The organism is Streptomyces sp. NPDC021012 (assembly GCF_044333355.1).
In the GTDB taxonomy this organism is placed as follows: domain Bacteria; phylum Actinomycetota; class Actinomycetes; order Streptomycetales; family Streptomycetaceae; genus Streptomyces.
In genome coordinates this window covers 1-55,357 of sequence record NZ_JBIRQU010000025.1, presented here as the reverse complement: position 1 = coordinate 55,357, position 55,357 = coordinate 1, and the positions used below count along the sequence as shown (strand labels likewise).

General features: G+C 70.7%; 49 protein-coding genes and 9 pseudogenes (1 of these 58 cut by a window edge). 25 read left to right on the top strand and 33 right to left on the bottom strand.

The window, feature by feature from the left end:
- Positions 1 to 4,970, bottom strand: the 5' portion of a protein-coding gene (locus ACH4TP_RS39500; protein ID WP_398440634.1) for a DNRLRE domain-containing protein. Its footprint begins 1,159 nt before the window's first position; the window shows 4,970 of its 6,129 coding nt (coding positions 1-4,970); the start codon lies at positions 4,968 to 4,970; its stop codon lies beyond the left edge, outside the window.
- Positions 4,971 to 5,258: 288 nt separating this feature from the next.
- Positions 5,259 to 5,993 carry a translation initiation factor IF-2 gene (locus tag ACH4TP_RS39495; RefSeq protein ID WP_398440625.1) on the bottom strand — a complete coding sequence of 245 codons (735 nt, stop codon included), beginning with the start codon at positions 5,991 to 5,993 and terminating at the stop codon, positions 5,259 to 5,261.
- A gap of 235 nt (positions 5,994 to 6,228) precedes the next feature.
- Between ACH4TP_RS39495 and ACH4TP_RS39490 the strand changes: the two genes are divergently transcribed.
- Together ACH4TP_RS39490 and ACH4TP_RS39485 are read left to right on the top strand one after the other, a co-directional pair.
- A complete protein-coding gene (locus ACH4TP_RS39490) occupies positions 6,229 to 7,839 on the top strand; it encodes a serine/threonine-protein kinase (protein ID WP_398440624.1) in 1,611 nt (536 codons plus the stop codon).
- A gap of 275 nt (positions 7,840 to 8,114) precedes the next feature.
- A complete protein-coding gene (locus ACH4TP_RS39485) occupies positions 8,115 to 9,023 on the top strand; it encodes an SDR family NAD(P)-dependent oxidoreductase (RefSeq protein WP_398440623.1) in 909 nt (302 codons plus the stop codon).
- Between the two features lie 154 nt (positions 9,024 to 9,177).
- Here the strand turns inward: ACH4TP_RS39485 and ACH4TP_RS39480 are convergent, their stop codons facing one another.
- The 8 genes from ACH4TP_RS39480 to ACH4TP_RS39445 all read right to left on the bottom strand — a co-directional run bounded on the left by ACH4TP_RS39480 (position 9,178) and on the right by ACH4TP_RS39445 (position 16,757).
- Entirely contained in the window at positions 9,178 to 10,476 is a 1,299-nt protein-coding gene (locus tag ACH4TP_RS39480; RefSeq protein ID WP_398440622.1) for an MFS transporter, read from the bottom strand.
- Positions 10,473 to 11,399 carry an alpha/beta hydrolase gene (locus tag ACH4TP_RS39475; RefSeq protein ID WP_398440621.1) on the bottom strand — a complete coding sequence of 309 codons (927 nt, stop codon included), beginning with the start codon at positions 11,397 to 11,399 and terminating at the stop codon, positions 10,473 to 10,475. The genes ACH4TP_RS39480 and ACH4TP_RS39475 overlap by 4 nt, the downstream gene beginning before the upstream one ends.
- Positions 11,396 to 11,701, bottom strand: a complete 306-nt coding sequence (locus ACH4TP_RS39470) for a hypothetical protein (RefSeq protein ID WP_398190460.1) — start codon at positions 11,699 to 11,701, stop codon at positions 11,396 to 11,398. The genes ACH4TP_RS39475 and ACH4TP_RS39470 overlap by 4 nt, the downstream gene beginning before the upstream one ends.
- 172 nt (positions 11,702 to 11,873) lie before the next feature.
- Positions 11,874 to 13,535: a HEAT repeat domain-containing protein gene (locus ACH4TP_RS39465; RefSeq protein WP_398440620.1), complete on the bottom strand. Its 1,662-nt coding sequence runs from the start codon at positions 13,533 to 13,535 to the stop codon at positions 11,874 to 11,876.
- Positions 13,536 to 13,643: 108 nt separating this feature from the next.
- Positions 13,644 to 14,309: a response regulator gene (locus ACH4TP_RS39460; protein WP_398190455.1), complete on the bottom strand. Its 666-nt coding sequence runs from the start codon at positions 14,307 to 14,309 to the stop codon at positions 13,644 to 13,646.
- Positions 14,306 to 15,496, bottom strand: a complete 1,191-nt coding sequence (locus tag ACH4TP_RS39455) for a histidine kinase (protein ID WP_398440619.1) — start codon at positions 15,494 to 15,496, stop codon at positions 14,306 to 14,308. Before ACH4TP_RS39455 ends, ACH4TP_RS39460 begins: the two co-directional genes overlap by 4 nt.
- Before the next feature lie 19 nt (positions 15,497 to 15,515).
- Positions 15,516 to 16,064 (bottom strand): hypothetical protein, encoded by a 549-nt coding sequence (locus ACH4TP_RS39450; RefSeq protein WP_398440618.1) that lies wholly within the window; start codon positions 16,062 to 16,064, stop codon positions 15,516 to 15,518.
- 117 nt (positions 16,065 to 16,181) lie between these two features.
- The gene (locus ACH4TP_RS39445; RefSeq protein ID WP_398440617.1) at positions 16,182 to 16,757 is read right to left on the bottom strand and encodes a CGNR zinc finger domain-containing protein; all 576 of its coding nucleotides are present in this window, start codon (positions 16,755 to 16,757) and stop codon (positions 16,182 to 16,184) included.
- A gap of 99 nt (positions 16,758 to 16,856) precedes the next feature.
- On the opposite strand from ACH4TP_RS39445, the gene ACH4TP_RS39440 reads away from it, so the two are divergent.
- Positions 16,857 to 17,720 carry an NAD(P)-dependent oxidoreductase gene (locus ACH4TP_RS39440; protein WP_398440616.1) on the top strand — a complete coding sequence of 288 codons (864 nt, stop codon included), beginning with the start codon at positions 16,857 to 16,859 and terminating at the stop codon, positions 17,718 to 17,720.
- A 459-nt stretch (positions 17,721 to 18,179) separates the two neighbouring features.
- On the opposite strand, the gene ACH4TP_RS39435 is transcribed toward ACH4TP_RS39440, so the two are convergent.
- The gene (locus ACH4TP_RS39435; RefSeq protein WP_398190443.1) at positions 18,180 to 18,797 is read right to left on the bottom strand and encodes a TetR/AcrR family transcriptional regulator C-terminal domain-containing protein; all 618 of its coding nucleotides are present in this window, start codon (positions 18,795 to 18,797) and stop codon (positions 18,180 to 18,182) included.
- A gap of 65 nt (positions 18,798 to 18,862) precedes the next feature.
- Here ACH4TP_RS39435 and ACH4TP_RS39430 point away from each other — a divergent pair, with 65 nt between their 5' ends.
- A complete protein-coding gene (locus ACH4TP_RS39430; RefSeq protein WP_398440615.1) occupies positions 18,863 to 20,125 on the top strand; it encodes a beta-ketoacyl-[acyl-carrier-protein] synthase family protein in 1,263 nt (420 codons plus the stop codon).
- 150 nt (positions 20,126 to 20,275) lie between these two features.
- Here the strand turns inward: ACH4TP_RS39430 and ACH4TP_RS39425 are convergent, their stop codons facing one another.
- Together ACH4TP_RS39425 and ACH4TP_RS39420 are read right to left on the bottom strand one after the other, a co-directional pair.
- On the bottom strand, positions 20,276 to 21,607 hold the full coding sequence (locus ACH4TP_RS39425; protein ID WP_398440614.1) for a UDP-glucose dehydrogenase family protein: 1,332 nt from the start codon (positions 21,605 to 21,607) through the stop codon (positions 20,276 to 20,278).
- Between the two features lie 228 nt (positions 21,608 to 21,835).
- Positions 21,836 to 22,342 carry a nuclear transport factor 2 family protein gene (locus ACH4TP_RS39420; RefSeq protein ID WP_398440612.1) on the bottom strand — a complete coding sequence of 169 codons (507 nt, stop codon included), beginning with the start codon at positions 22,340 to 22,342 and terminating at the stop codon, positions 21,836 to 21,838.
- Positions 22,343 to 22,467: 125 nt separating this feature from the next.
- Here ACH4TP_RS39420 and ACH4TP_RS39415 point away from each other — a divergent pair, with 125 nt between their 5' ends.
- From ACH4TP_RS39415 to ACH4TP_RS39405, 3 genes and pseudogenes are all read left to right on the top strand, one after another.
- Positions 22,468 to 23,379 (top strand): LysR family transcriptional regulator, encoded by a 912-nt coding sequence (locus ACH4TP_RS39415; protein WP_398440611.1) that lies wholly within the window; start codon positions 22,468 to 22,470, stop codon positions 23,377 to 23,379.
- A gap of 204 nt (positions 23,380 to 23,583) precedes the next feature.
- Positions 23,584 to 23,768, top strand: a pseudogene (locus ACH4TP_RS39410) (transposase); the annotation flags it as partial.
- A gap of 56 nt (positions 23,769 to 23,824) precedes the next feature.
- Positions 23,825 to 24,289 (top strand): annotated as a pseudogene (locus ACH4TP_RS39405) (solute carrier family 23 protein); the annotation flags it as partial.
- Positions 24,290 to 25,069: 780 nt separating this feature from the next.
- Here the strand turns inward: ACH4TP_RS39405 and ACH4TP_RS39400 are convergent.
- Positions 25,070 to 26,668 (bottom strand): DHA2 family efflux MFS transporter permease subunit, encoded by a 1,599-nt coding sequence (locus ACH4TP_RS39400; RefSeq protein WP_398440633.1) that lies wholly within the window; start codon positions 26,666 to 26,668, stop codon positions 25,070 to 25,072.
- A gap of 167 nt (positions 26,669 to 26,835) precedes the next feature.
- A complete protein-coding gene (locus ACH4TP_RS39395; protein ID WP_398440610.1) occupies positions 26,836 to 27,531 on the bottom strand; it encodes a TetR family transcriptional regulator in 696 nt (231 codons plus the stop codon).
- 622 nt (positions 27,532 to 28,153) lie between these two features.
- Here ACH4TP_RS39395 and ACH4TP_RS39390 point away from each other — a divergent pair.
- Complete coding sequence (locus ACH4TP_RS39390) at positions 28,154 to 28,666, top strand: DinB family protein (protein WP_398190425.1); 513 nt, start codon at positions 28,154 to 28,156, stop codon at positions 28,664 to 28,666.
- Positions 28,667 to 28,724: 58 nt separating this feature from the next.
- On the opposite strand, the gene ACH4TP_RS39385 is transcribed toward ACH4TP_RS39390, so the two are convergent.
- Positions 28,725 to 29,534 carry a leucine-rich repeat domain-containing protein gene (locus ACH4TP_RS39385; protein ID WP_398440609.1) on the bottom strand — a complete coding sequence of 270 codons (810 nt, stop codon included), beginning with the start codon at positions 29,532 to 29,534 and terminating at the stop codon, positions 28,725 to 28,727.
- A 98-nt stretch (positions 29,535 to 29,632) separates the two neighbouring features.
- Here ACH4TP_RS39385 and ACH4TP_RS39380 point away from each other — a divergent pair, with 98 nt between their 5' ends.
- Positions 29,633 to 30,766, top strand: coding sequence for a hypothetical protein (locus tag ACH4TP_RS39380; RefSeq protein WP_398440608.1), 1,134 nt, complete (start codon positions 29,633 to 29,635; stop codon positions 30,764 to 30,766).
- A 344-nt stretch (positions 30,767 to 31,110) separates the two neighbouring features.
- On the opposite strand, the gene ACH4TP_RS39375 is transcribed toward ACH4TP_RS39380, so the two are convergent.
- From ACH4TP_RS39375 to ACH4TP_RS39360, 4 genes and pseudogenes are all read right to left on the bottom strand, one after another.
- On the bottom strand, positions 31,111 to 31,374 hold the full coding sequence (locus ACH4TP_RS39375) for a hypothetical protein (protein WP_398440607.1): 264 nt from the start codon (positions 31,372 to 31,374) through the stop codon (positions 31,111 to 31,113).
- 358 nt (positions 31,375 to 31,732) lie between these two features.
- Positions 31,733 to 32,134, bottom strand: a pseudogene (gene tpg, locus ACH4TP_RS39370) (telomere-protecting terminal protein Tpg); the annotation flags it as partial.
- Between the two features lie 234 nt (positions 32,135 to 32,368).
- Positions 32,369 to 32,623: pseudogene (locus tag ACH4TP_RS39365) on the bottom strand (transcriptional regulator); the annotation flags it as partial.
- An 84-nt stretch (positions 32,624 to 32,707) separates the two neighbouring features.
- Positions 32,708 to 33,589, bottom strand: coding sequence for a LysR family transcriptional regulator (locus ACH4TP_RS39360; RefSeq protein ID WP_398440606.1), 882 nt, complete (start codon positions 33,587 to 33,589; stop codon positions 32,708 to 32,710).
- A 60-nt stretch (positions 33,590 to 33,649) separates the two neighbouring features.
- Here ACH4TP_RS39360 and ACH4TP_RS39355 point away from each other — a divergent pair, with 60 nt between their 5' ends.
- Positions 33,650 to 34,015, top strand: coding sequence for a DoxX family protein (locus tag ACH4TP_RS39355; RefSeq protein WP_398190411.1), 366 nt, complete (start codon positions 33,650 to 33,652; stop codon positions 34,013 to 34,015).
- Positions 34,016 to 34,095: 80 nt separating this feature from the next.
- Here the strand turns inward: ACH4TP_RS39355 and ACH4TP_RS39350 are convergent, their stop codons facing one another.
- Positions 34,096 to 34,563 (bottom strand): GNAT family N-acetyltransferase, encoded by a 468-nt coding sequence (locus ACH4TP_RS39350; RefSeq protein ID WP_398440605.1) that lies wholly within the window; start codon positions 34,561 to 34,563, stop codon positions 34,096 to 34,098.
- A gap of 123 nt (positions 34,564 to 34,686) precedes the next feature.
- On the opposite strand from ACH4TP_RS39350, the gene ACH4TP_RS39345 reads away from it, so the two are divergent.
- The 3 genes and pseudogenes from ACH4TP_RS39345 to ACH4TP_RS39335 all read left to right on the top strand — a co-directional run.
- Entirely contained in the window at positions 34,687 to 35,607 is a 921-nt protein-coding gene (locus ACH4TP_RS39345) for a LysR family transcriptional regulator (RefSeq protein ID WP_389234617.1), read from the top strand.
- An 83-nt stretch (positions 35,608 to 35,690) separates the two neighbouring features.
- Positions 35,691 to 35,870, top strand: a pseudogene (locus tag ACH4TP_RS39340) (hypothetical protein); the annotation flags it as partial.
- Positions 35,871 to 35,881: 11 nt separating this feature from the next.
- Positions 35,882 to 36,408: pseudogene (locus ACH4TP_RS39335) on the top strand (IS5 family transposase); the annotation flags it as partial.
- Here ACH4TP_RS39335 and ACH4TP_RS39330 read toward each other — a convergent pair.
- Positions 36,403 to 36,759: a hypothetical protein gene (locus tag ACH4TP_RS39330; RefSeq protein ID WP_398440604.1), complete on the bottom strand. Its 357-nt coding sequence runs from the start codon at positions 36,757 to 36,759 to the stop codon at positions 36,403 to 36,405. The pseudogene ACH4TP_RS39335 and the gene ACH4TP_RS39330 sit on opposite strands and share 6 nt — an antisense overlap.
- A 328-nt stretch (positions 36,760 to 37,087) precedes the next feature.
- Complete coding sequence (locus ACH4TP_RS39325; protein WP_398440603.1) at positions 37,088 to 38,104, bottom strand: alpha/beta hydrolase; 1,017 nt, start codon at positions 38,102 to 38,104, stop codon at positions 37,088 to 37,090.
- A 185-nt stretch (positions 38,105 to 38,289) separates the two neighbouring features.
- Here ACH4TP_RS39325 and ACH4TP_RS39320 point away from each other — a divergent pair, with 185 nt between their 5' ends.
- The 5 genes from ACH4TP_RS39320 (at position 38,290) to ACH4TP_RS39300 (ending at position 42,604) form a co-directional block, all read left to right on the top strand.
- The gene (locus ACH4TP_RS39320; RefSeq protein ID WP_398440602.1) at positions 38,290 to 39,123 is read left to right on the top strand and encodes an alpha/beta fold hydrolase; all 834 of its coding nucleotides are present in this window, start codon (positions 38,290 to 38,292) and stop codon (positions 39,121 to 39,123) included.
- A gap of 19 nt (positions 39,124 to 39,142) precedes the next feature.
- Entirely contained in the window at positions 39,143 to 40,048 is a 906-nt protein-coding gene (locus tag ACH4TP_RS39315; protein WP_398440601.1) for an alpha/beta fold hydrolase, read from the top strand.
- Complete coding sequence (locus ACH4TP_RS39310) at positions 40,045 to 41,646, top strand: FAD-dependent oxidoreductase (RefSeq protein WP_398440600.1); 1,602 nt, start codon at positions 40,045 to 40,047, stop codon at positions 41,644 to 41,646. Before ACH4TP_RS39315 ends, ACH4TP_RS39310 begins: the two co-directional genes overlap by 4 nt.
- Positions 41,643 to 42,176, top strand: coding sequence for a hypothetical protein (locus ACH4TP_RS39305; protein WP_398440599.1), 534 nt, complete (start codon positions 41,643 to 41,645; stop codon positions 42,174 to 42,176). The genes ACH4TP_RS39310 and ACH4TP_RS39305 overlap by 4 nt, the downstream gene beginning before the upstream one ends.
- Before the next feature lie 83 nt (positions 42,177 to 42,259).
- Positions 42,260 to 42,604, top strand: a complete 345-nt coding sequence (locus ACH4TP_RS39300; protein ID WP_398190387.1) for a DoxX family protein — start codon at positions 42,260 to 42,262, stop codon at positions 42,602 to 42,604.
- 408 nt (positions 42,605 to 43,012) lie between these two features.
- Here ACH4TP_RS39300 and ACH4TP_RS39295 read toward each other — a convergent pair whose 3' ends face one another.
- Positions 43,013 to 43,639, bottom strand: a complete 627-nt coding sequence (locus tag ACH4TP_RS39295; protein WP_398440598.1) for a TetR/AcrR family transcriptional regulator — start codon at positions 43,637 to 43,639, stop codon at positions 43,013 to 43,015.
- A 164-nt stretch (positions 43,640 to 43,803) separates the two neighbouring features.
- On the opposite strand from ACH4TP_RS39295, the pseudogene ACH4TP_RS39290 reads away from it, so the two are divergent.
- Positions 43,804 to 44,120: pseudogene (locus ACH4TP_RS39290) on the top strand (transposase); the annotation flags it as partial.
- Between the two features lie 106 nt (positions 44,121 to 44,226).
- On the opposite strand, the gene ACH4TP_RS39285 reads toward ACH4TP_RS39290, so the two are convergent.
- The 8 genes from ACH4TP_RS39285 to ACH4TP_RS39250 form a co-directional block, all read right to left on the bottom strand.
- Positions 44,227 to 44,925: a transposase family protein gene (locus tag ACH4TP_RS39285; RefSeq protein ID WP_398440597.1), complete on the bottom strand. Its 699-nt coding sequence runs from the start codon at positions 44,923 to 44,925 to the stop codon at positions 44,227 to 44,229.
- A gap of 120 nt (positions 44,926 to 45,045) precedes the next feature.
- Positions 45,046 to 45,459, bottom strand: coding sequence for a hypothetical protein (locus tag ACH4TP_RS39280; protein WP_398440596.1), 414 nt, complete (start codon positions 45,457 to 45,459; stop codon positions 45,046 to 45,048).
- Positions 45,460 to 45,481: 22 nt separating this feature from the next.
- Positions 45,482 to 46,054, bottom strand: coding sequence for a MarR family winged helix-turn-helix transcriptional regulator (locus tag ACH4TP_RS39275; protein ID WP_398440595.1), 573 nt, complete (start codon positions 46,052 to 46,054; stop codon positions 45,482 to 45,484).
- Between the two features lie 342 nt (positions 46,055 to 46,396).
- Entirely contained in the window at positions 46,397 to 47,050 is a 654-nt protein-coding gene (locus tag ACH4TP_RS39270) for a hypothetical protein (protein ID WP_398440594.1), read from the bottom strand.
- Complete coding sequence (locus ACH4TP_RS39265) at positions 47,047 to 47,673, bottom strand: hypothetical protein (protein WP_398440632.1); 627 nt, start codon at positions 47,671 to 47,673, stop codon at positions 47,047 to 47,049. The genes ACH4TP_RS39270 and ACH4TP_RS39265 overlap by 4 nt, the downstream gene beginning before the upstream one ends.
- Before the next feature lie 134 nt (positions 47,674 to 47,807).
- Positions 47,808 to 48,191, bottom strand: coding sequence for a nuclear transport factor 2 family protein (locus ACH4TP_RS39260; protein WP_389234578.1), 384 nt, complete (start codon positions 48,189 to 48,191; stop codon positions 47,808 to 47,810).
- Between the two features lie 663 nt (positions 48,192 to 48,854).
- Positions 48,855 to 49,672 (bottom strand): IS5 family transposase gene (locus ACH4TP_RS39255; RefSeq protein ID WP_398440593.1). Its coding sequence is split into 2 segments (ribosomal slippage): positions 48,855 to 49,324 and positions 49,324 to 49,672, totalling 819 coding nucleotides; the frame shifts between segments, so codons are not numbered across the junction.
- 151 nt (positions 49,673 to 49,823) lie between these two features.
- Positions 49,824 to 50,807, bottom strand: coding sequence for a LysR family transcriptional regulator (locus ACH4TP_RS39250; protein ID WP_398190364.1), 984 nt, complete (start codon positions 50,805 to 50,807; stop codon positions 49,824 to 49,826).
- A gap of 131 nt (positions 50,808 to 50,938) precedes the next feature.
- On the opposite strand from ACH4TP_RS39250, the gene ACH4TP_RS39245 reads away from it, so the two are divergent.
- From ACH4TP_RS39245 to ACH4TP_RS39220, 6 genes and pseudogenes are all read left to right on the top strand, one after another.
- The gene (locus tag ACH4TP_RS39245) at positions 50,939 to 51,664 is read left to right on the top strand and encodes an SDR family oxidoreductase (RefSeq protein WP_398440592.1); all 726 of its coding nucleotides are present in this window, start codon (positions 50,939 to 50,941) and stop codon (positions 51,662 to 51,664) included.
- Between the two features lie 148 nt (positions 51,665 to 51,812).
- Positions 51,813 to 52,040 (top strand): annotated as a pseudogene (locus ACH4TP_RS39240) (SDR family oxidoreductase); the annotation flags it as partial.
- 64 nt (positions 52,041 to 52,104) lie between these two features.
- A pseudogene (locus ACH4TP_RS39235) lies at positions 52,105 to 52,497 on the top strand (SDR family NAD(P)-dependent oxidoreductase).
- A 100-nt stretch (positions 52,498 to 52,597) separates the two neighbouring features.
- Positions 52,598 to 53,212 (top strand): ester cyclase, encoded by a 615-nt coding sequence (locus tag ACH4TP_RS39230; RefSeq protein WP_398440591.1) that lies wholly within the window; start codon positions 52,598 to 52,600, stop codon positions 53,210 to 53,212.
- Entirely contained in the window at positions 53,212 to 53,670 is a 459-nt protein-coding gene (locus tag ACH4TP_RS39225; RefSeq protein ID WP_398440590.1) for an MFS transporter, read from the top strand. Before ACH4TP_RS39230 ends, ACH4TP_RS39225 begins: the two co-directional genes overlap by 1 nt.
- Positions 53,671 to 53,894: 224 nt before the next feature.
- Positions 53,895 to 54,838 (top strand): IS5 family transposase gene (locus ACH4TP_RS39220; protein ID WP_398440589.1). Its coding sequence is split into 2 segments (ribosomal slippage): positions 53,895 to 54,287 and positions 54,290 to 54,838, totalling 942 coding nucleotides; the frame shifts between segments, so codons are not numbered across the junction.
- 15 nt (positions 54,839 to 54,853) lie between these two features.
- On the opposite strand, the gene ACH4TP_RS39215 is transcribed toward ACH4TP_RS39220, so the two are convergent.
- Positions 54,854 to 55,153 carry a hypothetical protein gene (locus ACH4TP_RS39215; RefSeq protein ID WP_398440588.1) on the bottom strand — a complete coding sequence of 100 codons (300 nt, stop codon included), beginning with the start codon at positions 55,151 to 55,153 and terminating at the stop codon, positions 54,854 to 54,856.
- Positions 55,154 to 55,357: the final 204 nt, after the last annotated feature.

Below are 55,357 nucleotides of genomic sequence, written 5' to 3'. Positions count from 1 at the left end.
TCCTCGACGGTGGTCAGGCGGCCGGCGGCGTCGTAGTCGTACTCCTGGCCGGACCATCCGGCGTGGCTGGTGACCTGTCCGTGCACGGACTCGGTGACGGTGTCGGAGTAGACGGACGTACCGTCGCTGTCGCGGGTGTAGCTGCGCTTCAGCGGGGCACCGGTGGGGTCCTCGCTCAGGGTGAGGGTGTAGCCGCCGGGGAGCTTCTCCGTGGCGACGGAACCGTCGGCGTCGTAGGTGGTCTGGAAGACGCCGGCGACGGAGTCGGTGGTCTTCGTGGCCAGGCCGCGCGGCTCGGCCGCGTGGTCATAGGTGTAGGTGGTGGTCGACGGCGCGTTGTCGGTGACCTTCACCTGCCGGTCCAGCAGGTCGTAGTCGGTGGTGGTGACGCCGCCGTCGGCGTCCGTGTAGGACGTCTGGCGGCCGAGCTTGTCGTACGCCCTGGTGAGGGTTCCGCCCGTCGGGGAGACCGTCCTGACCACGCGCCCGGTCACCGGGTCGTACTCGGTCGTCACCTCGGGCACGGCCTGTCCGGTGCCGCCGGTGACGGCGACCTTGGTGGGACGGCCGGCGTTGTCGTGGGTGGTCGTGGTGGTGCGGGTGACGCCGTTGGCGGTCTCGGTGACTTTCGCCGGGGCGCCCCACCCGTTGTATTCGGTGGTGGTGGTCGGCAGCTGTGCCGGGTTGCCTCCGCCGCCCGTGATCGCGCCGCCCGGTGCGGTGGAGCAGACCAGGTCGGCCCATTCGGGGCGGCCCTGGCAGGTGCCGGTGCCGGTGGCGGACCAGTAGGTGGTGACGAGCGTGTTCGCGGAGGTCGCGGTTCCCCCGGGGAGGATCAGCGCGGTCTCACGGCCCTGCGTGTCGTACTGCTTGGTGGTGGTCAGCGCCAGTCCGCCGGGGTCGACGATCGTGCTGACCGGCAGGCCCTTGGCCCAGTCGAACGTGGACTGGGTGACGCGGGTCTCGCCGTGGACGCCGGGGTGTTCGCGGACCTGGGCGCCGTTGGTGATGCGGGTGACCTGGTCCTTGACCTTGGCGGTGCCGTCGGTGGGCCGGCCCGCGTCGTACTCGTTGACCGTCCAGGACCGTGCGGTGACGGACGTGCCCGCCGCGACCAGTGTGGTGGTGCCCGACTTCAGGTCGGCGGTCAGCTCGATCCGGCGGAGCGGGCCGAACTTCTCCAGCTCGCGGACGCCGCTTTCGTCGTGGACGGACTTGGTCGACAGGAGTTCGGCGCGTTCCGCACCGGTCAGCTTGCCGATGCCGAGGTCGGCCCGGACGGCCTGGTCGGCGGCGGTGGTGCCGACGGCGACGGCCCGGTTGGCGGCCGAGAGCTCTCGGACGGTGTTGCCGAAGCGGTCGTACTCCGTGGTGGAGACGTGCCCGCCGGGGGTGGCCGTGTTGACGGAGCGCCCCGAGACTCCCATGTACGTGATGTTGGCGCGCGCGTAGGAAGCGGCGGTCAGGCCCGCTCCCGTGTGGGAGGCGGGTGCGGAGTCGGCCGGGAAGACGGCGGCCGCGTCGGTGGGGGCGTCGAGCTGCCCCCAGGCCTTCACGTCCGCGGCGCCCATTCGGTACGGGGCGGTGGTGCCCGTCAGCGGTACGTCGTAGACGACGCTGGTGGCGGCGGTGCCCTGTTCGACGTCCTTGGTGCCCTGCTGCAGGCCGGAGCGGGAGGCCTTGAGGAGCATGCCCGGGCCGGCGGTGGCGGCGTCGCCGGCCTGGCCGTACGTGAAGGACCAGGGCAGTTCGCCCGCGGGGGTCAGGCCGGTGACCCGGCCGGCGGAGTCGTAGCCGTAGCGCGTGGCGGTGGCGTATCCGAGCTGCGGGTTCCACGTCTCGCTGAGGCGGCCCGCCTCGTCGTACAGGTACGACTGGATCGGCTTGGCCGTCGCCGCCGCGGCGCCGGGCTCGGTGGACCAGAGACGGATCTCCTTCACCTGGCCGGCGAAGTCGCCGGAGGCGGAGGCGGTGGCGGTGGTGGAGGCCCCGTAGACGAACTCCAGGGCGCGGCAGCCCTTGGTGGACGGCGTGGCGGTGCACGTGGCGGCCGACACCGCCGAGGTGGGGGCGATGATCCGCTTGGGGCGGGCCAGCTTCGCGGTGCCCGCGGTCACCGTCTCGGAGACCACGGTGGTCGTGGAGCCGCCGACCCCGTCCTGCAGCGACGAGGAGACCTGCCAGGTGGTGGCCGCCGCGTCGGGCTTGGTGAACTGCGTGACGGTGCCCTCGGTGTCCGTCAGGGTGAAGGCCCCGGTGACACTACCTGTCAGCGTCAGGCCCTCCGCGCCCGGCTCGGCGATCCAGCCGGTCTTCGCCGCGTTCGCGGTGAAGTGCGTCTCCTCGCCTTCGGAGTCGACGACCGCGACGGCGGTGTCGGAGGTCCTGCGGAGGTGGGAGTAGTCGGACTCGGTCAGCTCGGCGACCGTGCCGGAGACCCACTCCTTGCCGAAGATCGCGGCCTGGCCCTCCTGCTTGGCCCCCTTGTCGGGGGTGCGGGAGGACGCCGTGCGGGAGACGGAGAGGTCGAACGCGGAGGCTTCCGTGGCCGACAGGGTGTAGTCACCGGTGAGCAGGTTGACCGAGCCGGGTCCGACCTCGTCGGACGCGGCGCCCTGGGCGTTGCGGTCGACGATGACGGTCAGGGGCTGGGTGGCGCCGGCGGCGAGGTTCGGACCGGTGAGGTCGGCCTTGATCTGGACCGTGCCGTCCGGGTCGACCGTGTCGGTGGCGTTCCACACCAGCGGGGCGTTCCGGCCGCCAGTCATGGGGACGGGCCAGGCGGTCAGCGCGGTGCCGCCGGCGGTGACGTCGCCGGCCGGGATCCGTACCCACGGGTCGGCCGCGGAGCGCCGCCAGGAGAACGAGACGCTGTCGTACGTGGTGCCGTCGGCCTCGGCGACCAGCGCCAGACGGCGCGCCGTGCGCTCGCCCGCGGCGGGCTGGACGAAGCCGCCCGGACCGGCGTGGAAGGTGTACTCGATCGCCTCGGACTTGTTGTCCGCCTTGTCCACCGAGCGGACCTGGAGGACGTGGGTGCCGTCCTTGGGCGGGGTGACGGAGAGGGCCTTGGCTCCGGCGGCGCCGCCGGTGGACACCTTGGTCCAGGTCACTCCGTCGAGGGACCATTCGAGCCAGTTGTGGTCGGCGGCGGGCGGGGTCACGGTGAAGGTGCCCGCCTGGCCCGCGCCCTTGACCCACGCGTTCGCCGGGTAGTCCGTCGACATGATCCCGGTGGGGGCGGAGGGGGCGGAGGTGTCGACCGTGAACGTCTTCTCCGCGGACCATCCCAGGTTGTAGTGGGTGCCGTCGTAGGGCGAGGTGCGGAAGCGGTACGTCTTGCCGTTGGCCAGCACGCCCGCCGGGACCGTCACCGGGGCCGGCTGCCCGGAGGGCACGAACGCCGACCGCAGTACCTCGCCGACCTGCGCGCCGGTGGCGTTGTCGAAGATCTGGAACGCGCCCTGGACCTTGTCGCCGTTCGCGTCGACGAACGTGTCGCGCAGCGTCGGCGTGACCGTGTTGACGACGTAGGAGCCGCCGTAGGAGAAGAACGGGGCGCCCGCCTCCTGCTTGGTGCCCGTGCGGGGACGGTAGTTGTAGGTCACCGTCAGCTTGGGCGGGTTGGATGCGGCGTCGGCCGAGTTGACCCGCTTCCACTCCTTGGTGTCGTTCTCGTCGGTGGCCCGCAGGCCCATGCCCGCGTGGCCCCACTTGTTGTTGGACCAGTGCTGGACGAGGTCCTTGACGTCGGCGGTGATCCAGCCGTCGGCGGCGCAGGCCGTGTTCCCCTTGGTCTGGGTGGAGGTGGCCATCTTGGTCACCATGGCCGGCCGGTTCGTCCAGCGGGAGGCGGTGGAGGCGTTGTTGGCCGTCCACACCTCCCAGGGCTGGGCGGTGCAGTCGGTGTTGCCGGAGTGGAAGTTCCACAGGCTGAGCGTGGCGCTCGAGATCAGGGCGTCGGAGACCGGCGCGGTGTTCCAGGTGATGTACGACTGCGCGAGGCGGTAGGTGCCGTCGGCGTTCTTCGTGCCGGGGTTGCCGAAGTCGAGCTCGACGTCGTTGGACCAGTCGACGGTCTCGCCCTGCTGGACGTAGGTGTCGAAGACGCTGCTCAGGGTCGAGGTCGAGGGGTCGACCGTCACCGGGTACGTGGTCTGCGGATCGGCGAGGAACTCCGCGTCCGGGGTGATGACCAGGTCGACGCCGTCTTCGGTCCTGACGACCTTCATGGCGACCCGGGCCCGGCGCGTGTGCTCGCCGGAGACCTTGTCCACGGTCGCGTCCCACATGACCGGGGCCGGCATCGTGGCGGTCTTCTTCGACTTCTCGTCGGTGAAGAGGACGCTGCCGTCGGCCTGCTGAGCGACCTTCAGGCCCTTGGTCTTCAGCGGGAGGGTGTACGAGAAGCCCGCCGCGGGCCTGGTCTTCACCTCGACGAACTGCTCGAAGCCGGTACGCGTGGCCTCGACGACCACGTCCGCGCCGGGGACGGCGTTCACGTAGGTCGCGCGGGTGCCGTCGATCTCGGGCCTGGGCAGGCCGCCGCGCCACTGCAGGGTGATCTGCTGGTCGCCCTCGCCGAGGGTCACCAGGTCGGTGGCCGGGGCGGCCTGGGCCGCCTTCAGCGAAGGAGCCTTCGCGCCGGACCTGCCCGCCAGCCTCAGGCCCCGGGGGTGGGCCTTGGACTCGACGGAGCCGTCGGGCCGGGCGGCCAGTTCGACGTCGACGTCGCGCCACTCGCCGGTCGCGGGGTCGCGGAAGCGGATCGGGCCGCCGGCGATCTCGGACGTGAGCGAACCGTCCTTGTTCACCCACGTCGTCGACGTCTCCGTACGCTCCGACAGCGCCTCGACCCGCTGGCCCGACAGCCGCGCCGCCACCCGTGCCGACGGGATGTCAGCGGCCTGGGTGGCCGCCGGCTTCTCCACCTCGGCGGGCGCCGCCGAGACCTCGTTCTCCGCCGCCATGGCAGAGCTTGCGCCGTCGAGCAGCGTGACGGACAGGGCCAGGGCGACACTGCCCGCGATGCAGCGCAGGCTTCCCCCGGTCCAGGGCCGGCCGCGCTCCTCGGGCGCGGGTATGTGAACCGTCATATCTCCTCGGTCTCTTACGAACTTTCACACCGCGTACGTACGGTGCAAAGCGAAGATAACGAGTCATGAATCATCCAAAACTGACCCAAGATCAATTAAAGGAACGGTCAAGTTCTGGTAAATTCAGTGATCTGCGACACAGCTCGAACGGGCGGGGCCCGATCAGTGCGGTGACGGTTGCGGGTTCAGGGCCTCGGCGACGGTGCAGCCGCCCTCTCCGGGCATGCGCTGGATCCGGGACGGCACCCACACCTCGGTGGCGCCGGGGGCCACGCGGGCGAGGAGGCAGTCCTGCGCGTCGAAGCCGTTGCCCCGTACCAGCAGGAGGACGCCGACCCGGCCGCCGTCCGCCTTCACCTCGGTACGGATGGCCGGATCCAGGTCCAGGGCCGCGAGCGCACGGCGCACCTCGGTCTCGTCCACCCGGCCTCCCGCAGCCACTCGGGGAAGTTTCGCGCGGAGCTCCCCGTACGGCAGTCGGGGCGGTTCGGGTGGCGGGGGAAAGGTCAGCGCCGGGCCGTCCGGGCAGTCCACCTCACGGGGATCCTCGTCCCACTCCGAGTCGGGTGACACCCGCACCGTGAAGCAGTGCCGCACGACGTACTGCTCGGGGAAGATCCATCCCTCGTACGCGAAGCCGGACGTGCGGACGACCACATCGATGCCGTCCCCGTCGTGCGTCGAGGAGCCCGTCACCCGCAGCACCTCGACCCCGTCGATGAGGGAAGCGGAGCGCCCCACCTCCTCCGCCGTGCGCGGACGCTGACTGTACAGCCGCTGCCCCGCCCTCTTGGCCACTTCCCGGGTGGCGGCCGTCCCCTCGTCCTCGGAGAAATGCACCACCCCGTAGCCGATGGCGAACAACAACAGCGGGGCGAACACCAGTGATCGACGCATGCCGCCACCCTTACGACACCGCGCCCGACGGGCAACCGCGCGCGTACTCGGACCGGCCCAGGCGATCGTACTCAGACGGCCCTGACTCCCGGAGGACTCTGCGAGCAGGTCGATCGAGCGCCTCAGTGCGTCAACTCAGTTACATGGATGACGGGTTGACAGGTACGTCCGGATGGCGACCCCGGTGGTCGGCTACTCTCGGCGCTCGTCATCATCGAGGGCGGGGAGCAGGCGCATGTGGGACCTCGAGGAAGGCGACCCGGCGGAGATCGGGTCGTTCCGGCTCGTGGCGCGGCTGGGGCGCGGCGGCATGGGCACGGTCTACCTCGCCACGCGGGAGGGGAAGGACGGCCATGTCGCCGTCAAGACGATCCGGAACGAGTACGCGCAGGAGGAGGGTTTCCGGCGCCGGTTCGCCCGGGAGGCGACGGCGGCGAGTGCGGTCAGGAGCCCGCACACGGTACGTGTCGTCGGCTTCGACACCCAGGCGCGCGAGCCGTGGCTCGCCACCGAGTACGTGGACGGGCCGTCGCTCCGGGACCACGTCCGGAGCCACGGGCCCCTGGCGTTGCCTGCCGCCGTGGACCTCGCCCTCGGCCTCTCCTTCGGCCTCGCCTCCATCCACAAGGCCGGCCTCGTGCACCGCGACCTCAAACCCGGGAACGTCCTGCTGACGGAGAACGGCCCGAAGATCATCGACTTCGGGCTCGCGTACGCCACCGACTTCAGCCACGCCACGCACACCGGAGCGGTGCTCGGCACCCCCGGTTACTTCTCCCCGGAGCAGGTGCAGGCGAGACCGGTCAGCGCGGCCTCGGACATCTTCGCGCTCGGCGCCGTCCTCACCTTCGCCGCCTCCGGCGACCACGCCTTCCGGGGCGTCACCCCCCTCACCGCCCAGTACCACGTCGTCCACGAGGAACCGCAGCTGGACGAAGTCCCCGGAGAGCTGCGGGAGATGATCGCCGCCTGCATGCACAAGGATCCATGGGAACGACCGCCTCTGAGTGCCCTGCTCTCCCATCTGACATCGCTGCGCGCCTACGGCTACAAGAAGACGGCAGCCAGTCTCCGTCGGCCCTTGCCGGCGGACGGGGAGGGAACCGGAACCCACACGGACGCGCCCACCGCGGTTCCCTCCAGGGCCGGTCGGGGCCGGTGGACCGTTCTGACCGTGTCGGTCGCGGCCTCGGTCGCCCTCGGGGTGGCGATCGGCCCCTGGCTCCTGCCCGGATACGGCAGAACGACCGCGGTGGCCGCGGACGCCTCGGCCACCGCGCCGACAGCCGGTCCGGCGGCCTCGTCCCCCACGCCACCGCTCGAAGAACCGACGATCACTCCTTCACCCGGCGCGACGGACGGTGAACCACTGGAAGAAACGACCACCGACCCCTACATCGAGACACTTCTCAGCTCGCTCACCTACAACCCCGTCCGAGCCAGGTGCGCGGTCGAGGGCGATGGCATGACCGACGAAGGCATGGTGGTGTCGAATACCACCGACTACAGGATCTCCGTGAACTCACTGGCGTACGGGGGCAGGATCCTTCCGCGGGCCGTGATCACAGTCGGCGGCTTCTCCCTCTCGACGACGGACGAGCCCGTGGTCGTTCACCTCAAGCTCCCCAAGGGAGAAGACGTGACGATCCCGGTACCGGAGGGGAAGAAGGAATGGTCCTTCCGGTGGCCTGACGTCCTGAAGACGGCAGAACTGTCGGAACCGTACGAGACGAGGGAGCCGGTGACTCTTCTGGGGTCGTACACGATCACGGTCGTCCATGGATCCGTCCGGGCGTGCGACGGGTTCGAGGGCGACCCCCTGGACGCGATGTCCCAGCTTTCCTGACCCGACTGCGGCCCGTGGAGCGGAAGCCTCGAAGCCGCTCGACGGGTCGCCACTGGACTGGGACAAGTCGCTTGATACAAAGCCGACTTGGAAGCACCGACTACCGGTCGGCCGCCCGGATCTTGTGGCGGCACAAGACCCTGGTGTGGTTACCTGCCTTCATGACCGTGATCGCGCTCTGCCGCCACGTCGTCGCCCATGCGTGTCCCGCCACCGCGTGTCGGTCCGCCGCGAGCTGACATCCCGCTCCGGAGCCTCACCCCCCAGGGAGAGCCATGCATCACCCCGCCGACACAGCCGACCAACAGACCGTTCGATCAACGCGGTTACCGAACAAGCCGAGGACCGTCGTCATCACCGGAGGTACGGACGGCATCGGGCGGGCCCTTGCCGAGGAGCGGCTCGAACGGGGCGACACCGTCGTCGTCATCGGCCGCACACCGCGGAAGGGCGAGGCCTTCCTGGAGCGTGCCCGCTCGCTCGGTGCGGCGGACCGCGCGCGCTTCATCCGTGCGGACCTCGGTCTACTGGCCGACAACCGGCGCGTCCTCGACGAGGTGCGCGCCGTGTTCCCGGTCGTCGACGTGCTCGTGTTCTGCGCCCGTTTCTACCGTTCGGACCGGGCCGAGACCGCCGAGGGCATCGAGGACGTGTTCGCCCACTTCTATCTGAGCCGCTATCTCCTGGGCCACGGCCTGGCCGGGCAGTTGGGGCGGTCCGAGCGGCCCGTCGTCGTCAATGTGGCCGGGCCCGGTGCCGGTCTCGAGCTGATCCACTGGGACGACCTGGAGTTCCGGAACGCGTACCACGGGGGCGCGGCCCTCGGCCAGGCCGGGAAGCTCAACGACCTGCTGGGGGTCTCCTCCGCGGCGCGGTACGCCGACATCGGCCTGCGCTATGTGCTCGTCCACCCGGGCCCGACCGTGACCGGCCTCGTCGGGCAGTACGACGCGGAGACACAGCGGTACATCGACGCGCAGCAGCTCACCGCCAAGCCCGTCGCCGAGGCGCTCGGTCCGATCGTCGCGGCGATCGACGCCCCTCCGCGGCAGTCGCTGAGCGCGTTCGTCGAGGGGCGTGAGATCGACGTACGGGGCGAGGGCTTCGACCCGGAGGCGGCACGTCGGCTGGAGGAGCTGACTGAGGCGTTCCTCAAGGACCTCAAGGACCTCAAGGGCCGATAGCGGGCGCCCACAGCCCCAGCCCCCGGCCTCAGCACTTGGCCGGGGCGTCGGCTCCGTAGGCGCGCAGGAAGGTGTCGACCGCGGGGCCGCAGGGGCGCAGCCGCCCGGAGATCGTCGGCCGGGCCTGGCTCAGGGCGCGCGCTCGACACCCACGTCAGCGCTGCGGTCGAAGATCGGCGCTCCTGGTCTCGTCGTCACGGTGCGCGGAGTCGGCTTCCGGTTCGGCGAGGGGTGGGGATGCTTCGGCACCGCGGCGGCCGGCCGTCACGGCCACCAGTGCCGCGACGAGGGAGCACAGTCCGCCGGCGACGAAAGTGGCCCGTGCCCCGGCGTGTTCGGCGACGCGTCCCATGAGGAGCGCGCCGAGCGGTGTCGATCCCTGCAGGATGAGGGTGTAGAGGCCGAGCACCCGGCCGCGGTAGCGCGGGTCGCTGCCCAACTGGATGCGGTGGTTGGCGGCCTGGGCGAAGTGCGTCGTCGTGAGGCCGGTGACGAACAGCAGGGCGGCCGCGGTCCCGTAGGTGGGCGCCCACCCGACGGCCGTCTCCGCGACACCGAACGCCGCCGCGGAGACGATCACCAGGCGCTGCGCGGGTCGGTCGCGGCGCAGCGTGCCCGCGAAAGCGGCGACGAGCGAGCCCGTCGCGAAGGCCGCGGTGACCAGGCCGAACGTGGCGGCGTCGGAATGGAACACGGTCTTCGCCAACAGCGGCAGGGTCAGCTGGAAGTTCATGCCGAAGACGGCGACCGCCGCGACGAGCGCCAGCGGCACCAGCACGTCGGGGCGGCGCGCCACGTACCGCAGCCCGTCCCCGACCCTCGCCCGGTCCCGTCCCGGTGCCGCCCCGCGCAGCCGGGTCGGATCCATCAGCCGCAGCGCCGCCACGGTCGCCAGATAGCTCACGCCGTTGACGAGCATCACCCAGCCCGTGCCGAGGAAACCGATGAGGAGTCCCGCGCCGGCCGGCCCCACGATCCGGGCCACGTTGAAGTACGCGGCACTCAACGCCGAGGCGTTGGGCAGCAGTTCGGCTCCCACGAGTTCGCCCACGAAGGACATGCGGGCCGGGATCTCGACCGCGTTCACCAGTCCGAGCGCCAGCGCGAACCCGTACACGCTCCACAGCCGTACCGCGCCGGTGAGCACCAGCGTGCCGAGTACGAGCGCGAGGACGCCCGAGACCAGGTTGGCGACCGTCAGCAGCCGACGCTTGTCGAACCGGTCCGCGAGCCTGCCGCCGTACAGGGTGAGCAGCAGCACCGGGGCGAACTGCAGGGCGGTGACGGTGCTCAGCGCGGTGCCGGAGTCGCCGGTCATGCCGAGGACCAGCCAGTCCTGGGCCACGACCATCATCCAGGTGCCCATGGCCGAGACGATCTGGCCGATGACGAAGAGGCGGAAGTTGCGCACGCGCAGGGAGGCGAAGGCCCGGGCGGTGGCCGATGTCGTCATGAGGTGACACCCGTCCCGGCGTCGGCGGCGGCTTTCCGCAGCCGTACGGATTCCTCCAGGAAGGCCAGCGCCCGCAGGTGATAGGTCCTGGCGGCCAGGCCGAGGCTGATGTTGTGCCCGGCGTCCGGCAGCCGCTCCACGAGGACGCGGGGTGCCGCGGGGAACAGGGAGGCGAGTTCGGCCAGGTCCTCGTCGGTGTGCCCCCACCATGCCTCGTACTCGGCGAAGGTCAGCCGCACCGGTACCCGCACGCGGGGCAGCACCTCCGCGCTCAGCCGCGGCCAGTGCGCGACGCCTTCGGCCTCGCGGGGCGGCATCGCCGTCACGATGTCCGCGCTCGCCCGCACGGCGCCTGGCGGATACAGGCGCGACGGACCCCAGTTGAGCCGTCGTCCGCGCAGTCCGTGCAGTGCCCGCGCCCCGTCCAGGTCGACGGCGGGGCGCCGGCCGCAGCCGGACACGTCCACGGCAACGACGGGCAACGGTCCCGGCTCCGCGGCCAGCCGCAGGGCGAGTTTGCCGCCGTACGAGTGCCCGAGCAGCAGGAGACCCGCGCCCCGGTCGCCGTCCGCCGTGAAGGCGGCGAGCGCCGAACGGACCGTCGCCGCCTGCTCGTCGAGGGTCCGTCCGTGCGGGAAGCGGTCGGCCGACCGGCCGTATCCGGGCCGGTCGAGAGCGAGCACGGTGAACCCGAGCCGGGAGCCGAGGGCGAGCAGCGACAGATCGGGGTGGGCCGGGCTGTCGAAGTACCCGGCCCCCATGCCGCCGCCGTGCAGGGCGACGACCGTGGCGCGCGGGCGCTGCCCCACCGGTTCCGCCAGCAGTCCGGACAGCGGGGTGTCCCCGCCGCCGAGCGTGACCGGCCGCCCGCTGCCCCGGTCGGTTCCCGTGGCGCCGGCTTCGCGCCCGTCGGCCCGGGTCATGCGGCCGGCCCGGTCGACAGGGCACGCGGCGCGATCCGGCGGCCTTCCGGACCGCGCCGGGCCACGGCCATGGCGTGCCGACCGTCGCCGGGCAGGTCGTGCGCCGGCCGTCCGGTGGGCACGCCGGCCACGCCCGGACGCCCGCCCGGGTAGACGTGGCCGAACCCGTGGGCCGGTCCGGTGCCGAGCCCCTTGAGGCGGGCCTCCTTGCGCACCCCTACCGCCGGCATCGGCCTCGACCCCGGCTCGCGCACGGTCAGGACGTGCGTCTCCCCCACGCCCACGGTCACCACGTCACGCACCCGTACCTCCCACTAGCCCCCACCGCACCAGCGTCGCCGTCGCGGACCCCCTCTTCAACACCCGCCAGTTCACATCACCGCGCTCAACGACAGGTGGATCTCAAGTGGATGCGGGCGAGGTCGGAGAACGTCAGGGGAACGTCAGGTCCCGGGCGGGATGTACAGGATCTCGTCAGCGCCCGTGTGGACGGTCCCGGCGGGAGGCGTACGCCGCGCCCACCTCCGCCAGTCCCTCCAGGCCGCCGTCGGCGCCACCGCCTCCGTCCACGCGGGCGAGCAGGAGCACCCGGGCCGGCGCGCCGGCGGCTGCGTACGCGGCGAGCCGGTGGTGACCGTCGAGCACCGCGCCCACCAGCCACCGCTCCTCGTGGCGGGCCTCCACGTACCGGTCGTCGATCCAGCCGAGGACCACGGCGGCGGGCCGCTTTCCCGCCTCGATGGCGGCCGTGTGCCGGGTGACGGCCGCCGGGTCGAGCGCCTGCGGCGGCTGCGAGGGCAGGAGGGCGCCGTACGTGAACGGCACCCGGCCGCCCGGGACGGGCGCGGTGAGCTGGAAGTGCGGGACGCCGGGCCAGTGGTCCTCGGGGCGGTCCTCAGCGTACTCGGAGTCGTCGCCGTCCTCCTCCGCCCGGGCCGCCACGCGGCGGTACCACCACGACCGGGCCGGCTCGGACACGCGCTCCAGCGGGAGGTCGAGCAGGAGGGCGCGGTAGTGACCGGTCTCCAACTCGCCCAGCACAGGGCTCCATTCGGCGAGCAGCGCGGTGTCGAGCCGGTCCAGGTCGGCCAGTCGCCCGCGCATGCCGGCCGCGAGCCGGGTCGCCTCGCCGTCCGGCCAGCCCAGCAGCGTCAGGCCCAGCTCGCACGTGTCGCACGACGAGCCGACCCGGTACAGCGGTTTCCCGTCGAACGTCAGGGACCGGTCCCAGCGCGGCCAGGAGGAGCCGGGCGACGGCGGGTCGTAGGCGACCCGGATCCGGCCCGCGCCTCCGTCGACGGAGAACCGGGCCCGCGCGCCGGACTCGACGACCAGGTCCCGCACCACCGCGGGCTCGCGCCCGGTCCGTCCGTCGGCCCAGGCGGCGCGCACGGCCGCCGCGTACTCCGCCCCGCGCGCCCGCTCCGGCAGGAGCGGGTCGCGTCCGGTCAGCTGTACGAGCGCGTGATGGACGTCGTACACCCGCTCCTCACCGCTCTCGGCCAGCCATCGAAGCAGGTACGGCACGGCGGCGGGATCGTCCATCAGCTCCAGGGCGACGGCGAACGCGACGTGGTCGAGCCCGGTCACCTCGGACAGCCCGCCGGCGATCGGGGCCGTCCACTCACGGGCGCCGAGACGCCCCAGCGCGAGCGCGGCGCGGCCACGCACGGCGGGCTCCTCAAGGAGGGCGCCGAGACCCGGGGCGAAGGACGGGTCCCCGGAGAGTCCCATGGCATCGACGAGTTCGGGCGCGGGCGGGCCGTCGGCGCGAATACCGCTCCTCCCGGATGCCGGGTCCGCCTCCCCGTACGTACGCAGCAGCTCCGCGGGCAGCCGTAGCTCGCGTGCCACGGCGGTCCTCAGCAGGTCCCGGCGCTCGTCGGCGGCGAACGCGGGCTCGGCGAGCAGCCGCAGCAGCACCTCGTCGCCCGTCCCCCCGAGTATCCGGAGGAGCCAGGTCAGGTAGGGGCGGAAGGCGGCCCGGCCCCCGTCCGTGTCCGCCCGGTACAGCTCCTCGACCGCCTCTGCGAGACCGCCGGGCCGGTCGGTGTTCAGCGCGTACAGTGCGGTCCACGGATCGTCGGCGCACAGAGCGGCGTGCAGACGTACCCGGACGGTGTCGTGATCCCCCATGCGGACAGTATCGGCCACGGGCGGGAGGCGGCGGCGGTCCCGTGCGGAGCATCGACGTGCCGACGCGCACGGGTGAGGCGTAGGTGTCGGAGACCTCGATGCCGGGGTTCAGGCCAGCCCCGCCGCAAGGGCCCGGCGGACGGCGTCGGCGCGGTCCTGGATGTCCGCCTTGGCGAACAGGTTGTTGATGTGGGTTTTGACCGTGGCCTCGCTGATGAAGAGCTTTTCGGCGATGGCCCGGTTCGGCAGGCCCTGGCCGATGAGGGTGAGGACTTCCCGTTCGCGGCGCGTGAGGTCCTCGGGCAGTGGCTGGGGGGACGCTGACGCGCGGGTGCGGGCGGCGGCCAGGAGGCGGTTCTGCACCTCGTGGTCGAGTACGGACTGTCCTGCGGCGGCGGCCCGGATCGCGCGGATGATGTCCTGACGCCCCGCGTTCTTCGTCAGGTATCCGCGCGCGCCGGCGCCCAGCGCGGCCATGATCGATTCGTCGTCGGCGAAGGTGGTCAGTACGACCACGGCGGTCCGCGGATGTTCCTCGTTCAGCCGACGGGTGGCCTCGATGCCGTCCATGACGGGCATGCGCAGGTCCATCAGGACGACGTCCACCGGCGCCTCGGCGAGGGCGGCGAGCACTTCGGTGCCGTTCGCCGCGGCGGCGACGACCTCGATGTCCTCCGACAGATCGAGCACCGCGGCCAGGGGCTCGCGCACGGCGGCCTGGTCGTCGGCGACGACGACCCTCAGCCGATGCGGTTCCTCGGTCGGCCCGTTCATCCGGGAATCACCGCCTCCACCTGCCAGCCTCCCTGGTCCGGCCCGAGCGTGACCGGGCCCGCGGTGAGCGTACCGCCCAGCAGAGCGACGCGTTCGCGCATTCCCACCAGCCCCATCCCGCTGCCCGCGTCTCCGGGCGCCACGCGGCTCGCGGGTCCGTTGCGGACCCTCAGCCTGGTCGACGCCTCCTCGAAGACCAGCTCCACAGCGACCCTGCCGCCCGGAGCGTGCCGCGCCGCGTTGGTCAGCGCCTCCTGTGCGATGCGCAACAGGTTCTGGGTCGCCTTCGCGGGCAGCTCACGGACGGTTCCCGTCACGCTGAGGGCGTCCCGGTGCCCGGAGGACCCGATCATCGCGGTCAGGCTCTCCACCAGCGGAAGGGCGTTCTCGCGCAATGCGTGCACCGTCCACTGGGCCTGCTTCAGGCTCTCCCGTACCAGGCTGTGCGCCTTGCTGTTCGCCTCGCGCACCTTCTCCAGGTCCCCGGTGTCGATCAGGGCGTCCACCAGCTCCAGCTGCATGTTGATTCCGGCGAGCGAGTGCGCCAGCACATCGTGGACGTCCCGGGCGATGCGGCCGCGTTCGGTGAGCACGGCGGCCTGTGCCTCCGCCCGCGCGGCCCGCTCGGCGGACCGGGCGGACTGCACCATCGCCTCCACAGCGGTCTGCTTGCTCCGGCTGAGGATCCCGGCCACCACCGGGGCACCCGTGATCAGGCCGAACGTCCACGGCAGCGTTTCGTGGCCGGGGCCGAGCCGGAAGTAGAGCACCGCGCCGCACAGCAGGCTGGACACAGCGGCAAGGACGAGCGCCTGCCGGGGAGGAAAGCGGAAGCCGATATGGCCGGTGAGGAAGAACGCGAACAGGTATCCGGCCCCGCTGCTGCTCAGCCCGATCAGAGCCGCGGCCGCGACGACGCCGCAGGCCATCCAGAGCAGAGTGGCCCGAGGTGCGAAGCCGAGCGGCAGATGCCGGCTCAGCAGGGCGAGGGAACAGATCGTGAGCAGGACGGCGACGGCAAGACCACGGCCGGTGACGCCCAGCGGCCTGACCGTCACGAATCCGATCACGATGATCAGCAGAGTGACGGCCACCCGGACGCGGCCCTGCCAGGGGAACACGGCCCGCGGACCGGACTCCCTTTCGGGGGCCGGTCCGGGGGCGGAGACCTTCTCTGACTCGGACACGGCGCGACGATACCCGTGATCAGGACGTCCGGCCGACCGTCGCCGTACCGCGTCCGCCTGCCGCCTCTGGCTGCGGCTCGCGGGTCGCCGTCCGGCTGCGGACGTAGATCGTCGCCAGGCGCGCCACCACCTCGGCGAGCGCCATCAGCACGAACGCGGCGACCCACGCCTGCTCGCTGGTGATGCGGTGAGCGGCGCTGAACCGCGCCACGTCATCGGCACCGCCGCTGTAGCCGACCCACAGCTGGAATGCCATGCGGGTGCCCATGCCCAGGACCCACAAGCAAGCGGAGGCCACACCGGCCTTGATGTAGAGCTGCCCTCCTCGACTGCGGATCCGGGTGCAGACACCGGCCGCGATGCCGAGCCCCGCGCCGAACGTGACCAGCGCGGCGATCAGCACCAGGTCGTTGCCGTCGGTGGGCACGGTGTCCAGGTACCTGTACGCCACGAAGGCCACGACCCCCAGGGGGATCAGATAGGACGTGCGATCCAGGCGGCTCTCCCGCAGCTGTCGGAAGACGACGAGAAGGAGGGCGAGGTCGGTGATCCAGTCGATCGTTGTCATGCCTCAAGCCTGCTGATTCAGGCCCGTGCGCACCTGCACCCACGGGTGGAGGTACGGGTGGACATCCACCGCCCCGCCGGCCTCCACCCCGCATGGGGGGCGGCTTCCCGGCGCCGGTCATTTGTTGGCGAGCCGGGCCTTCTTGACCCTGTTGCCACAGGTGTTCATCGAGCACCAGCGACGGTTCGCGCCGCGACTGGTGTCGAGGAACAGGCCGGCGCAGCCGGGGCCTTCGCATGCCTTGATCCGGTCGCGCTCGGGGCCTCCGAGTACGTGGATGGCGTCGGCGGCGAGCACGGCGAGCGCGTCCGGTACCGGTGTCCGCTTGCCGAGGTGCCAGACCGCGAGTCCGTTCCCGTCGAGCGCGGGCCTGGGCCATCCGGTGGTCGCGGTCCTGTTCAGGATCGCCGCGTCACCCGGATCGGGCCGCTGGGCGGTGGCGACGGCCAGCCCGGCACGGTAGATCGCTTCCCTCAGGCCGAGCGCGTCCTGAAGCTCGGCGGGCGAGACGTCGGGGACGGCGAGCCCCACGGCCCCCAGCCAGAGCTTCAGCCGGCCGTGGTCGGAGAGCCGCTCCCGGGGCGCCTCGCCGGCCCGGTCGCTCATGGTAGCGGTGAAGCGGAACGCCAGCACCTCGTTGTCCAGCCGGAACAGTTGACGGGCCTCCACGGTCACCACCTTCCGCATCCCCATGGACCACTCCTTGAACCAGCTTAGCCGGTTCGACACAGGCGTCGACTCCCGCCACAATGGAACCGTCTTAGACAGTTCACCGGTGGAGGTGTTGGCGTGATGGGCGAGGTTGCAGTCATCGGTCTGGGCGGGATGGGGCGGGCGATCGCGCGCAATCTGGTGCGGGCAGGCCACGAGACCGTGGTGTGGAACCGCTCGGCGGGGCCCGCGCAGGAGCTCGCGGAGGCCGGCGCTCTCCGCGTCGCGTCCGTCGCGGAGGCCCTCCAGTGCCCGGTGGTGCTCTCGGTCCTGTCCGACGACGCGTCCGTCGCGGAGGTCTTCCTCGACTCCGGAGTCCTCGGCGAGGCCCGGCACGGGGCGGTCCACGTCAACATGGCCACGGTGAGCGTCGAACTGGCCCGCCGCGCCGCGGAGGAGCATGCCGCGCACGGGATCGGCTATGTCGCCGCCCCGGTGTTCGGTCGGGTCAACGTCGCGGAGGCCGGGGCGCTGAACGTCCTCGCCGCGGGAAAGCCCGAACTCATCGACCGTGCCCAGCCGTTCTTCGACGTGATCGGGTCCCGCACCTGGCGCCTGGGCGAGCTGCCCGAGCAGGCCAACACCGCCAAGATCCTGGGCAACTACCTGATCGCCTGCGCGATCCAGTCGCTCGGAGAGGCGGTCAGCGTCGCCGACGCGGCCGGCGCCGACCCGGGCCAGTTCGTCGAACTGCTGGCCTCGACGCTCTTTCCCGGTCCCGTCTACTCCGGATACGGGTCGATGATCGCGCAGCGGAAATACCAGCCGGCCGGGTTCACCACAACCCTCGGACGCAAGGACCTCCACCTCGCCCTCGACGCGGCAGCCGACCAAGCGATCCCCCTGCCGTTCGGCGAACTACTCAGAGGCGTCTTCGACCAGGCCATCGCCGACGGCCGCGCAGCGGACGACTGGGCCGCCATCGCCGAACAGCAGCCGCGCTGAACACCGCCGCCTGTACGGTCGTTGACACGCCCTGCCCAGCGCCGGGCAGGGCGGCCCTCATGCCGCCCGCGCCGCACCGCGACACCCCGCTGACCTTCGAAGGACGCCGCCGACGCGCCCCATGACCTCGGCAGCAATCAGCGATGAACGGACCGGGCCAGGGCCAGGGGTCCCAAGCCGGGTACTCGCACCCGCACTCGGCCGCGGACAGGCGCCCCCGCCTCACCCGCACCGATGCCCTCCCCCACCAGAAGGCCGGACGGCGATCGGGTTCGCCGACCGAGCCAAGGCGCTCTTCGCCACCCACGGAATCACCAGGATCGAGCAGATCGCCACCGACAACTGCGCCCGCTACCGCGCCCACTATCGATGGCGCCCCGGTCCCCACCCGCGACCACAGCACCGCCGGCGGCGGCCGGCCTTACCCGAGGCGATCTGAAGATCATTTACAGGGTCGCCCTAGGCGTCCTCGGGTGCGTCGTGGATGGTCAACGCTCCGGCGAGGTCGAGGTCGGCGACCGTGCCGTGCGCCCCGGCGCGGACGAGGAGTACCGCGCCGAGCGCGGTGCTCCAGAAGGTCCTGGCCTCCACGTCGAGTGGTCGACGGGCCTTCCAGCCGCGACTGGCGACGAGTTGGTTCACGAAGTGCTCGGATTGCCGGAACAGCAGTTGGAGGTGCCGGTCGACCACGGGGGCGAGTTCGGGCCTGGAGATCGCGGCGGCGAGCGCTCGCGCGACGGACGGGAGCGAGGGCATGGCCAGTACGGCGCGGGCGATGTTGCGCCGGAATGCCGCCGCGTCGGGGGCTTGGCGGCCGATGCGCTCGATCCGTCGGGCGTCGTGCAGCAGGCCGAGGAAGGCGGCATGCACGAGCAGGGAGTCCTTGGAGCCGAAGTAGTAGGTGACCTGATTGGGGAAGGCGTCTGCCGCGTTCGCGATCTCCGCGACACTCAGCTCGGCACCGGGCCGCTCCTTGCAGAGCCGGGCAGTGGTCTCGATCAGTCGGCGCCTCGTCGCGCGACCACGGTCACGCGACCGGGTCGACGCCGCCCGGGCTTCGGTTCGCTTCTTCTCCACACCCGAATTGTATGTGATACAACAAGGCCGTTCACTTGTATCGCATACAAGAAAGGCGGAAGGACATGCAGCGGACCGAGGTCGTCGTGACCGGACTCGGCGCCATCACGCCACTCGGTGGAGACGTGGTGTCCACGTGGGAGGCCTTGCTCGCCGGCGAGTCGGGCATCCGAGGCGGCGTCCTGCGCGGCCACGAGGACGCCGGCCTTCCCGGCACCGTCGCGGGGACGATGGCGGTCGACCCCGCCGAGCTGCTGACGCCGGTGCAGGCCAGGCGGCTCGACCGCTCGCAGCAGGCGGCCCTCGCCGCGGCGGCCGAGGCCTGGACCGACGCGGGCGCCCCGGACGTGGCGCCGGACCGGCTCGCGTCAGCGATCGGCACGGGCATCGGGGGCGTACGGACGCTGCTGAAAGAAGACGACGTACTGGAGACGGCCGGGACCCGGCGCGTCTCGCCCCGCACGGTCCCGATGCTCATGCCCAACGCGGCGGCGGCGCTGATCAGCATCGAATACGGCGCACGGGCCGGGGTCTACACGCCCGTCTCGGCCTGCTCCTCCGGTGCCGAGGCGATCGCCCTGGCGGCCAGACTCATCCGCGCCGGCGAGGCGGACGTGGTCATCGCGGGCGGGACCGAGGCCGCGATCACCCCGATCACCGTGGCCGGCTTCGTCCAGGCACAGGCGCTGTCGCGGCACACCGCCGAACCCGCCGCGGCGTCCCGGCCGTTCGCCGCGGACCGCAGCGGATTCGTCCTCAGCGAAGGCGCCGCCGTCATGGTGCTCGAAAGCGCCGAACACGCCGAAGCCCGGGGCGCGCGCGTCCACGCGGTACTCGCGGGCGCCGGCATCGCCGCTGACGCCCACCACATCACGGCGCCCGCTCCCGACGGCTCCGGTCAGGTCTCCGCCATGCGAAAGGCCCTCGCGCAAGCCGGTCTGGCTCCCGAGCGGATCAGCCACGTCAACGCCCACGCCACCGGCACTCCGGTCGGCGACACCGCCGAGGCACACGCGATCAGGGAGGTGTTCGGCCGCGCCACCGTGACAGCCCCCAAGGCGGCACTCGGCCATCTCTTCGGCGCGGCCGGCGCGATCGAGGCCCTCATCGCCGTCCTCAGCGTGGAACACGGCGTCATCCCGCCGACCCGCAACCTCACCACGGCCGGCATCGGCCCCGACATCGATCTCGACGTCGTCACAGAGCGACGAGACGTCCCCCAGGAGGCGGTACTCAGCAACTCCTTCGGCTTCGGCGGACAGAACGTCTCACTCGTCGTCACCCACGCACGGCACCACACGTCCCGTACGGCCCCGGCCACGCCTTGACTCACATTGACTCACACGGGCACGTCATCGTCCACGGACGGCCGCCACCGGTCGTCCGCACCCCGGGACCATCGCCTCAGGCCCGGGGAGCAGCCGGCCTCTGTCGAGGGTGGGCGAGTCACCGGCCCCGAGGAGCGGTGGGGTCGGACCCTACTTGCTCCACTTGCCGGGGCGTCCGAGCTGGTGGACGGTCCAGCCCGCCGCGCGCCAGGGCTCGGGGGCGAGGGTGGTGCGGCAGTCGACCAGCAGGGCGGTGGCCGGGCGGCCGGCAAGGGCGTGGGGGTCGGCCTGCCGGTACTGGGGCCATTCGGTGGCCAGGACCACGAGGTCGGCGCCGTCGAGGGAGGCGGCCAGGTCCTCGGAGTAGTCCAGCTCCGGGTTGCGGACCATCGCCGTCGCGACGGCCTGCGGATCGTGCACCGTGACGACGGCGCCGGCCTGCCGCAGGGCCTGGGCGAGAGCGAGGGCGGGAGACTCGCGCACGTCGTTGGTGCCCGGTTTGAAAGCGGCTCCCCACACCGTGACGCAGCTGCCCTTGAGTGGGCGGTCGCCCAGGGCTCGGGTGATGAGGCCCAGGGCGGTTTCGGTGCGGCTCTCGTTGATCGCCTCGGCGGCGCGCAGGAGGGCCACGGCCCGGTCGGCGCCGAGCTGCCGGGCGGAGGCCGTGAAGGCGCGGACGTCCTTGGGGAGACAGCCGCCGCCGTAGCCGATGCCGGGACTCATGCCGCCGCTGCCGATACGGGGGTCGATGCCGAGGATCTCCACGATCCGGGAGATGTCGGCATCGGCTTCCTGGCACATGTCGGCGACGGCGTTGATGAAGGAGATCTTCAGGCCGAGGAAGGTGTTCGCCGCGCCCTTGGCCAGCTCGGCGGTCTGCGGGTCGGTGACGAAGACCGGCACGCCCGCGTCGATGATCCCGGCGTACACGGCGCGGATCGCCTTCTCGCCTTCCGCGGTGGTGACGCCGGCGATGATCCGGTCCGGGCGCAGGGTGTCCTGTACGGCGTGTCCCTCGCGCAGGAACTCCGGGTTCCAGACGACCTCGACGCTTTCACCGGCTGGGGCCAGGCGCTGGGCGAGGGCGGTGACCTGGCGGGTGGTGCCGACGGTGACCGTGCTCTTGCCGATGATGGTGCACGGCCGGTCGAGGTGGGGCGCGAGTCCGCGGATCGCGCCGAAGACCTGGGCGGTGTCGTAGGAGCGGCCGTCGGCGTCGATGGGGGTTCCGACGCCGATGAAGTGGAGTTCGGCGAAGGTCGCCGCCTCGGAGATGTCCGTGGTGAACCGCAGGCGCCCGTCGGCGGTGTGACGGGCGAGGAGTTCGGGGAGACCGGCCTCGTAGATGGGGCATTCGCCGGCGTTGAGACGGTCGACCTTGGCCTGGTCGACGTCGACGCCGATGACCTCGTGGCCGAGCTCGGCCATCGCCGCCGCGTGCGGGATGCCGAGGTGACCACAGCCGATCACGGATACGCGCATTGCAGGGTCCTTGTCTGGTCCGGGGCGCACCGCGCCCGGTGTGCCCTCGGACGTTATCGGTCGACGAACTCACCCCGTTCCGGGCCGAATTCGCTCAGTCGTTCACTCCGAGTAGTTCACGCAGGCCCGGCAGGACGGGAACGCCCCCGGAACCGACACCCACATCACCCTCCCGGGCGGCGTCGACGAGACGTCGACCGGGCCCTCGTGCTCCCCAAGAGCCGGGAATCAGCCGAAGACGGCGGTGGGTTCGCCGGTGAACCAGGTGTTGTCGATGACGAGCCGGCGGATGACCCAGCGGTCGCCGTCGCGGACCAGTTCGACGTCGTAGGGGTTCTTCAGCAGCGCGTGCTGGGTGCGGTCGGCGGTGAGAAGGTGCTGGGCCTCCACCAGGGCGGTGAGGCGGGCGGTGTCGCCGTCGATGGCGATCCGGGGGTTGGTGATCTGGTGGGTGGTGTCCACGCGGCCGGTGAACATGCCCAGGATGGTGGTGACGATGGTGTCGCGTCCTGACATCAGCGGCGGCTCGGCTCCCCACTTGGCGGCGGCCGGGCGGAAGTCCAGCTCGGCGTCGGCGGCGAAGGCCGAGGTGAACAGTTCCTCGTCCTTGAGGTCCTGGCCGAGGGCGAAGCGGTGGAGCGCGTCGGTGATCTCCGTGCGGTCCCTGAGTTCCGCGACCACCGCGGCACTGTCGTGGGCGGGGGCGGTCAGGGCGCGGTCGCGGGTGACGTACATGATGGCCTCCGGTGCGGGTCAGGTGGTGTTCCGATGCCTTTGATCCTGCTGGAGGCCGGACGGGGCATCAACGCGCACCTGCGCAACGATCGTTAAGCCCCGGTTGACGATGGTGAGGTAGGGGGATGTTGGAGCGGTACGAGTTGGAGGCGTTCCTGACGCTCGCCGAGGAGTTGCACTTCGGGCGTACCGCCGAGCGGCTGCGTCTGTCCACGGCCAGGGTCAGCCAGACGATCGCCAAGCTGGAGCGCCGCATCGGCGTTCCGCTGTTCCACCGAACAAGCCGCCGGGTGGAACTGTCCCCGGTGGGGCGGCAGTTGTACGAGGAGACACGGCCCGCCTGGGACCGGATCTCCGACGCGTTCGCGCGGGCCGTCGATGCCGGACGCGGCCTGACCGGATCGCTGCGGGTCGCCTTCGACGGGCCGGCGGCGGGCCAGCTGCTGGTCGGGGTGACGCAGGCATTCCGCGCCCGGCACCCCGACTGCGACGTCCAGATCCGTGAAGCACGACTGCCGGAAGTCCTGCCGTGGCTGCGCGGCGGGGAGGTGGACATCGCGCTGACCTGCCATCCGATGCGGGAGGACGGCATCGTCATGGGGCCGGTCCTGGTGCGGGAAGCACGCATGCTCGCCGTACCGGCGGGCCATCCCTTCGCCCACCGCGCGACCGTCTCCCTGGAGGACCTGGCCCGCGTCCCCGTGCTCCAGCTCCCCGAGACGCTCCCGGACTCCCTGCGCGACGACCGCGCACCGCGCCGGACCCCCTCCGGACGGCCCATCGCACTCGGCCCGTCGGCCATGACGTTCACCGAGATGCTGACGCTCGTCGGCGCGGGAGAGGGCGTCGCCGCCGTCGGCGCCCACGCCAGGCGCTACTTCGCCCGCCCCGACGTCACCTATGTGCCCTTCGTGGATGCCCCACCGGTGGAATGGGGCCTGGTCTGGCTCGCCGAAGGCGCCACGGCCCGCGTTCGGGCTTTCGACAAGGCCGCACTCGACGTGGCGCAGGGGCCTGCCCCTGCCCCCTCCCCCTAGACCTACCGCGGCGGCATGCGGCGGCTGGATCGTCTCGGGGACCAGCCCGCCGGACAGTCGATGAGAGTTCGACTCCACATGCCCTGGTGTCGTGTCGTCACCGGACTTCCCCCATGGGACTACTGAGCCTTCCGGCCGCCTTCATGCGACAGGGCGCGCGCGTGGCGCAGATCGCGCCCAAGGCCGTGTCCGATAGTTGATCTTGTGGTGGGTCGTGGTGAGCTGACGGACGCGGCGTGGGAGCGGATAGCGCCGCTGCTGCCGGGCGCCAACGGGCGGGGCGACCGTGGAGGGATCACCGGCAGGTGATCAACGGGGTGTCACGGCGGTTGCGGACCGATGCTCCGTGGCCGCTTCCTCGGCCGCGTCGCGATCCTGCTCGGCATGGTCGCGGGCACCCTGATCGCCGTCCCCTTCGGCAAGGTCGACCCCGGCCCGCTCACGCATGCGTCCCTGTTCGCCCTGCCCGAACCCTTCGCCTTCGGCCCCGCACCTGGTGCCCACCGTGATCGCCACCACGGTGGTGGTCATGCTCGTGTCGCCGATGGAGTCCACCGCCTCGCTGCTCGCCCTCGGCGCGGCGACCAGCCGCCCCACCCAGGACCGCACCCTCACCGGAAGCCTCCGCGCGCTGGGCCTGACCACCGTCCTCGGCGGTGTCCTCGGCTCGTTCATCAGCACCTCGTACGCGCAGAACGTGGGTCTGGTCGCCCCCAGCCTGATCCGCAGCCGCTACGTGGTCACCCTCTGCGGAGCCTTCCTGGTGCTGATGGGCCTCGTCCCGGTCCTCGGCTCGCTCGTCGCCCTCGTCCCGCTGCCCGTCCTCGGCGGCGCCGGCGTCGTCTTCTTCTTCGGATCGGTGGCCGTGGCCGGCATCCGCACCCTGGCCAAGGCGGCCCTCGGCACCGGCCACAACGGCCTGATCGTCTCCGTCACCCTCGCCTTCGGGCTCTTCCCCGTCGCCGCCCCCGACTTCTACGAGCGCCTGCCCGCCCCCGTCGCCACCGTGCTGGGCTCGGGCATCACCGCCGGCTGCCTGGTCGCCATCCTGCTGAACCATCTGCTCAACCACCTCGGCCGCGGCACCGAAGCCGAACCTCGACGCGATTCCCGCCGAGCGGGTCACCACGCTCGGCGGCACCGACTCTCTGGGCCCAGCCTCTCCGTACGCCCCTCGCCCGTCTGGTCTCCCTTCGGCACCACAACGGCGCCGGACTCCCAGGCCGTAACCAGACCCGTACCCGGCACCACGGCGGCACCGGACCCTCAGGCCGTGCCCCAGCCCCCGCCCCGCGGCCCACTCGTCGGAGACTGGCCTGCCTACGACACGGACCTCGTCACCCACACCCCCGAGACCGACCGCGATCCCGGTGCGGCGGCCTACGCCCGTCCGCTTCCGAAGGCGTCAGCTTCCCCGGCCCTCTGCACCCCCTGCACCCCCTGCACCCTCTGCACTCCCTGCGCAACCGGAGCGGACACCCCAACGACCCGACCACGCACGGCCGGGACGCCCGGTCCGGCTGGCACCGACCCGTGGGGGCCATCCGCGATGCGCGCCGGGGAAACGCGGAGCGCTGAGAACCCGTACGGGCGCGGTCTCCCCCACCCGAGGGTGGGGGAGACCGCGCCCGTACGGGACTGTCGTGCGTCCCGGCGACGTCGCGCCGCCCGGCCGCCTCAGCTGCTCTTCTCAGCCGGTCTCGGCCGGCTGGGCCGCGGCGTCGACGGCGGTACGGGACGGGGCGTCCGCGCCGCCCTGACCCGCGCCGTCGGCTTCCTCGGCGAGCCGCTGCATGCCGCTGGTGGTCTTCAGCGGCTTCTCCTTGATGAACAGGACGGCGAGGAACGCGAGGAACGCGAAGGGGGCCGCGACGAGGAAGATCTCGCCCGTGGCGACGCCGTAGGCGTGCTCCACGATCTCGCGGATCGGGGCGGGAAGGGTCGCCATGTCCGGCACGGCACCGTCCCCGGCGGCGCCCGCGCCGGCGGGGACACCGGCTTCCGCGAGGCCCTTGCTCATCTCCGTGGCGACGCGGCTGGCCAGGATGGCGCCGAGCACGCTGGTGCCGATGGTGCCGCCGAGGCTGCGGAAGAAGGAGAGGACCGAGGTGGCGGCGCCCAGTTCAGTGGCCTGGACGTCGTTCTGCGCGGCCAGGACCAGGTTCTGCATCAGCATGCCGACGCCGATGCCCATGACGGCCATGTAGACGCTGGTCAGGCCGAAGCTCGTGTCAGAGCCGATCGTGGAGAGGAGACCGAGACCGGCCGTCATGGTGATGCCGCCGGCCACCAGGTAGGCCTTCCACCGGCCGGTCTTGCTGATGATCTGTCCGGCGACGGTGGAGGAGACCAGGAGACCGAGGATCATGGGCAGGCTCATGAGGCCCGCGACCGTCGGGGACTTCCCCAGGGAGATCTGGAAGTACTGGGAGAGGAAGACGGTGCCGCCGAACATGGCCAGACCGACGAAGAGGCTGGCGACGGTGGCGAGCGCCACGGTGCGGTTGCGGAAGATGCCGAGCGGGATGATCGGCTCGGGCACCCGGGACTCGACGAAGACCGCCGCGACGAGCAGCACGAGGCCGCCGCCGGTCAGTGCCGCGGTCTGCCAGGAGGCCCAGTCGAAGCTGTTGCCGGCCAGCGACACCCAGATGAGCAGCGCGCAGACGCCGGCGACGATGAGGAAGGCGCCCAGGTAGTCGATCTTCACCTCGCGGCGCCTGACGGGCAGCTTCAGGGTCAGCTGCAGCAGCACGATGGCGAGCAGCGCGAACGGGACGCCGACGAAGAAGCACCAACGCCAGCCGAGCCAGGAGGTGTCGACCAGGACGCCGCCGATGAGCGGCCCGGCGACCGTACCGACGGCGAAGACGGCGCCGAAGATTCCGGCGTACTTGCCGAGCCGGCGCGGCGGGATGATCGCGGCCATCACGACCTGCGCGAGGGCGGTCAGACCGCCGGCGCCGATGCCCTGGGCGACGCGGCTGAAGATCAGCAGCGAGACGTCGTGGGAGAAGCCCGCGAGCAGCGAGCCGACCACGAACAGACCGAGGGAGATCTGGAGGAGCAGCTTCTGGTTGTAGAGATCGGCCAGCTTGCCCCACAGCGGCACCGTCGCCGTCATGGCGAGCAGTTCGGCGGTGACGACCCAGGTGTACGAGGACTGGCTCGCTCCCAGGTCGGCGATGATCCTGGGCAGCGCGTTGGCGACCACGGTGCCGGCCAGGATGGAGACGAACATGCCCGCCATCAGGCCGGACATGGCTTGGAGTATCTGACGGTCGGACATGGCGGCCGGGGACGCCTCGACCGGCGCCTCGGGTGTTTTCACAGCTTCTCTTCTCAGTGTTGCGTGGTTCTCAGGGGTGCTGGGCTGGGAGCACGGAACCGCCCTGCGTCACGAAGAGCAGGACCCGTGCAAAGAGCAGGAACCCGTACGGGAACGGGGCGCCCCGGTCAGCGGCCGTCGTCGGCCTGGGCGGGTGGCAGGGTGAGGCCCGCGGCGAGGTGATCGAAGGTCTCGCGGAACACGTCCGCGAAGGGGACCTCCCCCTGCCGGACGGACCAGTGCTCGACCGCGACGCGCACGGCCGTGCCGCCGACGGCGGCCAGGAGGCGCGGGTACAGGCCCAGAGCGCGGCGCCGTTCCTCGTCCTCCGCCGACGCGAACGCGGGACGGTCCTCGGCGAAGAGCGGCGAGCCCCTGCCGATGCGCTCCGCGAGGGCCTCGGCGAGGCCGAGCTCATCGGCCATGTGGGCGCCGATCCTGCGCGCGAGGAGTTGGGGCGCCTTGCGCAGGACTTCGGCATGCAGACGCCATAGCTCCTGCTGCTGCTCGACCTCGCCCAACTCCGCCGCGATGGCCTCCCGGAGCGCTTCCAGCGGAGGCAGTTCGGGCGGAGCGGCGAGGACGGCCCGGCGGACGCGGTCGCTGGAGTCCGCACCGATCATGACGAAGACCTCGTCACGGGACTCGAAGTAGTTGAAGAACGTCCGCGTGGAGACTCCCGCCGCGGCGGCGATGGCGTCCACGGTGACGTGCTCGACACCGTGCTCCATCGCCAGACGTACCGCCGCCTCGACGAGAGCGGCGCGCGTAGCCCGCTTCTTGCGCTCCCTGAGCCCACCCTCGGCGGGAATCCTCTCCTCCATAGGTGCATGGTACGCAAAAATGCAGACCCTGCAAAAATATATTCCGGGCGGGGCACCACAAGCCCCACGCCCACCGGACCACCGGACCACCGGACCACCGGCGACGTCCACACGTCGGACCTACCGGTCACACCTCGCGAGAAGCCCGTGGAGGAGAGGGAGGAGTTGGTCGGTACGGACGCCGACCGACGGCGCGTACATCAGCACCGGGCTCGTCGTCCGCACCGCAAACACCTGGGCAGGGCCCTGCTGCCGGGCGCGGATCCTCACCCGTAGGGGCAGTGGGTGCAGCGGCGGCTCAGGTATCGTCGCCTCTGGCTGCAATCCCGGTGCTGCAAAGACGGGCGATCGGGCAACGGAAAACCGGGAGTTCCCGTTGCGTGCGCCCGTACCAACCATCTTTCGTCCCAGCCCTTCGTCGATGGCTGCGACGAGTGCGTCTTGTCAGCTCGCGCCCGGTCGGGACGGATGCGTGGCCGGCCCGCCCCATGGGCACGGCAGACCGTGGAGTCGACACGCGGCCTGACGCCGCGCCGCATCAGGCCAATGCCGCATCAGGCAACGTTCGTCCTGCCGAAGGCCCTGCCTGTCGACGGCTCCGGCCGCTGGCGATAATCGACTGATGAGCGCCATCGAACGCCCTTTGCCGCCCCTGAACTCCGACGAGCGCACCACGCTCGAAAGCTGGCTCGACTTCCACCGCGCCACCCTCGCCATGAAGTGCGAGGGCCTGGACGACGGGCAGGCCGCCGTCGCGTCCGTGCCACCGTCCGGCTTCACGTTGACCGGCCTCGTCCAGCACATGGCAGAGGTGGAGCGGAACTGGTTCCGCCGAGTGTTCGCCGGAGAACAGGCCCCGCCCCTCTACGACCCGCAGGCCGATCCGTCTGCCCCCGACGGCGGCTTCGAACTGGCCGAGGGCGCCACACTGCACGACGCCCTCGCCACCTGGCAGGCGGAGATCGCCCGCGCCCGCGAGCTCTGCGCCGACCGCGCCCTGACCGACACCGGCCGCTTCATGGAGCAGGACGTCAACCTCCGCTGGATCTACGTCCACATGATCGAGGAGTACGCCCGCCACAACGGCCACGCCGACCTGGTCCGGGAACGCATCGACGGCACCACCGGCGTGTGACGCCAGGTCAGGTCGCGCCCGCCCGCTGCATGCCGACCACCAGCAGCCGTCTTGCCGATCAGTCCCAGTAGGACGGCGGCTGGTCGACTCGACCGCCCCTGTGGGCTGTGGGGATGTGCTCATCAGCACCACCGGGGAGGGAGGCGACGCACTCCGACGAACAGGCGTTGACCAGCAGCGGCAACACATCCGTGGCCACGCGCAGGGAGATCCACACCTGCTGGAGTCCGCCTTGCGCGATCGGGCCGCCGCAGACACTGCAGCCTTGGAGGGCTGTGGGACCCCAACGCCCGGGATCCAGACGTTCCGGATCGAGGCCCGTGAGGGAGTCCGGGGACGACGCCAGCTTCGGGAAGGGCGGCCGGAGCTTGAAGTTGCCGAAGAGGGCTCGCGTGCTCACCGTACTGCGGGTCAACCGTCGGCAGCGGGTGATCTCGTAGGGGAACCAGTGCAGCCGGTAGGAGGTGTACGGGGTGAACTCCTCCAGACTGGTCATCGCCCCGATCTCGGGCGGGATCCGAACCAGGTTGCTGCCGTAGAGCACGAGGTGCTTGACCGCCGTCAGTTCGGCGATGCTCGGCGGCAGGGTGATGACCTGCCGCCGCTCCTCCGGGCTCAGCTCGATCAGCGGCTTGAACTCCTCGCGCCCGTCGGCGGCAGCCTCCTCGACCAGCTCCAGCAGACGCCGCCAGCCCGGCGCGGCGTGGTCCTGCCGCTCAGCGTGGAACCCGACACGGGCTCGCGGATGGGGCCTGGACTGGTCGAAGCAGGAGCAGAAGTCCCGGAAGATCCCACGCCCTCCCTGTACCGAACCCGAAACGTCGGCCCACCGGTTCGCAACGACCTGCGGCTCTCCCCTGTCCGTCATGGCGCCACGGTACCGAGATCGTCGCAGGCCGTCGCAGCGAGTACGCGACGAGACGGCTCCGGACATGTGCGACCGCACCGCTCACTACGCTGGCAAGCGTGAACACTCCATCGCCCCCACGGCTGACCCTGGACGCCGCCCGTGCCCTTCAGGCCATGCTCCGAACCGAGATCGGCCCGGGGCTCACCGAGCGGGAACTCGACGCGGTCGAGACACGGTTCGGCTTCACCTTCGCGGCCGACCACCGCGTCTTCCTCTCCGCCGGCCTCCCGCACGGCTCGTCGGGGTGGCCCGACTGGCGCGACGGCGACCCCGAGGACCTGGCCGGGCGACTGGCACGGCCCGTGGAGGGCGTGCTCTTCGACGTGAAGCACAACGCGTTCTGGCATCCCCTCTGGCCGTCCAGACCAGCGGAGACGTCGGAGGCACTGCGCGTCGCGAGGACCGAGCTGGAGAGCGTGCCGCAGCTGGTTCCGGTCTACGGGCACCGCTACCTGCCCGGCACGGCAGGCGAGCACGGGCACCCCGTCCTGTCCGTCATGCAGACCGACATCATCCTGTACGGGAACGACCTCGCCGACTACGTCCACCACGAATTCTTCGGCCGACCGACCAACCGCCTCGCCCACACGACCGTCGCCTTCTGGTCGTACTTCACCGAGGGCGGACCCGGCATCGACGTCACCCTGCCCACTCCGTTCACCCCGTACGCCACGAGCGCGCAGGAGGCCGTCGACTGCCTCCGGACGCTGGCCCTGGAGCGCCTGATCGGACGGCAGCACTACCCAGAGCAGCTCATCGAGGCGGGCCTCACGGCCCTGGTCCTCGACGTCGAGACGGAGTCCCTCCCCCTCCTCGCCGGCCTGTCACGCTCCGAGCACGAGCAGACCGACGCCCTTTTCGACCAGGTACTGGACGAACTCGGCCTGCTCCAGACCCTCCCGGCCGACACCACCGACCTCCCGTGGGAAGCCGCCCGCTGGGAACTCGTCCGCTGGTGGCTCCGGCTGGTCGTGAACGGCAGCCTGGACCCCGGCGCCGGCGGCGACCTGATCACGTACGAGGGGTGGGGCGCGCTGGCCCACCCACAGTCGCTCAGACCCCTGGTCGACAAGACCGACGCCTACAACGACTGGGCGGCGATCCGACGCGGCGACCGGGACCAGCTGGCGGGCTCGATCGTCGAGGAGGCGGGCCGCCTGCTCGCCGGACCCTGGCCGCCCCTGGGCTGAGCTCACCGGCGGCAGGCGAGGACCCCGCCAGGACGGGTGATCTCGTACGCGCCGTGGCGGGCGATGCCGTCGGCGACGAGGGCACGGGCCGGTGATGGTCGACTCGAAGGACACGTCGTGCTGGTCTGCCCAGGCCCGGTACGGGGCCGCATGCGCGATGACGGGCTCGGGGTCGCGGTCACCACTACCAGCGCGCCTACCCCCAGGCCCTCGCCGGGTCTGCCCCGGTCGTCACCGCCACCGGCGCCAAGCTGTCGAAATCCCTCACCCGAGAAGGCCGTGCCCCCTTGCCCGAGGGACCGGGACTCGCACCGGCCGGATGTCCTTGCGCACCTCGTGCTGTCTCACCTGGCCAAGAACTTCACCGAACCGAAGTGATCGACGCCGTTCTGACCCGGCTCGAAAAAGGCCACGACCGCACCGTCCTGGCAGTCCGCCCCCCGGTACAGAACGGCAAGGCGGTCGGTGTGGTTGGTCGGCCGGTTCGCTTCAGCTTGTGTGTTGTAGCAGCGACCGTCCTCGGGATCGTTGAGCTCGAATCCCTGCCACCACCCGTCCACGTAGTAGACGAAAGATCCTCGCGCCGCCTGGGCGGGCGTCGCGGACACGGTGCACAGGGCCGCGGCGGCAACGGCCGCGGCAAGCGCCTTCGGAGGTTCTTCATGAAATCGCTCCTTCAGGGACGTCTTACGAGCGGCCAGTGTCTCCGCCCGGACACGCCTGCGGGGCGACCGTCACCCGAATGGCCGTGAAGGAAACGATCCCGCCTCGCTCGTCGGGGCTACCCCTCGCCCCGTAAACCCGTCGATGCGGTCCTGCCGCCACCGGAACAAATCCCGGTGACAACGGGCCCGCCTCTATGAGAACTGTCGCGCTTCGGCTCCTACGGGTAATTGATGCTCGACACGAAAGGCTCAGAATTCAGTAGTCGAGATCCAAGTAGTCGATGGCGTCGAACAGGCGCTACACGTAAGCCGCGGGGAGGTGCGCGGTGAGGCGGCGGAAGCGGCTGTCGTCGGTCGTGCCGACCGGCACGGTGTAGCCGAACCGGGCCCTGGTCTCCACGGTGATCCCGGTGCTGGTGGCGGCCTGGCGCTACCGGCGCTTGCGCACCAGGGGCTGCCACCGCTTCCGTACGGCGTCGTCGATCTTCGCGGCGACATCGGCGCGGGCATGCTCGCGGGCGCCGCGCCGGTAGCGGTTTACGGAGTCGGCGGTGACTGTGACTCCGATGTCCTGAGCGACGGCCTTCGCACTGCCGAGCTGCTTGAGCAGGAAGCCGATCTGCCCCTTGAGGGTCTTGGGCGGCTCCTTGGTGAACGCCTCCTGGCCGGCGCGGTTGATGGCGTCCTCGATCTCTCCGGTCACGCTTCGGCTCTCTTCAGTGGTGGGGTGCTGGTCGTCGGGGGCGGCCGGGCGGATCCAGGTCTCGCGGGTCTCGCGCAGGTCGTGCCGCCACGGCTCGGACCCCGGCGAGGTGCGGCGGGTGCGCAGGACGAGCTGCGGGGCCTTCATGCGTGCCTCCAGGCGGTCCAGCGTCCGCTCCCGCTCCGCGCCGGCCTCCAGGGACGGTGCGGAGCCGGTCTCGGTGACCACCGGGGGCTACTCGCCCTCGTCCAGGACGGCGTCGCCGCCCTTGATGTGGCGGGCCGGGTTGAGGCCCTTCTCCATCAGCTCCACCGCCCACAGCATCGGCTGGACGCCCTTCAGCTTCGCCGGGACGGGCGTGGGCCCGAGGCGGAAGCCGCCCGGCTGCGGCTTGCCGGAGGCCGTGTGGGGGAGGAAGTCCAGCGGGCTCGCGCCCGGCGAAGGGTAGATGGCGTAGTCGGAGAGCACGGCGAGCGGGAACAGCCCGGTCTGAGCGAGCCGTTCGACGCGGCTGCCGCCGGGAGTAGTGCCGATCCGGCCGGGCAGCGCGTCGGCGGTCTGTCGGCTCCGTCGTCAACTCCTGCTCAGCCGCCGTGTGATGGCCTCCAGCAGCTCATCCAGCGCCACCTCGTGTGTCCGCCCCCGAGGACGGGCCAGCCCCACCCAGCTCGGTGAGACCCCGTGGACTGGACGGAACACCACGTCCGGGTGGGAGTGGTAACGGGCTGCCGACGCCGGGGCCAGCGCCACGCAGCCGCTGGCCACCGCTCCGAGCCACTCATCGGGACGGCTGGTGACGGCGCCCACCCGGACGGGGTGTCCGTCCCGCTCCTCCGCCGCCAGCCAGTGCTCCCTCCAGGCCCCGGTCCCGGCTCCGGCCGCGACGAACGGCTCGTCCCACAGCTCCCGGAACTCCACCATCTCGCTGTTCGCCAGCGGATGCCGAGCTGGTAGCAGCACCCCACGCTCCTCAACGAACAACTCCCGCACCGTCAGCCTCTCCTGCCCCGGAAACGGCAAACGCACCACTGCCGCATCCACCTCACCCCGGGCCAGGCCGGCGCTCGGGTCCGACCAGTCGAACTGCCGCAGTTCCACCCGCCACTCCGGCTGCGCCTGGCGGAACTCCGCGATGACCTCGGGGACAGCAGCCACTGCGCCCGCGTCCAGGAAGCCCAGGCGCAGCACCTGCGCCGCCCGGCCGGTTGCCTGCACCGCCTCGTCCCAGCCGTCCAGCAGTGCGGGCACCCGCGAGGCGAGCTCACGACCAGCTTCCGTCAGCGCCATCCCCGACCGCGAACGCCCGAAGAGCCGTACCCCGAGATCGTCCTCCAGGCGCCGGATCTGCTTGGTCAGCGCAGGCTGCGAGACGAACAGCCTCTCCGCTGCCCCGGTCAGGCTGCCCTCCTCCGCCACTGCGGCGAAGTAGCGAAGCAGGCGCGTGTCGACATCCATGCCACCAGGTTATAGAAGCAGGTATTGGACCGTGCCGAAATGCTCGCGGACCCTGAAGGCATGACCGGTACCCAGCTCGCGTTCCTCGTCGTCACCCTGCTCACCGCCGCCGTCAACGTCGCTATCGCCGCCGCTGACCTCGCCGGGGCGCGCTTCGTGCTGGCCAACTCTGCGGAGGTGGGCGTGCCCCGATCCTGGATGCCCTGGCTGGCCGCCCTCAAGCTGGCTGGTGCGGCGGGCCTCCTCCTCGGCCTCTTCGACGCCGCACTGCGCCCCCTCGGCGCCGCCGCGGCCTGCGGTCTCGTCCTGCTCTACCTGGGCGCGCTCACCTTCCATGTGCGCGCCCGCGTGCTCTACAACCTCGCGTTTCCCGGTTTCTACTTCGCCACCGCCGTTGCCTCACTGGCCTTGACCGTGTCCTCCTGACGGCGGCACCGCTCGATGTTCGATGAGAACACTCAACCTTCACGCGGCGCGAGGCGGATTGCGAGCTCCGGGCCGGGGCGTCACTTCAGTTCCATGAGGATGTCGGCGCGGGCGTAATAGTCGGACACCGGGAGACGGTTGCGGGTGATCCTGACGAACCCGGCTTCCTCATACAGGTGGATGGCGGGAGCCAGCTTGCTGTTCGTGCCGAGGAACAGTCGGGCCGCACCAAGCGCCTGGGCGCGGTCGATCGCTGCGGCTACGAGTTGGCGGCCGATGCCGCGTCCCTGCGCGGCGGGGGCCACGGCCATCTTCGCCAGCTCGAACACGGCGCCCGGACAAGCCAGAAGCGCGACGCACCCGACAACCGTGCCGCTGCCCTGGTCGCGCGCCAGGAGTACATCACCACCCGGGCCCACGATGCGGCCGAACGGATCTCCGAGAACCGCCCGGTCCTCTTCCTGCAGGGTGAACAGGCGGGAGATCCACTCCTCGTTCAACGCGCGGAACGCGTCGGCATCACTTTGTGAGGCGATGGAGGAGACCACGGTGGGAGCAGAGGTGTATGGCATGAGGCGGGTTTCCCTTCGGGTGCGGCTTCCCGCCAGCCTCCGGTCCCGCTTACCCATATGTCCAATACAGGAAGCAGCCCGCATCAATAAGCTTGAGCTATGGATCAGCGAATCGAGCTCCGCCACCTGCGGTACTTTCTGGCTGTGGCCGAGGAACTCCACTTCGGCCGTGCCGCCCAGCGGCTGAACATCGCTCAGCCCGCTCTGTCCCAGCAGATCAGGCAGCTCGAAAAGATCCTCGGTGTCGAGCTGTTCCGGCGGACCTCTCGAAGCGTCCGCCTCACAGACGCGGGAGCGACGTTCCGGCCACGGGCGAGGGACCTTCTGGGCCGTCTGGCGGCCGACCTCGACGAGGCCGGCCGTGTCGGGCGCGGCGAGGCCGGTCGTCTGGATGTCGCCTTCATCACCTCCGCCACCGCGATCGTCAGCGAACGGATCCGTGAATTCTCCCGCTGCCGCCCAGACGTCCAGGTCAAACTGCACGACGGCTTCACCGTCGATGTCCTGGCCGCTCTGGAGCGGGGCACGGCCGACATCGGGATCGTGCGGGATGCCGAGAAGCGGGACGACATCGACCTTTCCCTGCTGACAACGGAACGGTTCGTCGCCGTCGTGCCCGCAGACCACCCCGCCGCAAGGGCTGATCATGTGGACGCAACGGCGCTGGCCGCTGACCCGCTGATCCTGTTCCCGCGTTCAGCAGGAGCCCAGGCGTTCGACGTGAACACACAGCCGTTGCGGGACGCCGGCATCGACGTCCAGGTCGCGCAAGAGTGCTCGAACTGGCACACCATCATCATGTTCGTCGCCGCCGGCCTTGGCGTCACCATCGCCCCCTACAGCATCACGACCCTGCTGCCCGCAGGCGCCCGACGTCTTGAACTCGACGGACCTCCCACCATGAGCCGGATCTTCATGGCCACCCGCCGAGGAGACGACCGTCCTCTCGTGCAAGCCTTCATCGCAGCATCCGAGTCCGTGACAGGTCGTGGCCACGACCGGACGACGAGAGCACATTGACCTGCCGAGCAAGCGCCTCCAAGGGCAAGGGCTTGGAGACGTACCGCGCATAACCTCATCGGCCGCGTCTGAAGCACCCACCGCTGGTACGACAGTCCAAGCCGACGATCCTGAAACCGCGCCTATTCGCGCAGCCGTTGATCCCGCTGTCGAAGGTGCGGCCGCAGGGTGGCGGGGCGCAGGACACGCCTGATGAGACGCTGTTCGCCGCGATCATCTACGTGCTGGTATCCGGCTGTTCGCGGCGGCCTCTGCCGGCCTGCTCGACCTGGCCCGAGCGGTGCTCGACTCCGCCCACGTGAGGGCGAAAAAAGGGGGGCGAACTCACCGGTCCGAGCCCCGTGGACCGGGGCGAGCCGGGTTCCACGATGCACGTCCTGTCGGACGCGGCCGGCCTGCCCTGGTCGTCGGCGTCTCGGCCGCCGACACCCACGACAGCCAGGCCCTGAAGCCCATGGCGCTCGGTCACCGAACGGCACACGACCCCCACCGCGGCCGCCACTCCAAGCTCCAGCGCCTGCACGCCGACAAGGTCTACGACGCACCTGAACTGCGGAAACGGCTCCGCGGCAGACGTATCGGCGTCCGCATCGCCCGCAAGGGCATCGAGTCGTCCGAACCACTAGGGCGCCGCCGATGGGTGATCGAGCGGACCATGTCCTGGCTGACCGGCTGCCGCCGGCTCAACCACCGCTACGAACGCCGCCCGCACCGCTCCGAGCGATGATCCGCCTCGCGATGATCGACCTGATGAGCCGCAGGCTCACCCGGGAGTCGACTCCGAACCGGAAGGACTCATAGCCGCCGGGCCACGCTGACCCGCGCATCCTCACCCCTCATTGCCTGCGGCCAGCGGTCATCGATGACAACCGCCACTTCCCGGCAGGCGTCACAGGCGTTCTCCCGCTCCGGCAGCCACCCGCAGTCGGACGGCGAGATGCCGGCTTCCTGGATTCCGTACAGCGTCCTGTCGGAGATGCCGAAGGCGTGGGAGACGTCGGCGGGAAGGCCGTCCGCGACGGCCCTTTCCCAGCGCATCTCCACAGGCAAGCACGGCGGCCGCGAGACCTCGAACCGCTCGCCACCCACATGGGTGGCCGCGTGACACCAGGAACAGGACCAGATTTCCCCTTCCCACACAGTCGGCAGCACCGGCCACCTCCCACCTGGGGAAACGGCCTCAGAACCACACAGCCGTCATCCGCCTTACCCGGGAAACGACACCCCCTTCACCAGCGAAACGACACCCGGGCATCACACAGCCCAGGTCAGCACAAGCACTCGTCACCTGTGGCCAGTGCTCAGACTCTCCGTCACCTGCTGTTCGTTGAAGATCAGCTTCGAGCAGCACGCGATGGCTGGTTCGGTGGCGCGCGCGTTCGAGCGCGTGGGTGCCGAGAAGGGATTGGCCGCGGCCTTCCTGGTCCAGGCTGACCGAGCCGGTCTGGTCGCCGAGGCTGGTTCGGCATGTTCGGGGCGGTCAGGGCTTTGCCAGGGCAGTTCGCAGAGCGTCGAGGGCGGCGGTGCGGAAGGCGGTCATCGAAGGTGCTTTGCCGTCGAGCAAGGCATCAGCACCGTGGTACATGCCTGATTCGAGCCGCAGCTCGCAGGCGACGCCGGCCTCGCTCAGGCGTCGGGCGTAGTCGACGTCTTCGTCGTGGAACAGGTCGAGGTCGCCCACGCCGATCCACGCGGGTGGCAGCCCGGCGAGGTTCCTGCGCCTTGCCGCCGCGATATAGGGGCGATCGTCGCGGCCCTGTGGCGGGCGGCCGAGGTAGGAGGTCCAGGCGAAGCGGTTGGAGTCCGGGGTCCACGTATAGATGGCGCTGTTGGGAGGGTCGACGCGTAGAACCGTGCGGTCGTCGAGCATGGGGTAGACGAGGAGCTGGAACCGGACCGGCACTCCTGAATCGTGGGCGCGCTGGACTACGGCGGCGGCGAGTCCGCCTCCGGCGCTTTCGCCGCCGACGGCGATGCGGGCGGGGTCGATGCCGAGGGCGGCGGCACTGGCGTGAAGCCAGCGAAGCGCACCGAAGCAATCGTCCAAAGCTGCGGGGTACGGATTTTCGGGTGCGAGGCGGTAGTCGACGCTGACGACCAGAGCGCCGAGTTCGTCGGCGACGCGGCTGCACCAGGTGTTCTCCTGCCGGGCGGCACCCATGACGGTTCCTCCGCCGTGGATCCAAAGCAGCGCTGCGCGCGGCGCTTGGCCTGATGCCTGGTAGGTGAGCACCTCGACGGGGAGGTCGTCGGTCGTGGCCGGCAGCGTGCGCCGCTCGATGCGGACGCCGGGTCTTGAGGCGGCTCCCGCCAAGGGCACGAGGCGGCGGGCGATGGCCAGAGTGACCGGGTTGCCGAAGTTCAGCGGGAAGTAGAGCACAGGGTGCCGCAGCTCGCGGGGGACTGCCGCCAGGGCGCGGCGGCGTGTGCTGATCGCCGCGGCAGCGCCGAGGGTCGCTGCGGCGCTCAGTCCGCCGAGAACGCGTCGGAGTGTCATGTACTGCGCACCTTCCGTTCGGGTGGTCGGGGCTCTCGGCTTCAAGGGGTCGCGCCTTGCCGGTCGACCGCTTCGGCGTCGTCGCTTTCGGGACCGTCGTGCAGGAGTGGTCGAGGCAGAGCACCGCGCCCGGGGCGAGGGCTTCCGCTTGACACGACCACCATATCGGCAACACTGTATCCATTATGAGTACGTGGTCTGAGCCCCAGCCCGATTCCCGGTTCGTCGAGATGGACGGCCTGCGGATCCACTACAAGCGCGCCGGGCACGGCCCAGTACTCGTACTGCTGCACGGCAGTGCCTCGTCCCTGCAGCACTTCGACCGCGCGACGGATCTGCTGTCGGACTCGTTCGACGTCATCCGTCCCGACCTGCCGGCGTTCGGACTGACGGGCCCGCGTACGGACCGCGACTACCGCATCCCGACGTACGCCGCGACGGTGGCGGGCTTCCTGGAGGCGCTGGGCGTGCCGCGCTACGCGGTGGCCGGCAGTTCCCTGGGCGGCAACATCGCCTGGAACGTCGCGCTGGACCATCCGGAGCGGCTGACCGGCCTGGTGCTGGTCAACGCCACCGGCTATCCGGAGAAGACGGTGCCGGCGGGGATGCGCCTGACCCGCAACCCGCTGGTGCGGCCCCTACTGAGGCGGGTGATGCCGCGCGGGGCCATCGAGCGCAACCTGCGCGAGGCCGTGGGGCCACATGCGCGGATCGTGGACGACGCCATGGTGGACCGCGCCCATCAGCTCATGAGCCGCCCCGGTAACCGCTCGGCCTTCGTCGACTTCTGCAACACCGACCAGCCGGACCGCAGCGCGCAGATCCCCCGCATCACGGTGCCCACGCTGGTACTGCGCAGCGCGGGCATCGACGGCCAGCACTTCGCCCGCGACATCCCCGGCGCCCAGGAGCTCGTCCACCCCCACGGCGGACACCTGCTGCCGGAGGAGGAACCGCAGTGGGTCGCGGACGCGATCGCCAAGTTCCTCGGCTCCTGCGCCGACACCCCCGCGAACTGAGGACAAGGAGGCCCGTTCCATGAAGTACTTCGTCGCCCCGGGCGAGGACCGCAAGCTCACCGCCGACTCGCGCAAGGCGCTGCGCGGCAGTTTCATCGAGCTGTCCGACGGCGTCACCCACTACGAGCTGACGGGGCCCGAGGACGGGGACGTGGTCCTGATGGCGGGCGGCCTGACCATCCCGCTGTTCTACTGGGACGGCCTCGTCAGCGAGCTGCATGCCCGCGGGCTGCGCACGCTGACCTGCAGCGCCTACGGCCGCGGCTACTCCGACCGGATACGGGCGCGGTACGACGAGACGCTGTTCACGCGGCAGCTGGCCGAGCTGACGGACCGGCTCGGCCTGACGGCGCGGCCCCTGCACCTGGTCGGCACCTCCATGGGCGCGCTGGTCAGCATGACGTACGCGGCCCAGTACCGCTCGTCGGTGTCCACGCTCACCATCGTCGGCCCCGCCGGTCTCGCGAAACCGCGGTCGGTCTCCCCCGACCGACTGCTGCGCAGCGATCTGCTGGCCGGGACGGTCGCCCGCCGTCGCGGCCTTCAGCTGCTCCAGGGACACCTCGGGCACAACGTCCGGGACCCCGAGCTCGGTGCGGAACTGACCGAGATGGTCCTCGGCACCCTCCGCTTCGAGGGCTCGCTGTACGCGGTCTTCGACACCCTGCAGCACCTGCCGGTCACAGGCCGTGACGACCTCTTCCGGCGGACGGGGGCACTGGGCATTCCGACGCTGCTGCTGTGGGGCGACGAGGACACCGTCACGCCGCCGGCGCACTTCGACACAGCACGAGCTCTGCTGAAGTCCCGTAAACATCACGTAATTGCCAAATGCGGGCACATGGCCCCGTTCGAACGGCCTCGCGACGTCGCCGATCAGCTCGTCCCGTTCGTGTCCGCACGCACCGAAAGGCTCGACCCATGAACAACCCGCAGGCCATCGACGTACTGATCATCGGTGCCGGCCCCTCGGGCTCCGCCTTGGCGATCGACCTCGTACGCCGCGGACTCGACGTCCGGATCGTCGACAGGTCCCCCCACGCTTTCGACGGCTCGCGCGCCAAGGGCATCCAGCCCCGCAGCCTCGAAGTCCTCGAAGACCTCGGCGCTCTCGACGACGTGCTGGCCGGCGGCGACCTCTATCCCAAGCTCGGGCTCCATGCAGGACCCCTCAGCGTGCCGTGGAAGATGTTCCCCCACAAGGAGGCGACCCCGGACGTCCCGTACCCGAACACCTGGCTGATCCCGCAGTTCCGCACGGACCGCGCCCTGCACGCCCGGCTCGGTGAGCTCGGCCGCGAGGTCGAGTTCGGCAAGGAACTGACCGAGCTGACGCAGGACGAGGACACGGTGCTCGCCAAGGTGGTGGGCGCGGACGGGGCCGAGGAGATCGTCGCCCGCTATGCCGTGGGGGCCGACGGCGGCTCCAGTGCGGTGCGCAAGCAGCTCGACATCGGTTTCGTGGGGACGACGGACGAGTCCGACCGCGTGCTGATCGTGGACGCCTCCGTCAGCGGCCTGGCCCGCAACCGGTGGCACATGTGGCCCGGCCTCGGCGGAAAGCTCATCGCCGCCTGCCCGCTCCCCGACAGCGACGTGTTCCAGTGGATGATCCGGCTCACGCCCGACGAGAAGCCGCCCCAGGAGATCGGCGCCATCGTCGACCGGATCCACTCCCACACCCGCAACCGGCACATCCAGCTGCACGAGATCCACTGGAAGTCCGTGTTCCGGCCCAACATCCGTCTTGCGGAGCACTACGGCCGCGGACGGGTCTTCCTCGTCGGCGACGCCGCGCACGTCCACACCCCGGCCGGCGCCCAGGGCTTGAACACCGGCATGCAGGACGGCTACAACCTCGGCTGGAAGCTCGGACAGGTCCTCGCCGGCGCCGACCCGGCCCTCCTTGCCACCTACGAGGCCGAGCGGCAGCCGATCGCCGCCGGGGTCCTGGGCCTGTCCACGGAGAAATGGGGCGGCATCGCCAAGCTCGACCCCTCCAGCATGAAGCGCGGCAAGGACGAGCAGCAGCTCTCCCTGACCTACTACGGCGGCCCGCTCGCCCCCGCCGACGGCGACGGTAGCGACACCGGCGCGCTGCGCGTGGGTGACCGCGCCCCGGACGCCCGACTGCTCGGCACCGACGGCGCCGAGACCCGCCTGTTCAACCTCTTCCAGGGACCGCACTTCACCGCCGTCGCCTACGGCCCCGGCGCCGCCCGGGACCTCGACCTCCTCGACTGGCCGACGACGGGCGCCCCACTGAAGCGGCTGACCATCGGCCCGGCCGCAGGCGACGGCCGCGCCTTCACCGACCACGGGAACACGCTGCGCAGTGCCTACGGCCTGACCGGCGACACGCTGCTGCTGATCCGTCCCGACGGCTACATCGGGCACATCACCACTCGGGATCTCCTCACCACCGCTCAAGCCGCCGTGCGGGCGATGACGCCGCAGAAGACAAGGAGCCGCACCATGTCCCGGCCGAGCCACACCTCCCCCGGTCCGAGGGCCGCTGAATGAGCCGCATACTGCTGCGCGGGGCGCAGGTCATCACGATGACGCCCCACCGGCCGGACGCCGAGCATGTCGACATCCTCGTCGACGGCGGGACCATCGCAGCCGTCGGCGACGTCTTCAAGGCGCCCGACGCCGAGATCGTCGACTTCTCCGGCCGCGTCATCATCGGCCAGCCCGCGCTGAACGGCTGTTGCGCGACGCCGTGGAGCACCATCCCGAGCACGATCTGCGCGGCGGAGCCGACGTCACGGCCAGCGAGCAGGAGGAACTCCCAGGCTCCGGGCCGGGTGCGGGGCACGCTGCGCGACGAATGCACAGACGCAGCGGACCAGGTGCAGGCGGACGCCGTTCCGGGGCGACGACGGCGCAGGCAGCCTCGCCCGGGACATGATCGGCGCCACAGGGGAGGACCTGCACCCGAGGAGGAGTGGACGGTCGTCGACAAGCCCCGACCTGATCGGACTGAATCGCCCGTCTGGTCGCCGAGCGATGCGCCCGGCCGGCCACTCAGCCGCGCCCGACACATCCGATAGCGGTCTCGTGACGACCTGCGCGCCATCGGGTCGTCACCCCTGACGTCCCCGCCGCCACGACGCCTACACCCTGGAAATACCTCATGATCCTCACCATCACCCTCGCCTGCCCCATCGCCCTGATCTTCGGGGCGCTCGGAGTGCTCAAGACACTCGCATTGCCGAAGGCACGCGAGCTGGCCGCCGAGACCGGCTTCTCCGTCGCCGCCTACCGCCGCATCGGCGTGCTGCAACTGGCAGGAGTCGCCGGCGTGGCGCTCGGCCCCGCCATGCCACCGCTCGGCGGCCTCGCGGGGGCCGGGCTTCTCCTGCTGCTCGCCGGAGCTGCGGTCGTACACCTGCGCAAGGGCGACCCGGTTGCCAAACTCGCGCCCGCCGCCCTGTGCGCGGTGCTTGTCGCCTCATACCTCGCGGCCTTGTTCGTCTGAAGCGCTGCGGATCGAGTCCACACCTCCACGGATGGGCAGCTCCGGCGGTTTCGCCCTGAAAGCAATGCTGCCCCGGGCTGTGATTTCACCTCGAAGCGCCGGCCGACGGGCATCCGCATGCTCAACTGGTGTCGTGCTCCCGGACATCGAGGCCAGCAGCACCGCCTCGATCCGACCGCACGAACGCTTCGGCTTCCATCACGTGGGCACGTTCAGGAGGTCGGCACCAAGTTCGGCCACTGGCTCGACCTGACGATCATGCGGCTTCCCCAGTCCTGACCGGCCGGCATCCGGTACTCGCGTTGTCACCGTTACCTCAACCTCAGCGTCAACCTCTGTGGCGACGCTCCATGCCGATCGAGATGCCTCCGTAGGCCGACGGCCTCGAATTCGCGTCGTCCTGGCTGGTCAGGCGTCGTCGCGCAGGTGGGCAAGCCCGCTGAGAAGGAGTTCGAGTCCGAAGGAGAACTCGTCCTCGATCGGAACGGGCATCGACCCGGCGACGGTGACCGTCGCCGGGAACAAGGCTGGATCGACGCCCTGAAAGACGGCGGACAGCTGCGCGTCGTCGAGTTGCCCGCCGCCGCCGTGACCGTTGACCTGTATGGCGAATCCGAGGACATAGCGGGCGAGGGTGGCAAAGGCGTGCGCGACCAGTCGCGGCGGGAAGCCGCTGTCGAGCAGCGCCGCGAGACAGTGCTCCCGCAGCGCCATGGCGTTCGGCCCCAGGGGAATCTCTTCGACCATCAGGCGCGCCGCGTTCCGGTGTCGGGCCAGGGCCTCGAACATGGTGCGCGCAACCGTCCGCAGCGCTTGCTGCCAGCCCATCGCGAGGAGTTCGTCGCCATTCAGTTCCACGGCGCCGAACATGCGGTCCACGACATGGGCGACCAGCGCTGCCCGGTTGTCGAAATGCCGGTACAGCGTCGCCGTGCCCGAGCCCAGGCGCTGGGCCAGCGTCCGCATCGAGAGAGCGTCGGCCCCTTCATCGTCCACGATCTGCAGTGCGGTGGAGACGATGCGCTCCAGCGGCACGGGCGGACGCCCCGGGCGCCGAGCCGATGCCGGGGTCGCTCGCGTAGGACCAGCTGCTGCCACTGAAACGTCCACCTCCTCGGCCAGCACCATAACAGCAACACCGTATCCAATTTGGAGATCGCCGGTTCGACGGCGGGCGGGTGAACGCCAAGGACTGATGCTCCAAGAGCGAGGTCTCGCGGATCTGCCAGAACCTGGACGGTCAGCTCACCGCATTCCGCGGCCGCCATTCGAAGCATGTCCGGTTCCCGTACGTGTACCTGGACGCGACCACTGCAAAGCCCGTGCCGAGCACCAGATCGTGTCACGGGCGGTGGTGATCGCCACCGGGATCACCGAGGACGGCGGCCGCGAGGTGCTGGGAGTGCCGGTCGGCGCCAGCGAGACCGAGGTGCTCTGGCCCCAGTTTTCGCGCTCCCTGCGCGAGCGCGGCCTGGCCGGGGTCCGGCTCGTGATCGGCGACCACCACCTGGGGCTGGTTTGCCTTGCAGGCGAGTTTCAGGTTCTGGCACAGATCTTGGGGAGCCGTCGCGGAGGGTGACGGTGACGTTCGATTGCAGGGCAGCCACGAGCCCGGGGACCCGTCAGCGTTCACGCATTCTGGTCCCCCACCAGCCGAACACCGCCAATCCGATGTTGTTGGGCTCCGGCAAGGCGCGGCGCTCGAATTCCTCGTCGATCCGCGTGAGCAGTCGGCCCAAGTCTCGTTTGACTCCGGGAGGAAGGTGCAGCATCACCCGCTCCAGGTCGTCACGGGCATCTTCCACTTCGATCCCGGGCGAATAGGCCTTGGAGGCGTTCAGGTAGCGTCCGGGCTGCTTGAAAGCCCAACGGATCGCGAAGTCGTCCATACCCAGCACTCGCGACGTGCTGGACCGAGGATCGGACAGTGTCATGACCCTGCGTAACAAGGTCATCCGTCCCGCGCCGAAGTCCAGGTGGGCGGCCAGCCAGGCACCGGCCCGCCCGGCCAGGGCGAGACCCACCCGCTCCAGAGCGTGGTTGAGCCGCGTGGTGAACCGCGCGTACGGCGCGGCCAGCCGGGCGAACGGCTCGGCGAACGTCCGGCGCGGGCAGCCAGCCGACCCGCAGGTGAAACGCCGGACCGTCAGCCGGATCACGGACCCCTGCTCAGTGAGCGGAAGATCCTTCGGTCTGCGCTGGTAACGGTCGTGGACCCGGCCCGAGAAGCAGCCACAGTCCGGACAGGCTGCCCCGGCCGTGCGGCCTCTCGCCTCCACCTCGGCCGTCCCGCACGAGCCGGACTCCTCGCGATCGAACATCGAGGTAACACTCCGCGACGGCCCCCCGAGAGCTGTGCCAGAACCGAGTTTCGAGACCGCTTGGGCACTTGCTTCGGCGGCGCGGTCGATGCGCTCCGTCGTGGGATGACACGCGGCCGGTCACGCCGTGGTGATGGCCTCGTCGTGGGTCGGGCCGGCCGCGGACATGATGGCCTGCCAGGGGGCGGAGTCGAAGATGAGCGTGATCGAGGTGATCCGGCCGTCGTGGAGCCGGAAGTGCTCGGCCGTGTGCTGGGTGATGCCGACGGCCGGGGCGGTGTGGACGTCGTAGACCAAGGTGGCCTCGGTCTCGCCGTACAGCTCGCTGATCAGCTCCACGCCGGTGACGATGCCCAGGAGGCCGTCCAGGCCGTCGAGGTGGCCGGTCGGGCTGTCGGAGGTGATGAACGGGCTGCGGAAGCCGAAGCTTTCGCCGATCTGGGCCGCGGCCGTGGTGACGTCTCCCCGGAACCGGGCCTCGTGATAGGCCCTGACAGTACGTCGGGTGGCGGCGTTGGCCGAGTCGGTGGTCATGTGGTGCTCCGTGGTGGTCGGTTCAGGGAGCCGGCTGGTCGCGCCGGGCCGTGTTCAGGTACTGCTCGATGCGTTGCTGGTTCTCGACCACGCGCAGGCACAGGTCGCGGAACCGGGCGAGTTCGGCTTCTGTGAAGCCCTGGAAGACGGCGGACATGGCGCGCTGCGTCGGCTGCCGGAAGGAGTCCAGCCAGTCGCGGCCGGCTGGTGTGATCCTGGCTCGTACCGACCGGCGGTCGCGCTGGTCCTGGACCCGCCGCGCCAGCCCGTCACGCTCAAGCGTGTCGACCAGGCCGGTGACATTGCGGGAACTCACCCCCGCCGCGCGGGCCAGTTCGCCGATGCTCAGCCCCTCGTCCGTGGCCGTACTCAGTCGTGCGAGGACGTCGAGCGCCCCCGCGCTGAGCCCACGTCCCCCCGCACCTTGCGAACGCAGCCGGTCGACCGCCTGCCAGGCCGACCGGACGGCTGCGGCCGTCTCCAGCGCGAGGGTGTCGTCGCCAGCCGCGAACGCCCGCATGGAGTCCCGGACACCAGGGTCGTAGAGGAAGCCATCAGCGTCGTGGGCCAGGTCAGAATTATGTACGTGCTTCATAATGAAGTCGCACTCTACTCCGCCGGTGGCGACACCACCAGCGACCAGCCCGCCCTCACCAGGGACGAGACGCAGGCGACGTCGCCGCCCTGACGCTGCGCGCTGCTGCCGGTTCTGACCAACATTCCTCGACCCCGGACCCGACAGCCGCTCCCCAAGCCGACCTGCATACGCCTCCCGTTCTCACCTACGCAGCCACGCCTCAGCCACAGAGCTGCTGCATGCGCAGCGGGGAGGTTGGAACCTGTACGTCAGCTGGCGGCTGTGGTGGTCCTGCGCGTGGGTTCGTCGCGGTTTACGGGCTTTGGCTTCCCGAGCGTTCGGCGTGCCGCATCCGAGTGGCTATCTCGCAGGCCAGTGCGGGTTCGGCATGCCGTCATCGCTCATGTGTGCCCGCCGCCAGATCCCGTTCCAGTGGAAGGGGGTCTCCGGTACGAACCGGTGCCGCTGGCCGCACGGACATGGCGCCAGCACCCACGCGCACCCACGGCACAGCTCGACCCAGCCATGCCCGGTCGAGCTCAGCACTCGTGGTCCCTCGTCCCCGCAAGCCGGGCAGCCGGGCAGATCGACGCCGTCCAGGAGCGCGTTCTGTCGCCGGACGTACTCGGACAGTCGCAGCGACGGGTGGCGAAACGGGTCTTCGAACCATGCACGCTCCGGGCTCTCCCACCAGCTTCGCAGCCACCACGGCCGAGGGTTCGGTACAGTCCGCCGCCCGGTCTGCTTCTCCGCCCGACGCTGCACGGCGTACTCCTCTGCCCGCACGAGCCACAGCACCCGCGCCTCGTGCAGTTCCTCCACGGCCCGCGCCAGCGCGTCCGGGTCCGCCTCCAGCTGTCGGGGGATCGCGGCGCTCAGCGTGAGGTGGTGGTATGTCGCCCGCAGGCCGTAAGGAGCGAAGACGGTGAGGCATGTGCGCAGCGCGCTGTGCCGCCGGTGGAAAGGGAGCCGGGCGTCGTGCACACGCGCCCGGTGGGTCAGGAAGCTGGTCATTCTGCGAGCTCCAGGTCCAGTGCCCGCGCCAAGGCGGCCGTGACGGCGGCGGCGTGTGTCGGCAGGTGTTTTTCGGCCCAGGTTCCGGCAAGGCTGTGGAAGTCCCGCAAGTCCGCCTCGGCACCGGTGACGAGCGTGCGCATCTGGTCCACCGGCAATTCGATCACCGGGCTTCCGCCCTTCGCGTCGGCGTCGAGAGTCAGCCGGACGTTGTCGCCTACACGCTCGGCCACTGAGGACGGGTCGTGGCCGAAGTAGGAGCAGCCGGTGCCGTCCAGCACCTCCCGCCAGTCCCGCCAGGTCTCCAGGCCGTTGCAGCAGCCCGGCTCGACGAAGACGGTGTCGGTGGCTGTGTCGGTCACCCGGAACCCGCCGGCGGCGAACAGGTTGGGCAGGGTGAGCAGCCCGTGCAGGAACGCGTCGAGCGGGTCGGTCGGGCACGGCCCGTGCTCCTCCTCCGGCTCGAAGTCGTTGCAGTCAGCGATCCGCATAACGGCCGTGCCGACCTCTGCGGGAGTCAGCTCCCCGTCCAGTACGAGGTAGCCGTACGACTCGTGCTCGCCAACCGGCCAGAGCGCGAAGTCGTCTGCTGCGAAGATCTCCAGAACGGGTTGCATCACCATCACACAGGGATGGTGCCGGACCCGCTGCGACACCGCCACGGGCTTTCGCTGCGGCATGAGGGTCGGCGGGCGGCCGACTCGGCTCGGCGCCTGCCCGCATCTTGCCTTCCCCAGTCGGTGACTCCGAGACCCGCTCAGAACATGGTGTTGTCGTTCTCGGAGGTGGGTGGGATGACCTGGAGGACGTCCCAGTGTTCGACGATCTTGCCGTCGGCGTCGAAGCGGAAGATGTCGATGCCCGCATAGTCCTCGTCGCCGGGCCAGGTCTGGTGGCAGTGCAGGATGACGTGGTCGCCGTCGGCGAAGGCCCGTTTGTACTCGACGTGCTTGCCGGGGTACTCGGCCGCCATGCGCTCGAAGTAGTCGATGAACGCCTGCTTGCCGTCACCGACGTGCGGGTTGTGCTGGATGTAGGTGTCGCCGGCGTACTGGTCGATCGCCTCGGCAGGCCGGCACTGGTTGAACATCAGGTCGTAGAACGCCTTGGCCGTGGCCTTGTTCTTCTCCGGATCGCTCATGACGCCACCGTAGGCCCGGCAGCTGGACACAGCGCGGCCAGTACGTCGAAGAGGTGGCAGACGGGACGCTGGAACGGGCACGACCCGGTCCGCGACGTCGCCGGGAATGGTGGACCTGGGTGAGGTCGACGCGTACGAGACGTGCGGCAGCAAAAGGGGGCAGACGAGGTGTCTGAATCCAGCGCCGAATTCCAGAACCAGGGGGCGGGAGTCGTTACGGGCCGTGCCCAGCCACCACTGGAGACGATGACCCGCGGGAAGGTAGGGGCGCCGATGAACCGGGGACCGCCGCGGGATGTTGCCCCGTCCTCACGGCTGCAGGTCCGACAGCGCAGCAGGGCATCGAGAGGTGTCGCAGTTCGGACGGCGTGGCAGCGCATCTCGGGGGGGGTGACGGCACGACGGCCGAGTCACAAGCGGCAAGGAGCAGGCCGCCTCGGGACACTGTGCGAAAACGTTGGCATGACCATCCCCCCTCGGGGCGCGGGGAGCAGCATCGACTTCCCGTGAGCTGACGCGGGTCGTCGGGACCATCCCCGCGGGTGCGGGGAGCGGTCGACTCCCGCGACAGGACCGCTGGAAAGCCGGCGGCCAATGGGCAAACTACGCGGCCGAAGTGGTCCGCCGGCGCATGCAACAAAACTCGTGAGCTAAGACCGTGTCCTATGTGGTGAGTTTGAGGAGGCGCTTGTAGCAGCAGAGGGCTGCGGCGAGGCCGAGGAAGGCCAGGTAGTCGCGGGAACGGCGCTCATAGCGGTGGTTGCGCCGGCGGTAGCCGGTCAGCCAGGACATCGTGCGCTCGATCACCCCTCTGCGGCGCCCGAGTCGTTCACCGGACTCGATGCCCTTGCGGGCGATGCGGACGCCGATGCGTTTCCCGCGGAGCCGTTTCCGCAGCTCAGGGATGTCGTAGGCCTTGGCGGCGTGCAGGCGCTGGGGTTTGAAGTGACGGCCGCGGTGGGGGTCGTGTCTCGTTTGGTGACCGAGCACCATGGGCTTCAGGACCTGGCTGTCGTGGGTGTCGGCGGCCGAGACGCCGACGAGGAGGGGCAGGCCGTTCGCGTCCGACAGGATGTGCATCGTGGACCCCGCCTTGCCCCGGTCCACGGGGCTTGGACCGGTGAGTTCGCCCCTTTTTTCGCCCTGATGTGGGCGGAATCGAGGACGGCTCGGGACAGGTCGAGCAGGCCGGCGTCGTCGAGGCGGTGCAGGATCTCCTCGTGCAGCCGGCCCCACACGCCGGCTCTGGACCAGATCAGGAACCGGCGATGGGCCGTGGACTTCGATATGCCGAAGCACGGCGGCAGGGCCCGCCAGGCGCAACCGGACACCAGCACGTAGATGATCGCGGCGAACAGCGTCTCATCAGGCGTGTCCTGCGTCCCACCGCCCTGCGGCCGCACCCTAGAGGGCGGGATCAGCGGCTTCGCGATCTCCCACAGCCCGTCCGGAACGATCCAGCTCCATGTGCCCCGCCCCATGACCTGCCCAACAGCCGCCTCACCACATAGGACACGGTCTTTAATGTCGGGGCCCGAGCCCCGACAATTCCCTGGCCCTTGTTTCAGGTGGCACTGATGATCTGCACGGTGTGCGGCTGCTTGCCGGCTGCGCCCAGCGAGGCACGGACGGTCAGGACGTCTTGTGGTAGCTCGCAGTGCCCTCGTCCTTCGTCGGCGCGGGGGTGCCCGTCCAGGCGGGGGTCGGGGCGGTCGTCGGCAATCCGGTCGGGTTGACGCGGGCCTGGTCGGCGAGGAGGTTGACGAAGGCGACGGTGAGGGGGTCGGGGCGGGTACGGGTGTAGGCGGTGAGGGTGCGGCGGACCGGGGGGTCGGGGCGCAGCAGGGCGCCGTCGAAGTGGGGCGGGATGATGTTGGCGGGCACCAGGGTCGGGCCGAGTCCGGCGGCGGCGAGCAGGGGTGCGGCGGAGGTCTGTTCGGCGCGGATCGCCACGTGCGGGCGGAATCCCGCCTGAGCGCAGACGTGGTCGAGCAGGTCGGCGAGGCCGTTGTCGGGGGCGTAGTGGACCCAGGCGCGATCTGCGAGATCCGTGAGTGCGACCGCGCCGGTGGGGCTGTCGGCGAGCGGGTCATCGGCGGGCAGGACGATCGCGAACTCCTCGACGCCGAGTTCGCGGATCGGTCCCTCCCAGTCGGCCGGGGCGGGGCCGATGGCGAGATCGGCGCGGCCGGCGGTCATGGCGGCTTGGAGTAGGTCGGCGTGGCAGTACTCGCGCAGCCGGATCCGCACGCCGGGGTGCTGGTGGCGCCAGATGCGCAGGACGGCCGGCAGGATCCCGAGGCTGACCGAGTAGATGGCAGCGACCTCCAGCTCGCCCTCTTCGAGGCCGGCGGTGCGCCGGGCCACCGCTCGCAGGCGTTCGGCCTCGGCGAGGGCGGCACGAGCGTGCGGCAGGACCGCCCGGCCCATCGGGGTGAGCCGAACCGACCGCGGCAGGCGTTCGAGCAGCGGGCCGCCGAGCGTGCTCTCCAGGGCCCGCATCTGGTGGGAGAGCGCGGGCTGGGTGACGTGCAGCTGCTCGGCGGCGCGGGTGAAGGAGCCGGTGTCGACCACGGTGACCAGGTATTCGAGTTGCCGGAGCGTCGGGATTGCCATGACAAGATTTTATCGCTGCGGTAGAGAACAAGCCTTGGACTCATCGCTGGAGGCTGAGAGAGGGTCGTGGTGTGGTCGCCGCTAGGGAGCAGCGGGTGGCCGATCCCCGATGACTCGAAGGAGTTCTCCTCATGTTCGATGGCACGCCTCTGAAGGGGCAGCGACTTGTCGTGGTGGGCGCGGGCTCGCGCACCGGGCGCGAGATCGCCAAGGCCGCCTCGGCGGCCGGTGCGACGCTCGTGCTGGCCGGTCCGGACCCGCGCAAGCTGGAGTGGACGGCCGGTGAGCTGTCCGGCCCGTCCGAGGTGCTTGCGCTCGACCTGGCCGACGAGCGGTCGATCGCCGACTTCGCCGCCCTGGTAGGCCGGTTCGACCACCTGGTCTCCACCGCCGCAATGCCGGCCAATGGTCCGCTGAAGCAGCTCGAACTCGCCGACGTGCAGCGGGCGTTCTCGGCCAAGGTGATCGGTCCGCTGTTGCTGACCAAGCACCTGGCCGGGCAGGCGTCGCAGTCCGGCTCGTTCACCTTCTTCTCCGGCGTGGCCGCCTGGCGCCCGGCGCCCGCGCGCACGGTGATGGCCACCACCAACGGCGCGCTGGCCTTCCTGGTGCAGGCGCTCGCCGTCGAGATCGCCCCCGTCCGGGTCAACGCAGTCTCTCCTGGCATCGTCGACACCGGCGCCTGGGACGGCCTGGGCGCGGACAAGGAAGCGTTCCTGCGGGGGATCGCCGAGCGCAACCCGACCCGCCGGGTGGGCAACCCCGAGGACCTGGTCAAGGCCGTGTTCTACGCCATCGACAACCCCTACGTCACCGGCACCGTGCTGCACGTCGACGGCGGCGGCCGCCTTATTTGACCGGAACCCCGCAACCCCATCCGACTCGACCGACACGCAAAAAACAGCTGATGGAACTCCGACTCGACGGCAAGGTCTTCCTGGTCACCGGAGCCTCCGCAGGCATGGAGCGGCCACGGTCCGCACTCTCACCGCCGAGGGGGCCGCCGTGGTCGGCACGGCCCGCCGCACCGAGGGCATCGACGCGCTCGGGGCGCGGGTGAGCGCCGTGGCAGCCGATGTGACCGATCCGCGTGCGCCCGAACGGGTCGTGGCCGAGGTCCTGGACCGGCACGGCCGCCTGGACGGCCTGGTTAACAACGTCGGCGGCCTGACCTCGTGCACCGGCTTCCTGACAGTGACCGACGAGCAGTGGCATATGGCGTTCGACCTCAACTTCCACTCGGTCGTCCGGATGACCCGGGCCGCGCTGCCCGCGCTGCTGGAGCACGGCGGCCTCGCTGGTCCACGTGACCAGCGAGGCCGCCCGACTGCCCGACGTGCCCCTGGTGGACTACGCCGCCGCCAAGACGGCCCTGCTGTCGCTCAACAAGACCCTCACGGTGGAGTTCGGCCCACGCAGGGTGCGCTCCAACGTGGTCGCCCCCGGCCCGACCCGCACCCGCCCGTGAGGCGCCCCCGACGGCTTCGCCGAGCAACTCGGCACCCAGTTCGGCCTCATGCCGGACGCGGCGATCGACCATTTCGTGCGCGAGGTGCGATGCCTCCCCAGCGCCCGGCTCGGCGAGCCGGACGACGTCGCCCGGGTCATCGCCTATCCGCTCTCCCCACTCGCAGGCCAGGTCACCGGCGCCGAATGGGCCGTCGACGGCGGCGCACTGCGCCAGATCTGACGCCACGACACCACGTCCGCCGGCCGGCCGAAGGGGCCGGCCGGCCATCCCGGCGCGCCTGAAACCAGTGCGCGACCGGCCGATCCAAGGAGAAACACCCATGCGTTCGCGCACCCTCGTCCGCACCGCCGCCCTCGCCACCGCCGCGGCCTGCCTGGCCGGTGGCACCGCTGCCGCCGCCCACACCCACGACAACGGCCACGGCCACCACCATGCCTCGCACGCCTGGCCGCAGCGCCTGATCGACCGCTCGTCCGACCTGGTCCAACCCCAGGCGATCACCGTCGACCACTCGATCGACCAGCAGCGCGCGGCCCAGGAGGTCCACCTGGCCCAGCAGCTGTACACCTTCTGGAACACCGGCCGGCAGAAGTACCTGGACGCCGCCGTCAGCCCGCAGTTCAAGGACAACACCCTGCCCATCGGCCGCCCGCAGGGCCCCACGGGCCCGGTCTTCGCCTCGAAGAACTTCCGCACCGCCGTGCCGGACCTGGCCTGCGAGCTGTCCGACCTGCTGGTTACCGGCGACAAGATCACCGCCCGGCTGGTCTTCCGCGGCCACTTCACCGGCACCTTCCATGGCGTCCAGGGCAAGGGCCAGAACGTCGACTTCAACGCCATCGACATCCAGCACGTCGGCACCGACAAGATCGGCGAGGACTGGCACATCGAGGACAACCAGACCCTCATGGCCCAGCTGGGCGTCAACGGCTGATGCCGCTCCTCCTGGATACCGCCGCCCTCGCGGCCTTCGCCACCGGCACCACCGAGTTCGTCGTCGGTCCGCTCCCCACGCTGTCCCACGCGCTCTCGGCCCCGGTGCCGACGGCAGGCCACCTGGTGACCGGCTACGCCGTCGGCGTCGCGATCGGCGGGCCGCTGCTAGCCCTCGCGACCCGGCGGCTGCCGCCCCGCCCCACCCTGATCGGCCTGATGACACTCTTCAGCGCCGGGCACCTGGTTATGGCGGCGGCCCCGGACTTCACAGTGCTGCTCATCGCCTGGCTGGTGACCGCCTCCACGCACTGGGCGTTCTTCGGCACCGGATCGCTGGTCACGGCGGCCACCGTGTCGCAGGACCGATGCGGCCGGGCGATCACCCTGATGTGCACCGACCTCACTGTGATCGGCGTCCCCAGCGGCACCCTGCTCGGCCAACGCCCTTCCCGATGAGCCTCGTTCACCGCAGTCGCGCTCCTCTCTGCCGCCGCCACCCTCGCCCTGTACCGGCTGCCGCCCAGGCACCAGCCCGCCCCAGCGGCCGACCGGCCCGCCGCCATACCGCGCCCGGCCCCGGCCCCGGCCCCGGCCACCCTCGCGCTGGCCACCACCCTCCTCGGCTAGGAGCTGTCCGGCCGATCATGTGACTGTCGCCCGATCTGCTCGTTGTTCCCGTTATGGGGCGGGGAGAACGCGGTGATCTGTCGGACGCCGAGTGGGAGCGGCTGCGGCCGTTCCTGCCGGTGAGCAACGGTAGGTGCGGGCGGTGGCGTGATCACCGGCAGGTGATCGACGGGATTCTTCACCGTGTTCGGACCGGGGCTCACTGGCGCGATCTGCCGGAGCGGTTCGGGCCGCGGAAGACGGTCTACGAGCGCCATCGGCTGTGGTCAGCCGACGGCACCTGGGAGCGTCTGCTGCAGCGGGTCCAGGCCGCGGCCGACGCGGCGGGCGGAATCGACTGGGATGTCTCGGTGGACTCCACCATCGTGCGCGCCCACCAGCACGCCGTCGGCGCCCGCACCGAGCCACCGCCGGCCATCGCCGACTCAAAGGGGGACGAAACGCCGGAACACCAGGACGAAACTCCGTGGCAGAGCCTCGTCGGCCGGCTGGCGGAGGCGGTGCAGGAGGCGAGGGCCTGGGCCGTTCGCGCGGGGGCTTCACCAGCAAGATCCACCTGAGCGCGGACAGCTTCTGCCGCCCGCTGTCCCTGATCGTCACGCCGGGGCAGCGGGCCGACTGCACCCAGTTCGTGCCGGTGCTGGAGAAGATCCGGGTCCCCCGACTCGGGTCGGGCAGGCCCCGCAAGAAGCCCGGCAGCGTCGCGGCTGACAAGGCCTACAGCAACGGTCCCTGCCGTCAGTACCTGCGCCGGCGCGCCATCCGCCACACGATCCCGGAGAAGAGCGACAGCCAGGCCGCCCGTCTGCGCAAGGGATCGCGAGGCGGACGGCCACCGGGCTTCGACGAGGATCGGTACAAGAAGCGCAACACCGTGGAGAGGGCCATCAACAGGCTGAAGAACTCCCGCGCCGTTGCGACCCGTTACGACAAACGCGGATACGTCTTCCTCGGCACCGTCACCGCCGCCGCCCTCGTCATCTGGCTCCGTACCTGACCACGTGCCATGACCTCAACTCACCGAGGCATCCGGCGCCAGCACCAAGCCCGCTGCCGCGCGGAAGTCCTCAAGGCTGATGACACCGCCGTCGGTGCCGTCGTCCCATTCGATCAGGAGCCCCGAGCGGCCCTCGTTCCAAGACTCCGGACTGTCATCAAAATCAGGGCCGGGATGCCACTCGACGCAACCCTCACCATGCCGATATCGGAGATACAGGTACTGGCCGTCCGCCGTCCAGGCATCCCACTGTGATGGGTATGCAGAACACGTCTGCACAACCCGCGCCAGCTTCCGACCCTCATCCGTACTCATCCGACGATGGTCGCGCAGCATCAGGCGCCCGGTAATTGACTTCAGACCGCCGCCACAGGCGCCTCAAGCAGCAGCCAGACACACGCCGCCAATGATCGGCCGGACAGCTCCTAGTAGTGCTTCGTTAGGTTCTTCGTCTGGTTCTGTTGCGGGGCAGGGGTCGGCCGCAGGTGGTGCAGGTGCCGGTCCAGCACTGCAGCAGGT

Coding starts and splice junctions, on each gene's coding strand:
- ACH4TP_RS39320 (WP_398440602.1), top strand. CDS start 38,290: ATGAGTACGTGGTCTGAGCCCCAGCCCGATTCCCGGTTCGTCGAGATG.
- ACH4TP_RS39275 (WP_398440595.1), bottom strand. CDS start 46,054: ATGAAGCACGTACATAATTCTGACCTGGCCCACGACGCTGATGGCTTC.
- ACH4TP_RS39250 (WP_398190364.1), bottom strand. CDS start 50,807: ATGGCAATCCCGACGCTCCGGCAACTCGAATACCTGGTCACCGTGGTC.
- ACH4TP_RS39490 (WP_398440624.1), top strand. CDS start 6,229: ATGTGGGACCTCGAGGAAGGCGACCCGGCGGAGATCGGGTCGTTCCGG.
- ACH4TP_RS39355 (WP_398190411.1), top strand. CDS start 33,650: ATGACCGGTACCCAGCTCGCGTTCCTCGTCGTCACCCTGCTCACCGCC.
- ACH4TP_RS39390 (WP_398190425.1), top strand. CDS start 28,154: ATGAGCGCCATCGAACGCCCTTTGCCGCCCCTGAACTCCGACGAGCGC.
- ACH4TP_RS39360 (WP_398440606.1), bottom strand. CDS start 33,589: ATGGATGTCGACACGCGCCTGCTTCGCTACTTCGCCGCAGTGGCGGAG.
- ACH4TP_RS39495 (WP_398440625.1), bottom strand. CDS start 5,993: ATGCGTCGATCACTGGTGTTCGCCCCGCTGTTGTTGTTCGCCATCGGC.
- ACH4TP_RS39420 (WP_398440612.1), bottom strand. CDS start 22,342: ATGTACGTCACCCGCGACCGCGCCCTGACCGCCCCCGCCCACGACAGT.
- ACH4TP_RS39230 (WP_398440591.1), top strand. CDS start 52,598: ATGCGTTCGCGCACCCTCGTCCGCACCGCCGCCCTCGCCACCGCCGCG.
- ACH4TP_RS39400 (WP_398440633.1), bottom strand. CDS start 26,668: ATGTCCGACCGTCAGATACTCCAAGCCATGTCCGGCCTGATGGCGGGC.
- ACH4TP_RS39395 (WP_398440610.1), bottom strand. CDS start 27,531: ATGGAGGAGAGGATTCCCGCCGAGGGTGGGCTCAGGGAGCGCAAGAAG.
- ACH4TP_RS39265 (WP_398440632.1), bottom strand. CDS start 47,673: ATGGTGATGCAACCCGTTCTGGAGATCTTCGCAGCAGACGACTTCGCG.
- ACH4TP_RS39445 (WP_398440617.1), bottom strand. CDS start 16,757: ATGGGGATGCGGAAGGTGGTGACCGTGGAGGCCCGTCAACTGTTCCGG.
- ACH4TP_RS39415 (WP_398440611.1), top strand. CDS start 22,468: ATGTTGGAGCGGTACGAGTTGGAGGCGTTCCTGACGCTCGCCGAGGAG.
- ACH4TP_RS39480 (WP_398440622.1), bottom strand. CDS start 10,476: ATGACGACATCGGCCACCGCCCGGGCCTTCGCCTCCCTGCGCGTGCGC.
- ACH4TP_RS39485 (WP_398440623.1), top strand. CDS start 8,115: ATGCATCACCCCGCCGACACAGCCGACCAACAGACCGTTCGATCAACG.
- ACH4TP_RS39215 (WP_398440588.1), bottom strand. CDS start 55,153: ATGAGTACGGATGAGGGTCGGAAGCTGGCGCGGGTTGTGCAGACGTGT.
- ACH4TP_RS39325 (WP_398440603.1), bottom strand. CDS start 38,104: ATGACACTCCGACGCGTTCTCGGCGGACTGAGCGCCGCAGCGACCCTC.
- ACH4TP_RS39475 (WP_398440621.1), bottom strand. CDS start 11,399: ATGACCCGGGCCGACGGGCGCGAAGCCGGCGCCACGGGAACCGACCGG.
- ACH4TP_RS39430 (WP_398440615.1), top strand. CDS start 18,863: ATGCAGCGGACCGAGGTCGTCGTGACCGGACTCGGCGCCATCACGCCA.
- ACH4TP_RS39285 (WP_398440597.1), bottom strand. CDS start 44,925: ATGTTCGATCGCGAGGAGTCCGGCTCGTGCGGGACGGCCGAGGTGGAG.
- ACH4TP_RS39310 (WP_398440600.1), top strand. CDS start 40,045: ATGAACAACCCGCAGGCCATCGACGTACTGATCATCGGTGCCGGCCCC.
- ACH4TP_RS39450 (WP_398440618.1), bottom strand. CDS start 16,064: ATGACAACGATCGACTGGATCACCGACCTCGCCCTCCTTCTCGTCGTC.
- ACH4TP_RS39425 (WP_398440614.1), bottom strand. CDS start 21,607: ATGCGCGTATCCGTGATCGGCTGTGGTCACCTCGGCATCCCGCACGCG.
- ACH4TP_RS39260 (WP_389234578.1), bottom strand. CDS start 48,191: ATGAGCGATCCGGAGAAGAACAAGGCCACGGCCAAGGCGTTCTACGAC.
- ACH4TP_RS39345 (WP_389234617.1), top strand. CDS start 34,687: ATGGATCAGCGAATCGAGCTCCGCCACCTGCGGTACTTTCTGGCTGTG.
- ACH4TP_RS39300 (WP_398190387.1), top strand. CDS start 42,260: ATGATCCTCACCATCACCCTCGCCTGCCCCATCGCCCTGATCTTCGGG.
- ACH4TP_RS39270 (WP_398440594.1), bottom strand. CDS start 47,050: ATGACCAGCTTCCTGACCCACCGGGCGCGTGTGCACGACGCCCGGCTC.
- ACH4TP_RS39465 (WP_398440620.1), bottom strand. CDS start 13,535: ATGGGGGATCACGACACCGTCCGGGTACGTCTGCACGCCGCTCTGTGC.
- ACH4TP_RS39225 (WP_398440590.1), top strand. CDS start 53,212: ATGCCGCTCCTCCTGGATACCGCCGCCCTCGCGGCCTTCGCCACCGGC.
- ACH4TP_RS39440 (WP_398440616.1), top strand. CDS start 16,857: ATGGGCGAGGTTGCAGTCATCGGTCTGGGCGGGATGGGGCGGGCGATC.
- ACH4TP_RS39385 (WP_398440609.1), bottom strand. CDS start 29,534: ATGACGGACAGGGGAGAGCCGCAGGTCGTTGCGAACCGGTGGGCCGAC.
- ACH4TP_RS39305 (WP_398440599.1), top strand. CDS start 41,643: ATGAGCCGCATACTGCTGCGCGGGGCGCAGGTCATCACGATGACGCCC.
- ACH4TP_RS39315 (WP_398440601.1), top strand. CDS start 39,143: ATGAAGTACTTCGTCGCCCCGGGCGAGGACCGCAAGCTCACCGCCGAC.
- ACH4TP_RS39460 (WP_398190455.1), bottom strand. CDS start 14,309: ATGAACGGGCCGACCGAGGAACCGCATCGGCTGAGGGTCGTCGTCGCC.
- ACH4TP_RS39245 (WP_398440592.1), top strand. CDS start 50,939: ATGTTCGATGGCACGCCTCTGAAGGGGCAGCGACTTGTCGTGGTGGGC.
- ACH4TP_RS39280 (WP_398440596.1), bottom strand. CDS start 45,459: ATGACCACCGACTCGGCCAACGCCGCCACCCGACGTACTGTCAGGGCC.